This window comes from Halomonas alkaliantarctica, assembly GCF_029854215.1.
Taxonomy (GTDB): Bacteria; Pseudomonadota; Gammaproteobacteria; order Pseudomonadales; family Halomonadaceae; genus Vreelandella; species Vreelandella alkaliantarctica_A.
The window spans coordinates 343,535-401,205 of sequence record NZ_CP122961.1 but is presented as its reverse complement, the minus strand read 5'-3'; the positions used below and the strand labels follow the sequence as shown (position 1 = coordinate 401,205).

The following is a 57,671-nucleotide window of genomic DNA, read 5'->3' as shown; positions in this document are numbered from 1 at the left end:
GGGCACCATGCGCTCACTGCAGCTTGCAGACCAGCTGGATTTACCGCGCGTGGCGTCTATTCAAAACCCCTATAATCTTCTCAACCGCTCTTTCGAAGTTGGTTTGGCGGAAATTGCCCACCGTGAAGATGTCGGCCTACTTGCCTATTCACCGCTAGGGTTTGGGGTACTCTCGGGCAAGTATCTGAATGGTGCACAGCCACCTAAAGGTCGCTTGACGCTGTACGAGCGCTTCAAGCGATATACCTCTCCTGAAGCCGAAGCGGCTACTCAGGCCTATGTTGCGCTTGCTGAAAAGCACGCGCTAGATCCTGCCCAGATGGCACTGGCGTTTGTTAACTCTCGCAGTTTCTTGACCAGCAATATTATTGGTGCCACCACCATGGAGCAGTTGGAAAGCAATCTTGCCAGCGAGAGCCTCAAGCTGGACAACGAAGTGCTAGAGGCAATCGAAGATATTCACCGCCGCATGCCAAACCCCTGCCCTTAAAACAGCCATTAAAAGCACAGTCGGCTCTCACCAAGCTATCACCGCTATAGCCTCGGTCTTCGCCGAGGCTTGGTATACTGAGCTCACTTATATCAAGCTTTCATTTACCAGAGCACGACCAGGAGCATGCGATGCTGAGCGTTATCTCTCCCGCCAAAACGCTGGATTTTGAAACCCCATCGACCACAGAGCAAGTGTCACAGCCCGATTTTCTGAAACACAGCAAAGCGCTTATTACTATTTTGCGCGATTACTCGCCGCAACAAATCAGCGAGCTTATGGGGATCAGCGATAAATTAGCGGGCCTGAATACGGCGCGTTTTGAGGAGTGGCGCCCTCCTTTCACACTGAGCAATGCTAAACCCGCTGCACAAGCTTTTCAGGGCGACGTTTATACCGGCCTGCAAGCGGAAAACTTCAGCGAATCAGAGAACCGTTACGCACAGTCGCATCTGCGCATACTTTCTGGTCTTTACGGCCTGCTACGGCCCCTGGATTTGATCCAGCCCTATCGGCTGGAAATGGGCACCAAACTGCCTAACAGTGCCGGTAAGGATCTGTATGCCTATTGGAAGCCCATCCTGGCACCTGCACTTAATGAAGCCATTGCTGAAAGCGGCTCCAACGTGTTGGTTAATCTCGCCTCGAATGAGTACTTCAAAGCAGTAGATACCAAACAACTCAATGCGCGGATCATTACGCCGGTGTTTAAAGATGAGAAGAACGGCACCTTTAAAATCATCAGCTTCTATGCCAAAAAAGCACGCGGGCTGATGAGCGCCTGGATGGTCCAGCAGCAGGTTAACGATCCAGATGAACTCAAGGCATTTGATGTTGCTGGCTATCGCTTCGATGCATCGGCGTCCCAGGGTGATACTTTCGTTTTCACTCGTAAAGAAGCCGATCGCTAAAGCGAATGGGCTAATAGAAACGCACGGGGCGTAACGCGCGTGGCTTTAAGAAGCGTTGGTGCGCCTCTTTGAACAGCGCTGTATCGCAGCGATGAAGCCACTCATAAGCCACCATATCTGCCGTCACCGCCACGGCACCAACTGCGCAGGCGCGCTCACGGGCAAACGCAGCCTCTTGCGGGCGTCGACTGGCAGAGGCTTCACTCAGCCAGTACAAATCGTAGCCTGCCTCTAATAGCCCTAAACCCGTTTGCAGCACGCAGATGTGCGCTTCAGTTCCACACAGTACAATCTGTGTTTTACCCGTTGCGTTTAGTGCTTCACGAAATTCAGTTTCCGCCATGGCCCCAAAATGCTGTTTCTGCCAGAGCTGATAGTCATTTAGGCAGGCGAGCAGTGACGCCGAGGATCCCCCCAGTTTTTCTGGAGACTGCTCGGTTAGCCATACAGGTATCTCAAGCAAGCACGCCATTTCGCCTATCCAAGCAGCCTCGTTAACGGCTTCTTGACCGCCATCGATTACAGGCAGTAACCCCGCTTGGAAATCGACCATTAACAGCAAGCTTTTATCGCGTTGTAGTAGCACGTTGCCACCTCATTTTTATCGTTATTTAGGCCGACCATAATAGACGCGATACAAACAATAAAGCAGCCGCTTTTCAGCGACTGCTTCGACTAACTCAACAAACAAAGGCTCGGCCTAGTTCTCGGCCGCCTCTTCCATATCTTCGCCGAGCTCTTCCATGCTCTCCCCGGCATCTTCTGCGGCGTCATCAATGTTTTCACCCGCTTCTTCAGCTGGGCCTTGATCATCACATGCGACAAGACCACCTGCCATTAAAGCCATAAAAAGGGCGATGGCTAGCTTCTTGGCTAATTGCGTCGTCATACCGTTTCTCCTCCTGAGATTTTACTTCTGGGTACGTGCAACATAATACTAGATGCTGCTTGGCAACAATACCACATCTAATACACAACTTATTGTTATAGATATATTTAAAACAACTGCTTTAATATTACACACAAATAAGTGCGGCTTTGCCTTTGCGAATGCAGTGACGCAATCTCCGGAGGCATGCTGCTGCGGGTTAATATGGCAGCATCGCAAGCTCGTCGCCATGACATGGCTTTTTTCTTTTTTCCACACAAACAAGAAACCCAGCCGGGTGGCTGGGTTTCTTGTTAAATAAGTGCCTGACGATGACCTACTCTCGCATGGGGAGACCCCACACTACCATCGGCGCTAAGCGGTTTCACTTCTGAGTTCGGCAAGGGATCAGGTGGTTCACGCGTGCTATGGTCGTCAGGCGTAACTGGCTATGTACATCATGCTGACTGTTTTTAACTCAATTGTGTGCGTCTTATCGCCTGCCGCCCTTACGTTATGTCGTTTGGGCCACACGCTGCGTATCCGGCATTCATCAACGTCATCATCACGACCAGACCCCTTGGGTGTTATAGGGTCAAGCCTCACGGGCCATTAGTACACGTTAGCTCAACGCCTTGCAGCGCTTCCACACCGTGCCTATCAACCAGCTGGTCTCGCTGGGCCCTTCAGGAGGCTCTAGGCCTCAGGGATGTCTCATCTTGAAGGGGGCTTCCCGCTTAGATGCTTTCAGCGGTTATCCCGTCCGACCATAGCTACCCGGCAATGCCACTGGCGTGACAACCGGAACACCAGAGGGTCGTCCACTCCGGTCCTCTCGTACTAGGAGCAGCCCTTCTCAAACATCCAACGCCCACGGCAGATAGGGACCGAACTGTCTCACGACGTTCTAAACCCAGCTCGCGTACCACTTTAAATGGCGAACAGCCATACCCTTGGGACCGACTTCAGCCCCAGGATGTGATGAGCCGACATCGAGGTGCCAAACACCGCCGTCGATGTGAACTCTTGGGCGGTATCAGCCTGTTATCCCCGGAGTACCTTTTATCCGTTGAGCGATGGCCCTTCCATACAGAACCACCGGATCACTAGAACCTGCTTTCGCACCTGCTCGACGTGTCTGTCTCGCAGTCAAGCACCCTTATGCTCTTGCACTCAATGCACGATGTCCGACCGTGCTGAGGGTACCTTCGTGCTCCTCCGTTACTCTTTAGGAGGAGACCGCCCCAGTCAAACTACCCACCACACACTGTCCTCGATCCGGATAACGGACCTGAGTGAGAACGCCAATGATGCCAGGCTGGTATTTCAAGGTTGGCTCCGCCCGAACTGGCGTCCGAGTTTCAAAGCCTCCCAGCTATCCTACACAGGCAACATCAGCGTCCAGTGTGAAGCTATAGTAAAGGTTCACGGGGTCTTTCCGTCTAGCCGCGGGTACACCGCATCTTCACGGCGATTTCAATTTCACTGAGTCTCGGGTGGAGACAGCGTGGCCATCATTACGCCATTCGTGCAGGTCGGAACTTACCCGACAAGGAATTTCGCTACCTTAGGACCGTTATAGTTACGGCCGCCGTTTACCGGGGCTTCAATCAAGAGCTTCGCCTTGCGGCTAACACCATCATTTAACCTTCCGGCACCGGGCAGGCGTCACACCCTATACGTCCGCTTGCGCGTTAGCAGAGTGCTGTGTTTTTAATAAACAGTTGCAGCCACCTGGTATCTTCGACCGGTTCGGGCTTAGAGAGCAAGTCTCATCACCCTACGCCGGCGTGCCTTCTCCCGAAGTTACGGCACCATTTTGCCTAGTTCCTTCACCCGAGTTCTCTCAAGCGCCTTGGGATTCTCACCCTGACCACCTGTGTCGGTTTGGGGTACGGTCGCACATGATCTGAAGCTTAGAGGCTTTTCCTGGAAGCGTGGCATCAGTGACTTCCTGACCGTGGTCAGTTCGTTTCGTGTCTCGGCCTTAAAGGATCCCGGATTTACCTAAGATCCCAGCCTACTCACTTTCACCAGGACTACCAACGCCTGGCTCACCTAGCCTTCTTCGTCCCCCCATCGCAACCATGTCCGGTACGGGAATATTGACCCGTTTCCCATCGACTACGCCTTTCGGCCTCGCCTTAGGGGCCGACTCACTCTGCTCCGATTAGCGTCGAACAGAAACCCTTGGTCTTCCGGCGAGGGAGTTTTTCACTCCCTTTATCGTTACTCATGTCAGCATTCGCACTCGTGATACCTCCAGCAGACTTCTCAATCCACCTTCATTGGCGTACACGACGCTCCTCTACCGCTCATCCTAAAAGGATGAACCCGTAGCTTCGGTACCTGGTTTAGCCCCGTTACATCTTCCGCGCAGGCCGACTCGACTAGTGAGCTATTACGCTTTCTTTAAAGGATGGCTGCTTCTAAGCCAACCTCCTAGCTGTCTAAGCCTTCCCACATCGTTTCCCACTTAACCAGGATTTCGGGACCTTAGCTGACGGTCTGGGTTGTTTCCCTTTTCACGACGGACGTTAGCACCCGCCGTGTGTCTCCCACGCGTTACTCACCGGTATTCGGAGTTTGCCTCGGGTTGGTAAGTCGGGATGACCCCCTAGCCGAAACAGTGCTCTACCCCCGGCGGTACTACGTGAGGCGCTACCTAAATAGCTTTCGAGGAGAACCAGCTATCTCCGAGCTTGATTAGCCTTTCACTCCGATCCACAAGTCATCCAAATCTTTTTCAACAGATCCTGGTTCGGGCCTCCAGTTGATGTTACTCAACCTTCACCCTGCTCATGGATAGATCGCTCGGTTTCGGGTCTATATCCAGCGACTGTGTCGCCCAGTTAAGACTCGGTTTCCCTACGGCTCCCCTATACGGTTAACCTCGCCACTGAATATAAGTCGCTGACCCATTATACAAAAGGTACGCAGTCACAGAACAAGTCTGCTCCTACTGCTTGTACGCACACGGTTTCAGGATCTATTTCACTCCCCTCTCCGGGGTTCTTTTCGCCTTTCCCTCACGGTACTGGTTCACTATCGGTCAGTCAGGAGTATTTAGCCTTGGAGGATGGTCCCCCCGTCTTCAGTCAAGGTTTCTCGTGCCCCGACCTACTCGATTTCACATGATCAGATTTTCGACTACGGGGCTATCACCCGCTACGGCCAGACTTCCCAATCTGTTCGCCTAATCATTCACATGCTTAAGGGCTGGTCCCCGTTCGCTCGCCGCTACTAGGGGAATCTCGGTTGATTTCTTTTCCTCAGGGTACTTAGATGTTTCAGTTCCCCTGGTTCGCCTCTTACACCTATGTATTCAGTGTAAGATACTGACCTTATGGTCAGTGGGTTTCCCCATTCAGAAATGTCCGGGTCACAGGTTGTTGCCACCTCACCGAACCTTATCGCAGGCTACCACGTCTTTCATCGCCTCTGACTGCCTAGGCATCCACCGTGTGCGCTTAATTGCTTGACCCTATAACCCGAAGGAGTCTGGATATCGCAATAATCACGTTTCATTTTGCCGGATACGCTGACGCGTATCACAATTTAAGACCACTTCTTGCGAAGTGTTCTTGTCAGCATGATATACATTGTTAAAGAGCGACTGCTATAAGCAGTGATAAGCGTTTTTTTCACATTAAAAAAAGAAGACCTTTTTCTTTTTCTAAGCTAGAAAAGCGTTCGCTTATCACTGCTCATATCACAGCTATCTGATCAGGTAATTCATTGTGGACGCTTACTGACTGTGACGCATCGTTTAAGGAGGTGATCCAGCCGCAGGTTCCCCTACGGCTACCTTGTTACGACTTCACCCCAGTCATGAACCACACCGTGGTGATCGCCCTCTTGCGTTAGGCTAACCACTTCTGGTGCAGTCCACTCCCATGGTGTGACGGGCGGTGTGTACAAGGCCCGGGAACGTATTCACCGTGACATTCTGATTCACGATTACTAGCGATTCCGACTTCACGGAGTCGAGTTGCAGACTCCGATCCGGACTGAGACCGGCTTTAAGGGATTCGCTGACTCTCGCGAGCTCGCAGCCCTTTGTACCGGCCATTGTAGCACGTGTGTAGCCCTACCCGTAAGGGCCATGATGACTTGACGTCGTCCCCACCTTCCTCCGGTTTGTCACCGGCAGTCTCCTTAGAGTTCCCGACATTACTCGCTGGCAAATAAGGACAAGGGTTGCGCTCGTTACGGGACTTAACCCAACATTTCACAACACGAGCTGACGACAGCCATGCAGCACCTGTCTTACAGTTCCCGAAGGCACACCAGAATCTCTTCCGGCTTCTGTAGATGTCAAGGGTAGGTAAGGTTCTTCGCGTTGCATCGAATTAAACCACATGCTCCACCGCTTGTGCGGGCCCCCGTCAATTCATTTGAGTTTTAACCTTGCGGCCGTACTCCCCAGGCGGTCGACTTATCGCGTTAACTTCGCCACAAAGTGCTCTAGGCACCCAACGGCTGGTCGACATCGTTTACGGCGTGGACTACCAGGGTATCTAATCCTGTTTGCTACCCACGCTTTCGCACCTCAGTGTCAGTGTCAGTCCAGAAGGCCGCCTTCGCCACTGGTATTCCTCCCGATCTCTACGCATTTCACCGCTACACCGGGAATTCTACCTTCCTCTCCTGCACTCTAGCCTGACAGTTCCGGATGCCGTTCCCAGGTTGAGCCCGGGGCTTTCACAACCGGCTTATCAAGCCACCTACGCGCGCTTTACGCCCAGTAATTCCGATTAACGCTTGCACCCTCCGTATTACCGCGGCTGCTGGCACGGAGTTAGCCGGTGCTTCTTCTGCGAGTGATGTCTTTCCTGGCGGGTATTAACCACCAGGCGTTCTTCCTCGCTGAAAGTGCTTTACAACCCGAGGGCCTTCTTCACACACGCGGCATGGCTGGATCAGGGTTGCCCCCATTGTCCAATATTCCCCACTGCTGCCTCCCGTAGGAGTTCGGGCCGTGTCTCAGTCCCGATGTGGCTGATCATCCTCTCAGACCAGCTACGGATCGTTGCCTTGGTGAGCCTTTACCTCACCAACTAGCTAATCCGACATAGGCTCATCCAATAGCGGGAGCCGAAGCCCCCTTTCTCCCGTAGGACGTATGCGGTATTAGCCTGGGTTTCCCCAGGTTATCCCCCACTACCGGGCAGATTCCTATGCATTACTCACCCGTCCGCCGCTCGTCAGCATCTAGCAAGCTAGATCTGTTACCGCTCGACTTGCATGTGTTAGGCCTGCCGCCAGCGTTCAATCTGAGCCATGATCAAACTCTTCAGTTTAAGATCTATGCGGTTCTTACCTGCCACCCGAAAGTGACAGAAGCGAACCAAACTTGGCTCAAGGTTCAAACGAATTCATTCAAAACAGATTCCAAAGGACGAATCCTTTACAACCTTATTGCTTGAGTCGCTTGCCTTGATATTGGGTGATTTGTCACCAACATCAGCAAGCGCCCACATGAATTACCTGATCAAATTGTTAAAGAGCTGTTTCGCTGGATAGTTACTGTAAAAGTAACCGGCTTACCGTTGACTTGGCTTGCCGCAGCGAGGAAGGCGTATTCTACGCAGTTCCTAGTGCTTGTCAAGGGCGTTGTTTTCGATGTGATGCTGACAACATCCAAAACCGCGAGCTATCGCAGAAGCGGTAACTGTTTGACAAACCAAGGCTTTTACACCTCATTCACCGCTGGTAACGCTAGGCGTCCCCGGCAGCGGATGCGTACTTTACGGTTTCGCTGACGGGTTGGCAAGGGGTTTTTAAAAATTAAAAGGTCAGCATTCCTATCCAAGGTGGTGGATCGAATCTGGCACCAACGAACTCGAACCGAGATCGGCAATGCTACGCGCCCCGGTGAGCGTCATGGCAACCCGCATCTCCTTATCAAATAGCTCAAGCAGATGAGAAACACCCGCTTCTCCAGCGGTAGCAAGTGCATAGATAAAAGCACGCCCAATCAATACGGTATCGGCCCCCATCGAGATCATGCGCACAACATCAAGCCCACTACGCACCCCGGAATCGGCAAGAATGGCCAAATCACCCTTAACCGCATCAGCGATAGCAGGCAGCGCACGTGCCGTGGAGGGAACACCGTCCAACTGACGACCGCCATGATTGGAAACAACGATACCATCCGCACCGAAGCGGACCGCATCCCGAGCATCTTCAGGATCGAGTATCCCCTTAATGATCATCGGGCCATCCCATTGCTCACGGATCCATTCCAGGTCTTTCCAAGAGATGGAGGGATCAAAGTTATCACCAAGCCAAGCAATATAGTCTTCAAGCTCAGTTGGCTTGCCGCGATAATCTGACACGTTGCCCAGGTCATGAGGACGACCATTAACACCCACGTCCCATGCCCAAAAGGGATGCGTTGCTGCTTGAAGCATTCGCCGCATTGGGCCGCGCTTACCGCTCATGCCTGAATGCGCATCACGATAGCGCGCCCCCGGCACGGGCATATCGACGGTAAAGATCAGCGTCTTGACGCCTGCAGCTTTAGCTCGCTCCAAGACATGCTTCATAAACCCTCTGTCTTTCAACACATAAAGCTGAAACCAGATAGGCCGATCGACAGCAGAGGCCACTTCGTCGATTGGACACACCGAAACTGTCGATAGCGTAAATGGTATCCCCTTATTAGTAGCTGCCCGGGCAGCTTGCACTTCACCGCGCCTAGCGTACATTCCTGCCAATCCTACCGGCGCCAAGGCAACCGGCATGGCAAGCGTTTCGCCGAACAGCGTAGTCTCCAATGATAGCGAAGACATATCTTTCAACACGCGCTGACGCAGTGCGACACCAGCAAGATCCTCGACATTGCGCCGCAACGTATGCTCCGCGTAGGAACCACCGTCGGCGTAGTGGAAAAGAAACGGAGGGATACGACGTTTGGCCGCTTGGCGATAATCAGTGGAAGCTGAAATGATCATGGATAGCCCTGTGCAATAGCCCTATGCAATGGATGCGCTATACACCGGCGCCCCAAAGTGGAAAATTGGTTTTACCAATTGACAAAAAAACTAGCACCAACAGTAGTGAGCCGCCCTAAGCGTGTCAAACGGAGATATCGCTCTTTAGCACCTTAAGCCGCTATACTTTAGTTTAAAGACGCTATAGATGCGTTTTATTAGCGTTAAACCCCACTTCGCAGGCGCTTGAGATCAAACGCTAATGCTCTTAATATTGGTCTTACCAATTGCGGACGCTAAACGACATGAGCTATTCACTATGAGCTACCCTCCGCTCCGCCAGCAGCGCTTGGCCGATGTAATTACTGAGCGCCTTGAAGCTATGATGCTGGAAGGCAGCCTAAAGCCAGGCCAGCGCTTACCTCCCGAACGTGAGTTAGCCGAGCGATTTGGCGTTTCGCGCCCCTCTTTACGGGAAGCCATCCAGAAACTAGCCGCTCGCGGCTTGCTGACCAGCCGCCAAGGCGGCGGTACTTTTGTTAACGACGACCTTAGCAATGGTTATACCGATCCTCTGCTGGAGATGCTCTCCCGTCACGGCGAATTTAACCTGGACTTACTTGAATTCCGCGACGCCATGGAAGGTATATCCGCTTACTACGCTGCGCTGCGCTCAACCCCCGCCGACAAAGCCGTCTTAATTCAGCGCTTCGAAGAACTCGACGGTGGCTTTGCCGGCGCAGATCCCATTCAAGAAGCGAAACTAGATGCGGCATTTCACCTAGCAATTGCCGAGGCCGCCCACAATGTTCTGCTGTTGCATACCATTCGCGGCATTTTTCATCTGCTAGAGAAGAGCATCGTGAACAACTTGGCTCATTTATTTGCCAAGGAAGGTTCGCGCAGCCAGTTAATGCAACAGCACCGCGCCCTGCTCAATGCCATTTTGGAAGGTCGCGCTGAGGATGCCCGAGCTCGCGCCCATGAGCACTTGGTGTTTGTTGAAGAAGGCCTACTTGAAATGGCCAAGGCTGAGACCCGTGCTCAGCGCGCCCTTCGCCGCGCCCAAGGCAATAGTAAGACGTCAGCATGAACAGCGCTGGCATGAACAACCCAGCGCCCACCCCTTTGCCGTTGCGTTGGCGACGTCTGTGGCTGCTGGTTATTTCACTCGGCTTAGCGTTGTGCATGTGGCAGGCCGCCCAGTTGGCGCGTGAACAAGCGCTTTCTAACTTACAGGATGATGCCGAAAACGAACTGCGGCTGTCTGCCGCCAACTTAAACGGCTATCTACTACGCTACGACTACCTGCCACAAATGCTTGCCACTCGGGAAGGCGTGCAGCGCTTTTTGACCTCTCCAGATAGCCAAGACCCGATGCCGCTCAATATGCTGCTGGATCGTTTCCGCTTTACAGCGGGAGTTTCAGACGTCTATTTACTCAATCGCGATGGCGACACGATCGCCGCCAGTAATTGGCACCGCCCTAACACCTTTATTGGCCAGAATTATGCTTTTCGCTCTTACTACACCGATGCCATTGCTGGGGGGCAGGGGCGCTTTTTTGGTCTAGGCATCAAGTCTCTTGAGCGAGGCTACTACTTCTCATCGCCCGTATGGATAGATGACACCTCGCCCGATGCGCGGCCAGACGGCGTGCTAGTGGTGAAAGTACTGTTAGATGACGTTGAAGATAGCTGGGCAGAGCAGGATGCCGAGCTGTTTGTCACTGATAGTGACGACATCATCTTCATGGCAAGCCATCCTGAGCTGCGCATGAACGCCCTTTACCCACTTACCGAAGAACAGCGTCAAGCCCTAAGGGAAACGCGCCGCTACGCCATGGAGCCGTTGTCCCCCTCGGGTATTGAAGTCAATGCACCTTACCGACAGGGAAGCCATTTGGTCAGTTTCTCCCAAGGCCCATTAAGCAGCAGCGACTACCTTAGTCTGACCCGACATATCCCTGAGTTTGGCTGGCAAATGCATATTTTAAAGCCGCTAACACCGGTGATTAGCGCTCAGTGGATAGCTGCTCTGATGGCAGGCGGCCTCTACGGCGTGGTCACTCTTGGTGCGGGCATTGGCTGGCAGCGTTTGAGACTACGCCGTGAGCGTGAAGCGTTTGCCGAGCGAGAGCGCAACACTTTGGCACGCGTGCGTGACGAACTAGAGGTTAGCGTGGAACGCCGCACCCGAGATCTAGTCGCCAGCAACCAACGCCTTTCGGATGAAATTGAAGAGCGCCGACGCGCTGAAGCCAACTTACGACAAACCCAAGACGAGCTGATTCAAGCCGCCAAACTCGCTGTATTGGGACAGCTCGCCGCGGGCATCAACCATGAGCTTAATCAACCGCTGGCGGCTATTCGCGCTTACGCGGAAAACGCCCGCCGCTTTATGGCATTAGCACGCCACGAAAAAGCCGATGCCAACCTGGAACAAATTGTTGAACTAACCGAGCGGATGGCGGATATCAGCGCGCAGCTGCGCCAGTTTTCACGTAAGAGCAGCGAACGCCAGGAGGCGATTTCGGTACAAGCCTGCATCGACTACGCTCTACGCCTGTTTCAAAGCCGCTTACGCGAAGGCAATATCACCATTGTTCAGGATTGGCCTGCTGAAACTCTATGGGTTAAAGGCGATCTGGTGCGCCTGGAACAAGTGTTGGTAAATTTAATCGGCAATGCGCTGCAGGCCATGAAAGGCGTGTCTGCGCCACAACTTACCCTGGGCGCCCGCATACACCAGCAGCAGGTCATTATTAGCGTTAGCGATAATGGCCCAGGCATCCCCGAGGAGCACTTGGGGCATATTTTTGAACCCTTTTTTACCACTAAAGCGCCGGGCAGTGGTTTAGGGCTGGGTCTCTCGATCTCATCGCGTATCATGGACGATTTAGGTGGCAAGCTACAGGCAGATAACCAGCCAGAAGGCGGCGCTTGCTTCACCATTACCCTGCCCCACTCACCGCTAACCTACACCCAGGAGAACTCCTCTTATGCATGAGCCGTCGACGCTGCCGGTCATGGTGATCGACGACGAACCGCATCTGCGGATCACCGCCAGCCAAACCCTAGAACTTGCGGGCTATACGCCCTACTGCTTTGAATCGGCGGAACAAGCCCTGGCAGCATTAACGCCGGACTTCCCGGGTGTCATTGTCAGTGATATCCGCATGCCGGGTATGGATGGCATGGCACTGCTCCATGAGTTACACAGCCGAGACGCCACTCTGCCGATTATTTTAATTACAGGGCACGGCGATATTTCCACAGCTGTAGAAGCCATGCGCGCCGGGGCCTGGGATTTTCTCGAGAAGCCTTTTGCCGGTGATCAACTGCTAGATGTGGTGCGCCGGGGCATAGAGAAGCGCCAGCTCAGCTTGGAAAACCACCGCCTTAAAGCCGAATTGGAAGTGCAACAAGCCGCACTGGGGCCACGCTTAGTTGGCCGAACAGTGGTCATATCGCGACTAGCTGCAATGATTCAGCGCATTAGCCAAGTAGAGGCCGATGTGCTGCTATTTGGGGAGACCGGCACCGGTAAAGACCTAGTGGCGCGAGCGATCCACGAGCGCAGCGACCGGCGCAACAGCCCCTTTATGGCGATCAACTGCGGCGCGGTGCCCGAAAATACCATTGAGTCCGAACTGTTTGGTCATGAGAAAGGCGCCTTTACCGGTGCCGTCGAGCGGCGCATTGGCAAGTTTGAACACGCAAATGGCGGCACGGTGTTTTTAGATGAAATCGAATCGATGCCCATGGCGCTGCAGGTCAAGCTGCTGAGAGTACTGCAGGAACGCAGTGTCGAGCGGTTAGGTGCCAATGAAACCGTCCCGCTCGATATTCGCGTGATTGCGGCCACCAAGGTGGACCTCAAAGCCGCCTCCGAAGAGGGAAGTTTTCGCGAAGACCTTTACTACCGGCTAAACGTGGTCACTCTGCCGCTGCCTGCCCTGCGCGAGCGGCGTGAGGATATTCCCTTATTATTCCAGCACTTTGCCGTGGTCGCCGCCAACCGCAGCGGGCTGGAAGCACCGACCCTCGACAGCTCCGCCATTGCCGCCCTGCTGGCCCATGACTGGCCCGGCAATGTGCGCGAGCTGCGTAACCTTGCCGAGCGCTACGTGCTGCTGGGCGCCGCCTTTGACTATCGCCTGGATGCACTACTGGAAGGGGTCAACGCCGACACAGAAGAGCCTACTTTGCCGCGCCAGGTCGAGCTGTTTGAAAAGAGCCTGATCAGCCAATCCCTGTCGCGCTACCATGGCCGGGTAACCGACGTTTGTCGCCACTTGGGTATTCCGCGCAAAACCTTTTACGACAAGCTTAAGAAGCACGGCCTCAATGCCGACGACTATCGCCACAGCAGCGAGCCCTGATGCAGCAACTCCCCCAACACAGACCAAGGCGGCACCCAAGGTATCAGCGTCAATGTGGCGATCAGCATCAGCAGGTTGGACATCGGCCGACGACTGTCGCCTAGCTTAAGCGCCGTACCAAAAGAGCGCTTTAGCCGCGCCCCCTCAAGGTCAACGCTGTAGATCTCATCCAAACTCAAGTGGATCAGAAAACCGACCAAGGTAGCCGCACCGTGCGACCACGCCAGCCATGCAGGCTGGTTGAGCAGATTAAAGCTTAACGCGGAGGTGAGCAGACTACATAGCCCACCCGCTAATAAGGAGTGCCAAATACCGCGGTGCACGGTGAAACGCGAAAATAGCAGGCCTGCGAGATAGCGCACACTGAAGTAAATCCCACCGCAGGCAATCAACAACGCCCCCGGCGTCAGCCATGGCTGTAGCAGCAGCGCCCCCAGGACCAGCGCAGGCACCGAAAGCAGATTAAATATCAGACGTATAGAGTGGGAACGGTCAGCGTCAATATCGGGCAAAATGCCGCCAAAGGTGACTAATGCAATCATCACCAGTGCTTGGGAGGGCGGCCACCACTGACCTTTCCAGCCTGCGTAAGCTATTAGCATGCCGCCCGCCGCTGCTACCGTAATATGCGTGCGAAAATTAGCCATGACGCGGCATCCCAGAGTCTGCAAAACAGAAAACTGTATAAATTAACAGACTTTCAGCGTTGGCGACATGGCTAATTAAGAAAAAAAGGTTGGCTTAGCAATCGCTTAGGGTAGATCTAGGCCAAGACACTAGCGTGTGGCTTCGGCCAAAAAGCGATCTTTCAATTTAACGTAGTTACCAGCGGTGTACGGAAAGAACGCACGCTCTTTCTCTTTGAGTGGCCGCAGCGCTTTAGCCGGATTACCGGCATACACATAGCCACTTTCCAAATGCTTACTCGGCGTTACCACCGCACCCGCGGCGATAATGACTTCGTCCTCAACGACCGCGCCATCCATCACAATCGCGCCCATACCCACGAGTATGCGGCTTCCCAAGGTGCAACCATGCAAAATCGCTTTATGGCCAATGGTCACATCATCGCCAATGGTGAGCGGAAACCCCTCCGGGCTGAAGTCACTGGCGTGGGTAATATGCAGCACGCTGCCGTCCTGCACACTGGTACGCGCGCCAATACGAATACGGTGCATATCACCACGTATAACCGTCATAGGCCAGACAGAGCAGTCGTCGCCCATCACCACATCACCAATGACCACACTGGCCGGATCAATATAAACGCGCTCGCCCAGTTGGGGTTCCATACCTTGATAGGATCTTAACGCACTGCTCATAACTCGCTCCTAGGCTTCTAATCGACAGTTAGAGAATTATTTAACTCACTATAGCAATCCGGCCAGCAGAACAATAAACGTCAGCGGAATCGACACCCAGCGGATGATATTGCGCCACACCCGATAGCCGCTTTCACCAATGCCTAACGCGCTCACCACTCTATCGCGGGGCATTACCCAAGCGGCAAAAACGGCTATCAATAGGCCGCCCAAAGGCAGGAAAACATCCGGCGGTATACTGCTGACAAGCTCGAAGACATTGCGTCCAAATAGCGGCCGAAACTCCGCCAGGGTTGAAAAAGAGAAGGCCGATAACAGCCCAATCAGCCAGACGCTAATAGCAACAATCGCTGTCGATATACTACGGCGCAGCCCCAGGCCCTGAAGCGTGGCGACCATCGGCTCTGCGAGGTTGATGGCCGATGTCCAGGTAGCCAGTAACAGCAGCAAAAAGAATACGCTTAGCCATACAGAGCCCCAAGGCAACTCAGAAAACGCAATAGGCAGGGTAACAAACATTAACCCTGGGCCATCAGTGGGATCCATGCCTTGCGCAAACACCACCGAGAAAATAGCGATCCCCGCCAGTAACGCCACGCTAATATCGAGTACGGCGACAGCCACAGCGGCTTTAGGCAGGCTTTGCTCTTCCGGCATATAGGCGCCATACGCCATCAAAGCACAGGCGCCCACCGCCAGAGTAAAGAACGCGTGCCCCATGGCATGGACGACCACCGCCGGGGTTAGCGCCTCGAAAGAGGGTAAAAACAGCCACGCCAAGGCAGGGGCAAAGCCGTCAGTGGTCGCAGCATAGCCCGCTAATAGCAGCAATAGCAGGTATAACAGCGGCATCAGCAGGTTATTCAGCCGCTCTAACCCCTTGGCAACGCCCGCCGCTACAACCGTCATGGTCATAAACAGAAACAGTGAGTGATTGAAGATCAGCAGTCCCGGGTTGGCCAAGAAGGCATCAAAACCAGCGCCAATCTCAGCGGCACTCGCGCCATTGAAATTGCCGTTAACAGAGGCCACCAAAAACTCAATCGACCAGCCGGACACCACCGAGTAAAACGATAAAATGCAGAATACGGTGAACGCCCCGAATAGCCCCAGCCAGCGCCAGCGAGGCGAAGCCCCCGCCTCAGCCGCCAAGGCACTCAACGCCTGCATCGGCCCACGCCGCCCGGCACGACCAATCAAAATCTCCGCCATCATCACCGGAATACCCAGCAGCAGCACAAACGCCACATAAATCAGTAGAAACGCCGCACCGCCGTTCTCTCCGGCCACGTAAGGGAAGCGCCAGATATTGCCTAACCCCACCGCAGCACCTGTTACCGCCAAGATAAAGGCCCGCTTCGACCCCCAGCGCTCCAGCGTTTCGCTCATCACTTGCTCCTGCCATTGGCGGCATTAAAAGGCGGCAAGACTAGCAGGCACTTGCGTGCAGGCCAAACCCTGTTATTGAACCTAGCATTGAAACACGGCCCCACCGCCCGCACTGTGTCATTATTATTGCGCTCTTTTGCGCGTTCCTGACGTCCTAAACTGTGCTTTGTGAAAGCATGCCACCCGAGGTGTCTATGTCCTCCACCCCTTTGTCCACCAATCCGCTGCTTGAGACCCACGAGCTCCCGCCTTTTGGAGAGATTCGTCCCGAGCACGTGGAGCCTGCCGTGGAGACGCTGCTAAGCGAAAGCCGTGAAGCCATTGATCGCTTGGCGGAACAGGCAGCCGCTACCCCGCCCACATGGGACAATTTTGCGGCGCCACTTGAAACGGTTAATGACCGGCTCACCAAGGCATGGTCACCGGTATCGCACCTCAACGGCACCATGAACTCCCCGGAGATGCGTGAAGCGTACCAGGCATGCCTTGAGAAGCTCTCTGACTTCGGCACTTGGGTAGGCCAACACGAAGGGTTATTTAATGGCTGGCAAGCGTTAAAAGATGGCCCCGCCTGGGAACACCTGAATGCTCCCCAACGGCGTACCGTGGAGAACGCTCTACGCGATTTCCGCCTAGCCGGTGTTGCCCTGCCTGCTGACCAGAAAGCCCGCTACGGCGAGATCCAGTCGCGCCTATCAATGCTGTCAAACCAGTTCTCGAATAACGTGCTGGATGCCACCCAGGCGTGGCACAAGGACATCGATAGCCAAGAGACATTAGCGGGGGTGCCGGAGAGTGCCCTCGACACCTTAAAAGCTACTGCCGAGGCGAAAGGCGTTGCGGGCTACCGTATTACCCTGGATTTTCCCAGTTTCTTCCCGGTGGTTAGCTATGCCGATAACCGCGAACTGCGCCGTGAGGTGTATACCGCGTTTGTTACCCGTGCGTCTGATGAAGGCCCAGATGCGGGCAAATTTGATAACGCGGCGATCATGGAAGAGATACTGGCACTGCGCAGTGAAATGGCCCTGCTGCTCGGTTTTGCTACCTACGCTGATTACTCACTCACCACTAAAATGGCGGAATCTCCCGAGCAGGTGCTCGATTTTCTCAACGATTTAGCCCGCCGTGCGTTGCCTCAAGCGAAGGAGGAGTTTGCAGAACTCAGTGCCTATGCTCGTGATGAACTAGGCCTAGAGACGCTGGAGCCGTGGGATGTTGCCTATGCCAGTGAAAAGCTGCGCGAAGCTCGCCATTCGATTTCTCAGGAGCAGTTACGCCCCTACTTTCCCGCACCCCAGGTGGTGGATGGCTTGTTTCAGGTGGTTGAACGCCTTTACGGTGTACGCTTTGAAGAAGATACTCAGGCGCCCCGCTATCACGATGACGTGCGCTATTTCCGCATCACCGAAAATGGTCAGCCAGTTGCCGGTTTCTATCTGGATCTGTACGCCAGAGAAGGCAAGCGAGGCGGCGCATGGATGGCCGACTGCCGGGTGCGTCGTCAAACCGAGCAGGGCCTGCAACTGCCCGTCGCCTTTCTTACCTGCAACTTTACCGCTCCGGTAAACGGTCGCCCGGCACTGCTAACCCACGACGAAGTCACCACGCTATTTCATGAATTTGGCCACGGCCTGCATCATATGCTGACCCAGCAGCAGATCGCCGATATTTCCGGCATTAACGGCGTCGCTTGGGATGCCGTCGAGCTGCCCAGCCAATTTATGGAAAACTACTGCTGGGAGCGTGAAGGCTTAGATCTACTCGCCAAACACGTGGATAGCGGCGAACCACTGCCAGCAGAGCTGCTTGAGCGCCTTCAGGCGGCCAAGAATTTCCAGTCGGCAATGGGCATGATGCGCCAAATCGAGTTCTCGCTATTCGATCTGCGTCTGCATCATGAGTTAAGTACTCCCAGCGCCAGCGACGTGCAAGCCTTGTTAGATGAGGTGCGCGAAGCGGTGTCTGTGCTGCCAAAAGTGCCGTTCAACCGCTTCCAAAATAGCTTTGGTCACGTGTTTGCTGGAGGCTACGCGGCCGGTTACTACAGCTACAAGTGGGCGGAAGTGCTCTCGGCGGATGCCTGGAGCGCCTTTGAAGAGGCAGGTATCTTTGATCCGGAAACGGGACAGCGCTTTCGTCGCGAAATTCTTGAGCAGGGCGGCGCACGCGATGCCGCTGACCTGTTTGTCGCCTTCCGGGGCCGAGAGCCGAGTGTCGAACCGCTACTGCGCCATAGCGGCATTCGCGCTGCTTAATGCAGTTTTAAATACACTTTTCCCATGCGCAGCGCCTTGGGCGCTGCGCGCCAGGAGTATGCAATGTCAACGGTTAAACGCTTTATTGCCGGTGTGACCTGCCCACGCTGCGCAGCGATGGATCGTATCCGCGCCTGGGAGCAAAACGGTATTCGCTACCGGGAATGCGTCAGCTGCGATTTCTTCGAGCAACTGCCTATTGAGGAGGACGCTCTGACCGAAATGACCACCCGGGTCAACCAAGTACGCGACGACCAGAAGCAGCAGGATGTACAGCCCGTGCGTATATTGGATCCCGGTAAACCGTCTCGTTAAATTCCCGCCCGCCAAGGGCGGTGTGTCCATTCTTTCCTTGCCACCCCACAACCGCTAGCGCTTGCACCTCACAACAGGTGTGCGGTTATCCGCACACCAACAAGCCACTTACGTGCGAACAATCGGACACTATGATAAAAAGCGCTTTCCACCAAAGTTGAATAAATATTTCATAAGTATATGTTTTTAAAACCATAACCTTTTAATGGCACAACTATCGCTGTTATATACTCTGGATACCCTGCTTAACGTAGTATCGACTGGCGGCATTGATCGTCGCTGTCAGTATATAACCCCAATAACAGCTAGGAATTTTCGCCATGCGCAAACATATGCCTAAAACGTTCACTCTTCTCGCCAGCAGCGCTCTGCTTGTAGCCGCTGCCAGCAGTGCCCAGGCGCAAGCAGATCGCTCTGGTTGGCCCGACAATTTTACCGTGGGTACCGCTAGCCAAGGCGGCACTTACTTCGTCTACGGTTCAGGCTGGGCCAACTTTATCGCAGATGAATTAGGTGTATCTGGCGGCGGTGAAGTCACTGGCGGTCCTACTCAAAACCTGGCGCTCGTGCACACAGGCGACATGGCATTTGGCTTAACCACCATGGGCCCCGCTTCAGACGCCGTCAAAGGTGAAAGCCCGCTGGCACCAGGCATGAAGATGGATAATGTATGTGCCATGTTCCCCATGTACGAAACGCCGTTCTCCATTACTGCGCTTTCCGACAGCGGCATTGAGTCAATTTCCGACATTCCCGATGGTGCACGCATCGGTTTTGGCCCGGCTGCCTCCACCTCTGACACCTATTTCCCAGCAATCCTGGAAACCCTGGGCGTTGACTTTGAACGTCGTAACGGTGGCTGGTCAGACCTAGGCGGTCAGTTGCAGGATGGCCTGCTTGACGTTGTCGCCTTCGCTGCAGGCATTCCCATCCCGGCTGTTAGCCAGCTGGAAGTACAAACTGATGTCAACATCATCGAATTTAACGAAGAAGAGCTGGCCACTGTGCTGGAAAACTTCCCCGTTGCTGAATTCATGATTCCTGCGAACACTTATACAACGCTTGAAGAAGACGCTCGCGCTGTCTCCATGTGGAACTTCGCTATCGCTGGCTGCGATCTGCCGGAAGACTTCGTTTATGAAGTCACTAAGGCGACCATGGAAAACAACGACCGTATGCGCTCTGTACACCGCAGTGCTGAAACCACCATTCCAGAAAACATCAAGCACAACACCGTGCTACCGTTTCATCCCGGCGCTGCACGCTGGTACGAAGAGAACGGCTATGAAATTGCTGATGACATGATCAACTAAGCAACGCTTAACGTTCTGACTGCCCCGTTTCCGGCCCTGCCGGGCGGGGCAGCTTTCGCTGCTGCTACCCCTTTGTCTGCTTTTTGCTGTGAGGGTGAACTCTAATGAGTCACAAAACCGACCAAGAATCTGATGGCCTCAAGGATGATGCCCACGCAGCGTCTGTGATACCAGAGTCCATTGCCGATGGTGTCGATGAAGACGTTGTTGAACCCAATCGCCGCCTGTTTACTGGCTGGCAGTTCCTGCTATTTGCGGCATTAGCGATCGCTTACTCAAGTTTCCATCTGATTTCACTCAACGTGTATCCGATGGAAACCTGGTCGTTTCGTATTGTGCATATTGCCGGTGCCCTTATTCTCGGTTACGGGCTCTTTTCCGGTGCCCGTTTTGCCGACGACGATCATCAGGCGTCAGGTGCCTGGATCAAATGGATTAGCTACGCGTTACTGATTCCCGCCGCCTATACCCTGGCGCAAGTGCTGTTGATGTATCAAACGCTCAGCGGCAGCGCCATGCGCATCGACCCGAACATTGAAAACTGGCACTACGGCTATCCGCTAATGGCGACAACGGCAAGTGCCATCGTGCTGTCATGGTTTTATCGTCAGGCGCGGCATCGCTTCAACCCAGCCGATTTGGTACTGATGGTCTGTGCACTGGCCAGCGCTGGCTATTTGCTGGTGGCTTATAACACCAATATTCGTATGTCGACGGGTACCTCTTTTGCGCCATCAGGCATTTCCTGGGCGGCGATTGCAGGCTCTCTGTTGATTCTAGAGCTGACTCGCCGAGTAGCGGGCCTCGCCCTGGTGGTCATTTCCGCAGTTTTCCTGACCTACGTGTTCGCCGGGCCCTATCTACCAGGCTTTTTAGGCTACCCGGGGCTGTCACTACAGCGCTTCTTTAGCCAGGTGTATACCGACGCAGGCATCCTCGGCCCCACCACTGCGGTGTCGTCGACCTATATTATTCTGTTCATTATTTTTGCCGCTTTTTTGCAGGCCTCTAAAGTAGGCGACTACTTCGTTAACTTTGCCTTTGCTGCCGCTGGCCGTGCCCGTGGTGGCCCCGCCAAGGTGGCTATTTTTGCCTCTGGCTTAATGGGCATGATCAACGGCACATCGGCGGGCAACGTGGTTTCCACCGGCTCCTTGACCATTCCCTTGATGAAGAAAGTCGGTTACCCAGCACGTAGCGCGGGTGCCATCGAAGCCGCCGCCTCAACCGGTGGTCAGATCATGCCGCCGATCATGGGTGCCGGCGCGTTCATCATGGCTGAAGTGACCGGTATTCCGTATACCGAAATTGCTCTTGCCGCGGTCATTCCGGCGATTCTCTATTTTGCCTCTATCTATTTTATGGTCGACTTTGAAGCCGCCCGTAAAGGCATGCGGGGCATGCGCAAAGATGAGATTCCGCTGTTCTCGAAGCTGGTCAAGCAGGTCTATCTGTTCGCGCCGATTATTATTCTGATTGTCGCCCTGTTTATGGGCTACTCGGTGATTCGCGCGGGCACCTTGGCAACGGCGTCAGCCGCGGTGGTTAGCTGGATCTCACCCAACAAAATGGGCTTCCGTGCGATTCTTAAAGCGCTGCAAATAGCGGGCACCATGTCGATTCAGATTATCGCCGTGTGTGCCTGTGCGGGCTTAATCGTCGGGGTTATCTCGCTGACGGGTGTAGGCGCGCGTTTCTCGTCGCTACTACTGGGCTTGGCGGGCGTGAGCCAACTGCTGGCGCTAGTGTTCGCCATGCTGATCAGTATTCTACTCGGCATGGGTATGCCTACTACCGCCGCCTATGCGGTGGCCGCTTCCGTGGTCGCTCCGGGCTTAATCAATATCGGTATTGAGCCACTGATCGCCCACTTCTTTGTGTTCTACTTTGCGGTCGTCTCCGCGATTACGCCACCTGTGGCTTTGGCTTCCTATGCCGCCGCCGGTATTTCCGGCGACAATCCCATGGGTACGTCAGTGGCATCATTCAAGATTGGTTTGGCCGCGTTCATCGTGCCGTTTATGTTCTTCTACAGCCCGGCCATGCTGATGGAAGGCTCTGCGATGCAGATCCTGCGCGTTGGTTTAACCGCGACGCTGGGCATTGTACTGCTATCGGGCATGGTGCAGGCGTGGTTCTTTGGACCGGTTAACGCCTGGCAGCGCGTGCTGATGCTGGTGGGCGCAATATTCTTAATCTACGGCGGTATCTATACCGACATTGCAGGCCTTGCGATTGGTATCGTGCTATTCATGATGCAACGTAAGGTGCACGGTGGTGGTAGTAAAACGGCGCAAGCTGGCTGATTGATTTAAGCCGCTAAACGCTAAGCGTAAAAAACCCCGCTCAACAATGTTGAGCGGGGTTTTTAGTAAGTGCTGAGCAGGTAAATAATCTGACTTGATTAATCGACCAGATTGTCGACGACCTTTAGTACCGGTGCAGCTTGATTAAGCGTGTAGAAGTGCAGGCCTGGCGCACCACCATCCAGTAATCGTTGGCAAAGACGGCTCACCACATCGGTACCAAAGGCGGCTATCGCTTCGCTATCATCGCCATAGGACTCCAACTGCTTGCGAATCCAGCGTGGGATCTCAGCACCACAGGCGTCAGAGAAACGCGCCAGCTTGGTGTAGTTGGTAATTGGCATAATGCCGGGAATAATCGGTTGCTCAACGCCCAGCGCGCGGGCTTTATCGACGAAGTTGAAGTAGGCATCGGCGGTGAAGAAGTACTGGGTGATGGCCATATTGGCGCCAGCTTTCATTTTACGCGCGAAGTTTTCCACATCCTTATCAAGATTAGGCGCCTGAGGATGAGACTCCGGGTAAGCGGCTACCGCGATGTTGAAATGATCGTCCGTTTCCGCGCGAATAAACTCAACCAGTTCGTTGGCATACCGTAGCTCGCCAATGCTTCCCATACCGGAAGGCATGTCACCACGCAGCGCGACTAAACTGTCTACCCCCTCTTCGCGGTACTGCGACAGCAGATCACGCAGCTGAGCTTTCTCACTGCCTATGCAGGAGAGATGCGGGGCGGTGGTGATGCCACTCTCACTCACTTCACGCACCACCTCACGGGTACGTGCCTGGGTAGATCCGCCGGCACCGTAAGTCACCGAGAAAAACCGTGGGTTCCGGGCGGCCAGCTCATCGCGAACCTGGATCAGCTTATCGCGCCCAGCATCGGTATTGGGCGGAAAGAATTCAAAGCTGATACCTAGAGGATGCTCATGGCTGCTCATAGGATTTCCTTAATTAGTGATCAAAAGTAATGATATTTTGAGGTATTCTCGCTGTTCTAGCGCGCTGGGGCTAATGAAAGATTCCACGCTTGGCCTTTAATTCGGCTCATGTTAGCGAGTCACCACATATCCAATGGGAGAATAAATGGATCTTGCACCTGGGGCGCTCGTTGGGCCATTACTTATGCTACTCAGCTACGTGGGGCTAGGCTGGCTGGCCGCCCAACGACTCAAGCTAGACCCTCGTCCGATTGCGACGCTGCTGGTCTACCTGATAGCGCCTTTTACGATTTTTCGCGCGCTGATGAACGGCGGCCCAACACCTGACTATCTTTTACTCACATTAGCGTTGTTCATTCTGGCAAGCCTAATGGCCCTGGTCGTACAGCGCATTACTCGCCACCGTTTTGGTGAGCAGGAAGCGGCGCTGCTGGCGTTCTCCTCTGGAACGGGTAATACCGGCTATTTTGGCCTACCGATTGCGCTGATTTTGCTACCCCCTGAAGGCGTTACCCTTTACCTATTCTGTATGCTGGGAATTAATATTTACGAATTTACCGTGGGCTTTTACCTTAGTGCGCGCGGACGCTTTTCAGTACGCGAGAGTCTGATCAAAATTTCTCGCTTACCGCTGATCTATGCATTCCTATTCGCGTTACTGCTTAGCACCCTTGAAATCACCATACCTGCTGCGGTGATGAATTCGTTGGCAGTATTCCCTGCCACTTACACGCTGCTAGGCATGATGATTATTGGCATGACGCTTAGCCAGGTGACACTTTCCGCCTGGGATACCCGTTTCGTGGCCGCCTGCCTGGGGCTGCGCTATTTGCTATGGCCGTTAGCCATGCTATTGGCCGTTTTGGTGTTGCAGTGGGTCACCCCACTCTCCACCGAGCTTGCCATGGCACTGCTACTGCTGGGCGTGGTGCCTATGGCGGCTAATGTGGTGGTGGTCGCTATGGAGCTGGGCATTCAGCCGCAGAAAGGTGCGCTAGCCGTGCTGGTAACGACATTGCTCGCGCCGCTACTGATTCCGCTTTATCTTGGGTTGATGCTGCGACTCACAGGACTAAGCTAAAAACCGGCAACACCCGCTTCGTTAAGCTTTGCTGCCATGTCCTGCACATCGGGGTGGCTGAAAAACGCCACAAGCGCCTCAGCGCGCACTGGGCCAACGCCGGGAACGGCTTGCCACTCTTCGCGCTGGTAGCCCGCTAACTCATCCCAATTCCCGCTAACCGACTCGCTACCCGGCGGCGCCCCCAGCGCACTTAACCAGGCCGCAAAAGGCTCGCCCTGGGCGGCTTGAAACTGATCCAGTAACGCATCAGCAGTGGTCTCGCCAATGCCATAGGTCTGTTGCAGTTGGCCTGGCTCAACGTTCAGCCAGCCCAGTAAATGAGTGACAACGCCCGCGTCCATCAGCGCTTGCCAGGTGCCTTCACCGATCCCCTGCATACCAAGCTGCTCGCCAAGGTAGGTGAGCCGCGCCAGCAACTGTCCATCGCAGCCGGACGTTAATGCAAAACAGCTCAGCAGGTTAAAGCGCTGGGGAGACGGCGGCGTCAGCGGCGAGCGCTCCTGGGTATGCCACACCACCTCGCTTAACTGGGGGATCGTTAAGCCCGCCAAGGAGATCGCTACCTGATCACCGGGGCGAACATCCAGTGATTCCCAGCGCTCCAGCGAGCCCAACGAAACGCGGCTAATGCGTCGCCCCTCCAGCTTTACCGGATTAAGCCACACCAGTGGCGTCACGCGCCCGGTGCGCCCAACACGAAACTCAATGCCGCGCACTTCCGCTAGCGCCTGCTGGGCGGGGTATTTCCAGGCAATAGCCCACTCCGGGGGCGAAGATGACCAGCGACGCACGCCGGGGCGCTCTGCCTGTTTGATGACTACGCCGTCGGTGGCAAACGGCAGAGGACCATTGAACCAGCTATCACGCCAATAAGTGGAATCACGGCGGTCATCCAGCGGATGAGTGTAGTCAGCGCTATCAAAGCCCAGCTCACTTAACCGAGCTAAACGTTCCTGCATTGCGGTAGGCCCATCGGGCCAGCCCCAGACAAACAGGCCAATACGCTCAAAGGTGGCCGCTGTAGGAGAGGATTGCGCCATTGCTCCCGCCACGGCACCCCGGGCACCCGATGCGGGTGAACGTGACTGCACGTGTTGGGTTAACCGCCAATACAGCTCGCCTTGGAGTACTGCAGAAACAGGCTCGGGTAGCGTATTGGGAACAGCGGGGAGCTGTCGGGCACGGGCTGTCCAGTCCTGGCCCCGCTCGCCGTCGCCACGGCTAACGGCTTCGACCAGTTCGCCATCGGCATAGCGCAGCGTAATTGCCACACCGTCAACTTTGGGCTGGATCCAAAGGTCTTCGCGGCGACTGGTAAAACGCCTGACGCCATCGTCATCGGCTTTATCAAGCCCACGCTGCGCCGCTGGGTGCTCAAGGGTGCCGCTGCTGCTTGTAACGCGTGTAAGCGGGCGATGGTCAGGTACATTGCCCAGGCAGCGCTGCCAAGTGGTTAGGCGCTCAACCGCTTGGTCGTAAAGGGCGTCATCGATCAGCGCGACACCTTCGTCGTGGTAGGCAGTGTCCCAGCGCTGAACCTGCTCGGCCAACGCTTTGCTTTCGCGGCTTAAGCGTTCCTCCGGCCAATCCGGGCATTGGGCAGCCTGTGCGGAAAAAGTGACAAGCCAGATTAGGCCGCCCAACACCCAAGTTCGTACACCCAATAACATTACTTACTCCCGCGTGAACAAATCAACCTTTAGGCTTAGCCTAGCGCAGGGTTTTGAAATAGCGCATAAAAAAGCCCCCGGCCGAAGCCAAAGGGGCGATTTAATACATTTCTTACAAACAGTGTAGCGAATCTCTTACAAACCGGCGGCCTTACGCAGTGCATCGGCCTTATCAACCTTTTCCCACGGGAAGGCGATAAAGGTTTCAGTATGCGCTTGGCCTTTATCGTCGCTCCAGGTGTAGCTGTGCTCGAACGGTGCCCGGCCAAAGTGGCCGTAAGCGGCGGTGAGCTGATACATCGGGTGCAGCAGATCAAGCATTTTGGTGATCGCGTAGGGGCGCAGGTCAAAGTGCTCGCGAACCAGTGCAACGATCTTGGCATCGTCAATTTTACCGGTGCCAAAGGTGTCGACAGAGACCGACGTCGGCTCGGCAACGCCAATCGCGTAGGAGACCTGAATCTCACACTTGTCAGCCAGCCCCGAGGCAACTACGTTCTTAGCGACATAGCGGCCCGCATAGGCGGCGCTGCGATCCACTTTAGAGGGGTCTTTGCCCGAGAACGCGCCACCACCGTGACGTGCCATGCCGCCGTAAGTGTCGACGATGATTTTACGTCCGGTTAGCCCGCAGTCGCCTACCGGGCCGCCAATCACAAATTTGCCGGTCGGGTTGATATGGTACTGGGTGCTGTCATCCAACCACTCGGCGGGGATGACTTGCTCAATGACCTCACGCTTGATCATTTTGCGCAGATCTTCCTGATCAATATCTGGGTCGTGTTGGGTAGAGAGCACGATAGCATCGACACCGCAGGGCTGACCTTCGGCGTTATAGCGGAAGGTTACCTGACTCTTGGCATCCGGGCGCAGCCAAGGCAGCAGGCCATTTTTACGCAGTTCGGCCTGACGCTCGACCAATCGGTGGGAGTAGTGGATCGGTGCCGGCATAAACGAATCGGTTTCGTTAGTTGCGTAGCCAAACATCAGGCCCTGGTCGCCAGCGCCCTGATCTTCCGGTTTGCTGCGATCAACGCCCTGGGCAATGTCGACGCTCTGCTTACCGATGAGATTAACTACGCCGCAGGTCGCGCCGTCAAAGCCGACATCAGACGAGTTATAGCCAATGCTGATAATCACATCTCGCACGAGGGTTTCTAAATCGACCCAGGCGGAGGTGGTAATTTCACCGGCAATGATCGCCACCCCGGTTTTCACCATGGTTTCACAGGCAACGCGGGCCTGTTTATCGCGGGCGATAATGGCATCTAGCACTGCGTCAGAGATCTGATCGGCAATCTTATCGGGATGACCTTCGGAGACGGACTCGGAGGTAAACAGGGAATATTCGCTCATCGCGCACTCTACCCTCTGTATGACGGCTGTATGTAATCCACAGCATCAGCAGGAAATCATGGCAGGTGGCCCCTGCCCGTATTAGTGAAGCGATAGCATTACTTTTCTACCGCGTCGGGAGGCAGAGTCTACACGCTGTCGGCGACGCTTCCCAGAACGTGATCCCGAGAATTTTCCGCTATATTTGCCGCAACATGGGAAGTCAGCGACAATAGCGCCTTTATAATTTCTGTTTTCAAGCGAGGAGCACCCCCATGCCGTCCCGTTTTGAGTTAGCCAATGCCATTCGCGCCCTGTCCATGGATGCCGTTCAGAAGGCCAAGTCAGGCCACCCGGGCGCCCCCATGGGTATGGCTGATATCGCCGAAGTGCTATGGAATGACTACCTCAAGCACAACCCCGAAGACCCCAAGTGGGCCGATCGTGATCGCTTTGTGCTCTCCAATGGCCACGGCTCCATGCTGCTTTACTCGCTGCTGCACCTCAGTGGCTACGAGCTGAGCCTGGAACAGCTGCAGAATTTCCGTCAGTTGCACTCGCCCACCGCGGGCCACCCGGAATTCGGTTATGCGCCTGGCATTGAAACCACCACTGGCCCGCTGGGTCAGGGTTTTGCCAACGCTGTGGGCTTTGCGATTGCTGAAAAAACCATGGCGGCGCAGTTCAACCGCCCCGGTCACACAATTGTGGACCATCACACATGGTGCTTTGTTGGTGACGGCTGCTTAATGGAAGGGATCTCCCATGAAGCGGCCTCACTGGCCGGCACCCAGCAGTTGGGTAAGCTGATCACTGTATACGACGATAACGGCATCTCCATTGATGGTGAAGTGGAAGGCTGGTTTACCGACGATACCGCCAAGCGGTTTGAAGCTTACGGCTGGCACGTGGTGCCCAATGTAGATGGTCACAAGCCTGAAGAGATCAAAGCCGCTATTGAGCTGGCCAAGAGCCATGACGATAAGCCGAGCCTGATTATCTGCAAGACCATTATCGGTTTTGGTGCTCCCAACAAGCAGGGCAAGGAAGACGCTCACGGCGCTCCCCTAGGCGATGATGAAGTGGCCCTGGCCCGCACCCAGCTCGACTGGCCGCACGCTCCGTTCCATATTCCCGAACCAATCTACTCGGGCTGGGATGCCCGTGAAGCTGGAAAAGCGGCCCAGCAGGCGTGGGATGCGCGGTTTGCCCGCTATGCTGAAGCCTTCCCCACGGAAGCGCGAGAGTTCACCCGCCGGATGAAGCGCCAGTTGCCCGCGGAACTGCCTACCGAAGCCTTGATTGAGCAGGCCCAAGAGCGTGGCGAGACCATTGCGTCACGCAAAGCCTCCTTTGAAGTGTTAAATGCCATTGGCCCGAAAATGCCGGAGCTGCTGGGCGGCAGTGCCGACTTGGCGCCATCTAACCTGACCTTCTGGAAAGGCGCCAAAGCGATCACCCCTGAAGACGCCAGCGGTAACTACCTGCACTACGGTGTGCGTGAGTTCGGCATGGGCGCGGTCATGAACGGCATCGCCCTGCACGGCGGCTTGGTACCTTACGGCGCGACCTTCCTGATCTTTATGGAGTACATGCGTAACTCGATCCGCATGGCGTCGCTGATGGGCCAGCAGGTGATTTACGTGTTTACCCACGACTCCATCGGTCTGGGTGAAGATGGCCCGACCCACCAGCCGATCGAGCAGCTCACCAGCCTGCGTACTACGCCGAACCTAAACACCTGGCGCCCCTGCGATGCGGTGGAAACCGCCGCCTCTTGGGATGCCGCCATCAAGCGTCACTCTGGCCCCACCGCGCTAGTACTGTCACGCCAGAACCTGCCCCACCAGCAGCGCACCAAAGCGCAGCTGGCAGCCATTCAAAACGGTGCGTACGTTCTTAAGGACAGCGAAGGAACACCGGAGTTGATTCTGATTGCCACTGGCTCTGAAGTGGCCCTGGCGATGGACGCCGCCGCCGAGCTTGAGCAGCAGGGCAAAGCGGTACGCGTGGTCTCCATGCCCTCGGCCTATCGCTTTAACGGCCAGGATGCCGAGTACCGTGAGAGCGTACTGCCCAAAGCGGTGACCAAGCGTATTGCTATCGAAGCCGCTCACGCTGACTACTGGTACAAGTATGTGGGTCTGGAAGGCCGCGTGATCGGCATGACCACCTACGGCGAATCTGCGCCGGCGGGCGATCTGTTTAAACACTTCGGCTTTACTGTCGAGAATGTGGTCAAGCAAGCCAACGAACTACTCGGCTAAGCCATGCCAGCACTTAGTGGCTTTCTATGGCTGATTAGCTACTGGCTTATTGGTGAAGTGGTGATCCACTTCACCGCTTTGCCAATCTCGTCTGGCGTGATCGGCATGCTGCTGCTCTGCGCGACGCTCGCCGTTCGGGGCCGTGTACCTAACAACATTGCCGCTGCCGCCCAGCCACTGATTGCACTACTTGCCATGCTGATTATGCCCGGCGTTGTTGGGGTGTTTTTTATCATCGGTGAGCTGGCCGGGCAGTGGACGGCTATCCTTATCGCGCTATTGCTGGGCACGCTACTCAGTGTGGTGACCACGCTGTGGCTGCTCAAGCGACTAATCGGGCAACCCAATGTCCGCTGATACACCGCTTCTCTCTCTATTAACCACCACCCCGCTGTTTGCGGTGGGATTAACGCTCGCCGCTTATTTGCTGGGTAGCGCTCTGTTCCAACGTTTAAGGCGCCCTTCTTGGTTGCCCGCTATTTTGATCGCGGCGCTGCTATTGGCAGGGGCGTTAGCGCTGATAGGCTTGCCGTACACTGACTATCAGCAGGGGGCGAAATGGCTAACGGTGCTATTGGGGCCAGCCACGGTGGCGCTGGGGATGCCGCTTTATCAACAGTTGCCGCGCATCGTTGAGCTGTGGCGACCGCTGGCGATTTGTTTGCCCATCGCTGCGACACTGGCGGCTTGCTACTCGCTGGCCATTGCTTGGTTGCTGGGCAGCTCGGACACCATACTCGCATCCATTGCCGCTAAATCGGTGACTGCACCCATCGCTATCGGCATTACGGAACAGCTTGGCGGCACCACGGCACTGCTGTTGGGTGCACTGCTGGTTACCGGGGTGATCACGATTCCCTGTGTCAGCCTCGCTGCGCGTTGGCTGCATATTGACGACGAGCGCTTGATCGGTTTCGCCTTGGGACTTAACGGCCATGCCATTGGTACGGTAAGAGCGTTTGAGATCAGCCCCACCGCAGGTGCTTTTGCCTCACTGGGCATGAGCCTTACCGGTATTTTCACCGCGGTACTGCTGCCACTCGCCTGGCGATTAGTAGGTATGGGCGGCTAATGGGCACGGGGCGTTGATAAGAATCGTCCTCTGAAATAAGTTATCATTGCAACGAGTTTTAACTTAGACAGCGTTACACGTTTCGATCACTGTTTCACTTTTAAGAGCCACCCTTCTGCATGGCTAATTCTGCTCCCAGGTATCGCATCGCCATTAACGGTTACGGACGCATTGGCCAATGCGTGTTGCGGGCGCTCGTCGAGCGGCGACACCCCGAACTTGAAGTGGTCGCTATTAATGAACTCTCTGATCTCGCGACTATCACCTATCTCACCCGTTACGACACCACCCATGGCCGCTTTCCCGGTGACGTCGACCACGACGGGCAGTACCTTATCGTCAACGGCCAGCGCATCCAGGTACTATGCGAACAAGACCCACGCGAGCTGCCCTGGAAGGCGCTTGACGTAGATCTGGTGTTAGAGTGCTCTGGGAGCTTTAAAGATCGTGCCACCGCTGAACTGCACTTAGCGGCAGGTGCTAAGCGGCTGCTGTTCTCCCAGCCAGCGGAAAATGATGTCGATGCCACCATTGTGTGGGGCATTAATGAAGGTGAGCTGGCGCTTTCTCAGCGCGTTCTATCTGCCGCCTCGTGCACCACCAACTGCCTGGTGCCGCTGTTGACCGTTCTGGATGAAGCTCTCGGTCTTGAGCACGGTGTCACCACGACGATTCACTCGGCGATGAACGACCAGCCGGTGATCGATGCCTACCACCAGACTGACCTGCGCCTTACCCGATCGGCAATGCACTCTATTGTGCCGGTGGATACCGGCTTGGCTCTCGGCATTAGCCGCTTGATGCCCAATCTTGCGGGCCGCTTTGAATGCCTCCACGTACGCGTCCCCACGATCAATGTCTCTGCTATGGACGTGGCGCTCACCGTCAGACGCGACACCCACCGGGACGATGTGAATACGCTACTGCTGGCCGCCAGCCAGCAGCGCTTAAAAGGCGTGCTTGGCTATACTGAAGCGCCCATGGCGTCGGTTGATTTTAATCACGACCCTCGCTCAGGCATCCTGGACGCTACCCAGACACGGGTAGCGGGCAAGCGCCTTATCAAGCTGCTGTGCTGGTTCGACAACGAGTGGGGGTTCGCTAACCGTATGCTTGATATTAGCCAGCGACTGGCCAGACTTTCGACAGATACGTAACCTATTTGCATTAGCTGTTTATATTGAGTTCCACGGCCTAAACACGAGGAAACCGCTTCCATGAACGTAAAAAAGATGACTGACCTTCCCTTGGAAGGACAACGCGTGCTGATTCGTGAAGATTTGAATGTGCCCATCAAACATGGCCGCGTCTCCAGCGACGCCCGGCTGCGTGCTGCACTGCCAACCATCCAAGCCGCCGCAAAGGCTGGGGCGAAGGTGATGTTGATGAGCCATTTAGGACGCCCCACCGAAGGCGAACCCGCCGAGGAGTTTTCCCTGGCGCCGGTGGCTGAACACTTGGGTGAACTATTAGGCCGCCCAGTGCCGCTGATTAAAGCCTATCTGGGTGAAACGCTGGATCTCGCCAACGGCGACATCGTACTGCTAGAGAACGTGCGCTTTAACAGCGGCGAGAACAAAGACGATGAACAGCTGGCGAAACAGTACGCCGCGCTGTGCGATATCTTTGTAATGGACGCGTTTGGCACCGCCCACCGAGCTCAAGCCTCTACCCACGGCGTGGCGCGTTTTGCCCCCAGCGCCTGCGCTGGCCCATTGCTTGCCCAGGAACTCGATGCGCTTGAAAAAGCGCTGGCGCATCCAGCCCGGCCCATGGCAGCCATCGTCGGCGGTTCGAAGGTCTCTACCAAGCTGGATGTTCTCACCGCGCTGGCTGATAAATGCGATCAACTGATTGTCGGCGGCGGTATCGCCAACACCTTTATTGCCGCTGCGGGGTACAATGTTGGCAAATCACTCCATGAAGCCGATTTGGTAGGCCAAGCTAAAGCGCTGATGGAGAAGGTCTCGATTCCGCTTCCTACCGATGTTGTCGTTGCCACCGAGTTTTCCGAATCGGCCAAGGCCACTGTCAAGCCGGTCGATCAGGTGGCTGACAATGAGATGATTCTGGATATTGGCCCAGACACTGCTGCACATTTGGCCAGCATGCTCAAAGACGCTGGCACTATTTTGTGGAACGGCCCCGTCGGTGTATTTGAAATCGACCAGTTTGGTAAAGGCACTCAGGTGATCGCGCAGGCCATCGCCGATAGCGCAGGCTTCTCTATTGCGGGTGGCGGCGATACGTTAGCGGCCATTGATAAATATGCCATTTCGGATCGCGTTTCGTATATTTCTACCGGCGGCGGCGCGTTTCTTGAATATGTCGAAGGCAAGCAATTGCCTGCCGTCGCTGCCCTCGAAGCTGCCGCCAAACGCGGTTAACATTGCACGACTTGAACCTGAACGCTCAGTCTTTACAGCTCATTTTTGATAACTCTGTTTTGACAACCCAGTCTCTACAACATAGATAAGGTAACTTCATGGCTTTGATCAGCATGCGCCAAATGCTCGACCACGCCGCCGAATACGGTTACGGCATTCCGGCGTTCAACGTCAACAACCTTGAGCAGATGCGCGCCATTATGGAAGCCGCTGATGCCACCGATTCACCTGTCATCGTGCAAGCATCTGCCGGTGCACGTAAGTACGCGGGTGCACCTTTCCTGCGCCATCTGATTTTGGCGGCTGTCGAAGAGTTTCCGCATATCCCTGTGGTCATGCACCAGGATCACGGCACCAGCCCTGCAATCTGCCAACGCTCTATTCAGCTCGGCTTCTCCTCGGTGATGATGGATGGCTCTTTGGGCGAAGATGGCAAAACGCCCACCGACTACGACTATAACGTCAATGTTACTCGGCGCGCGGTGGAAATGGCGCACGCTTGTGGCGTTTCCGTCGAAGGTGAGTTGGGCTGCCTGGGCAGCCTGGAAACCGGCATGGCCGGAGAGGAAGACGGTATCGGCGCGGAAGGCAAGCTGGATATGGAACAGCTGCTTACCGACCCAGAAGAAGCCGCAGAGTTTGTTAAAGCCACCCACGTGGACGCACTGGCGATTGCCATTGGCACCAGCCACGGCGCTTACAAGTTCACTAAGCCGCCTACCGGTGACACGCTCTCTATCCAGCGTATTAAAGAAATCCACGCGCGGATTCCGGATACTCACCTAGTCATGCATGGCTCCTCTTCAGTTCCCCAGGAGTGGCTGGAAGTGATTAACCAATACGGCGGCGAAATCCCCGAAACGTATGGCGTGCCCGTTGAAGAGATCGTTGAGGGGATTAAGCACGGCGTGCGCAAGGTCAACATCGACACCGACCTGCGCTTGGCTTCTACCGGTGCAGTGCGTCGCTTCCTGGCTGAGAACCCGTCAGAATTCGACCCGCGTAAGTTCTTGAAAGAGACCGTTACCGCGATGCGTGATCTATGTATCGCTCGCTACGAAGCCTTTGGCACGGCTGGCAACGCCAGCAAGATTAAGCCGATTAGTCTGGAAGAGATGTTCCTGCGCTATGAGCGCGGCGAGCTTGCTCCCAAGGTAAAGTAAACTGTCACTGCCGCACTTTCGAAAAAGACGACCCGGTGGTCGTCTTTTTTTGTGGCTAATTAAATAGATGTTGCAACGCAGCATTGATAGGCTAACACTGGGTATGAAGCCACGACGTCTCGTGTTCCAGCAAGGAGGCCATAACGCTGATGAAATCCACTACTCCGTTTCCCCTAATGCCCACTACTCCGGTAGCGATGTTCGATATATGGAAGGTCGGCCTCATGGCCTTTGAGCTATGGTCGACGTCTTTATCGACGATTGCTATGCGAAATCATTTATGGCAAACACAGCCATTTTTCAGCCCTAAAATGATGCAAGAAAATCAACGCATGGTGACCGAAAAACTCGAGGCCAGCATGGAAGCTGGCCTCGTCATGCAAAAAGCGCTGCTCAATTCAATGAGCGGCACGCAGGCTCCCTGGTGGATTACCAGCCAGCGCACAATGAAACCTTACCATCAGCGTAGTAGCGCTAACTCGCGTCGACTCGCCAAGTAGCGCTTAGGCACTGACGTTACTCATTATCGTCGGTGCCTTCTTCATCATCTTCGCTATTCTCTTCTTCGCTGCTGTGAATAGCATCGTCGGGACTGCCCGTGCCGCCCGTGCCAGCCTCCGGGCTTCGCTCTTCACTCGCACCAGGCTCTAACTCTACGTTAGCCTCGCCCTCGCTGGTGGCTACGTCTTCGTTTTTCTCCTCCTCTTCTTCACGGACGCGCGCCTGCTCATCAGCGCCTTCGGAATCGCTAGAAGAAGTGCCTTCATCTTCATCACGCTTTACTGATCCCGCTTTAATTCCGTACTCCTCTTCAAGTGCTGCATCATCCATAGGCTCGTGCTGCCCACCCTCTGACTCATGGCTATCAGCAAACACATAGCCCGTCGTCGTTAGCAAAGCAGCGCTGAGTGCAAAGGGTAGCATCCAAGGGGTTAGTCGCATTGGGTGTTCTCCATATTGTGGTATGACAGGATAGTGTATCCCTACTATCTCTTCAGCGCAGTTGGGCCATTTCCAACGCTAGCGCTACAGCGTGTTCAGACGCTAGCTGGCCTGCAACAGTCGCTAATAAAATGATCGTAGCCATCTAAGCTGGCTCAAGAGTCGCATTCAGGCAAGCAAAAAATAACAAAACAGTGTTCACAAATGGCGTAAAATCCCGTTCAATAGCAGTATGAATAGCTTCAACTAACACTGGCAGCGCTTAAACCGCTGCAAGGAAACGCAATGCCGCTCCCACTTTTGCTGTTTGACTGTGATGGCACTCTCGTCGATAGTGAGCCGCTACTGGCCGAAGAGATGGCCGTTGGGCTTAATTCAGTAGGCCTGCCTTTCGCGTCTACTGATTATCTCGGTGAGTTTCGTGGAGCGCGTTTCCGGCGCATCGTTGCTGAACTGCAGCAACGCTACGGTGACGTTGACCCTGACCGGCTTGACCGTATGGAAGCCTCCATGCGGGCCAATTTAGCCACCCGGCTTGCCCAGGAGTTGACGACCATACCAGGTGCCAAAGAGGCACTGGACGTTTTGGCAGGTTATCCCAGTGCCGTGGTCTCTAACGGGCCTGAAAGCAAAATTCGCACGGCGCTAGAGGCTACCGGACTCAGCCACTACTTTGGCAAACGTTTTTTCAGTGGCTATACCGCCAATTGCTGGAAGCCCGAACCCTGTTTACATCTACACGCAGCGAGTATCATGGGCTATTCAGCGCGTGACTGCATTGCCATAGACGATGCCTTGGTAGGTGTACGCGCGGCGCTTCAAGCGGGAATGACGGTAATCCACTTAAATCGTTTCCCTGATGCTGAAACAACGCCTGAAAACGCTATCATGATCAGCAATATGTATCAGTTACCCGCCGTAGTGGAGCGGCTCACGCGTGAGTATTGGAAAACACCTGTGCCTCAACACTCAATGGGAGGAGAATAATGGCCTCTTTACGTGACCAGCTCGGCGGGCTGGTTTACTCCACCGAACATGGCAAAACCTGTCCCACCTGCCGGGAACCACTCGATGACTGCCACTGCGATGATTTGAGTGAACAGCAGCGTCTGGCAGCGCTTGATGGCGTGGTACGCATTCGCCGCGAAACGAGTGGCCGGAAAGGCAAAGGCGTTACGACCATTAGTGGCATCCCACTGCCTAGCGAAGAGCTTAAAACCTTGGCAAAAACGCTTAAAAAGCGTTGTGGAACGGGCGGAGCAGTTAAAGAAGGTGTTATTGAAATTCAAGGCGACCACCGCGATACCCTGCGTCAAGAGTTAAGCAACCTTGGCTACCAGGTTAAACTCGCTGGAGGCTAGGCCTCTACACCACTATGACTTACCATCGTGGTTTACCATTGGTTAAGTCTCTATAGAGCAAGGCACTGCAATGGCTTGGCTGGAATACGTGCTACCCCTGATCTTTTTATTCCCCATGGCAGCAATGGCGAGTATTGTCCTTGCCCTGCGCAGCCTTCACGATGCTCGCGTTCACTCCCCATTTAACGCCCCCCTTCATGAACCGGGCCAAGCGCTTCGCTACCGTCTGGACAAAGCTTTTTCCAGTCTATTTTTAAACGGCGCGTTGGGGCCGATTATCAGTCTCGCCCCGCTTGTTTATGGGATGGGGCGCATGCTGTTTGTCGAGCAACAAGACTGGGTCGAATGGGCATTGTATGGCCTGCTCAGCACCTTACTGGTACTAACGTTTTCATTGCTGTTAGTACGCGACTATCAGCGTATACGGCGCTTAAAATTAGGTTTAGCCTGTGAACTCGCTGTTGGTCAAGAGCTGGAGCGCTTAGTCCGCCCGGATGCGCATCCTTACTACGTGTTCCATGATGTTCCCACCGATAGCTTCACAATTGATCACGTCGTAGTCACGCCCAATGGGGTGTTTGTGGTAGAGACACGTGCAAGGACACTCCCTATCGGCACCGATGGCAATGAGCTCAATACCGTTGCGGTGGAGCGCGAGCGGTTGCGTTTTCCACATTGGCAAGAGCGACGGCCGCTATATAAAACACGCCAAGGGGTTAGTTGGCTGGCCCACTGGCTCGAGCGTCGCTGTGGCGTGGCTGTTCCCGTACGAGGCGTACTGGTGCTGCCGGGTTGGAAAATAGATAACAGCGAAGCCGCCCCTGATATTATGGTGGTGAGCGGCGATACCCTTGCAAAGCAGATAACCGAGCTAACGCCAGGCCCACTCAATGACGCCATCCATGACAAGGTCATTAATATTCTGCTTGAGCGCGCTAAGCTGATGGAGTTGAAGCACCTAAGCCAACCTTCAGTTTAAGTGCCCTCCTTTCAATCGCCGCGTAGTCGGCCGCCCATCTCCTGGGCCAAGTCCACCGCATAGTGGTCTGTCATCCCACCAATAAAGTCCAGCATTCGCCGATAGCTATCGTAGAGTGACCAAGATGGCAGAGGGGTGTTTTCACCGATCAGGGCCAGTACACGCTGGTGTTTAAACGATGAGCGCCCTGTGTGATGAAGCTCATGTGCAGCGCCAATAAAGGCTTCCAGCAGAATACCCAGCGTCGTATAGGCACCAATTTCCAGCTTTGCCTTACGTTCATTCTGGAAAATGCGCTCTCGAGCCAACTGCTTCGCCGCCTGAACGCCCCACCCCAAGTCAGGGTGACATAGTTCTAACAGATCATCACTGAGCGTGCCATTCAGCAGAGCCTGTTCATGCTGCACAAATACCGCACCGACATCATTAACCGCACGCTCCATGGCAGCGCCTCGCAGCAGTGCAATACGGCGACGCTGGGACACGTTACGAGCTTGCATATCGGCATACTCGGGCGGAAACTCTCCGGCAATTTGGCGTAGTATTTCGACGACTTCTTCATAGCGAAGGATGCCCATCTCCAAACCATCCTCCAGATCCAGCAGGGCATAGCAAATATCATCTGCAGCCTCGACCAGCCACGCCAGCGGATGACGACACCAGCGCTGCTCGCCTTGGGGCAACAATCCCACCGCTTCAGCCACCTCTTTGAGCAGCGCTTGCTCGGACTGGTAAGCGCCGAACTTACCCGCCCGGCCGCTGTAGCGAACCGTCCAGGGGTATTTAAGCAGCGCACCCAGGGTAGCCGCCGATAGCCGCATACCGCCATTAAACTGGTTATATTCAATCTGCGTTATCACCCGAAAGCCCTGAGCGTTACCCTCATAGGTCAACAGATCTTCTCGTTCAGCGTCTGACAGCCCTGCTAACAAGCCACTGCTCTGCGCACGCTGAAACCAGTCGCGAATAGCGTACTCACCTGCATGGCCAAAAGGGGGATTACCAATGTCATGGCCCAGGCATGCCGTCTGCACGATGACGCCAAGATCAGCCGGCGTTATCCATTCAGGTAAGCGATCATGTAATAGCTCGCCCACGATCATACCCAAAGAACGACCTACACAGCCAACTTCAAGCGAGTGAGTCAAGCGAGTATGGATATGATCGTTTTCGGTCAGCGGATGCACCTGCGTCTTGCGCCCAAGACGTCTGAACGAACCGGAAAAAACAATTCGGTCGTGATCTTTATGAAACGGGCTACGACCAATTTCACGGGTGCTTGTTGAGCGTTGATCGTGAAGACGACGTGGGGAAAGTAACTGTTCCCAGCGCATCTGAGTCATGGGCATTCCTCCTTGAGGAGTGCATTTTGCCATAAAAAAAACCCCCAAGGCGTTAGCCCTGGAGGTTTTTTGGTATAGGTGCCTGACGATGACCTACTCTCGCATGGGGAGACCCCACACTACCATCGGCGCTAAGCGGTTTCACTTCTGAGTTCGGCAAGGGATCAGGTGGTTCACGCGTGCTATGGTCGTCAGGCGTAACTGGCTATGTACATCATGCTGACTGTTTTTAACTCAATTGTGTGCGTCTTATCGCCTGCCGCCCTTACGTTATGTCGTTTGGGCCACACGCTGCGTATCCGGCATTCATCAACGTCATCATCACGACCAGACCCCTTGGGTGTTATAGGGTCAAGCCTCACGGGCCATTAGTACACGTTAGCTCAACGCCTTGCAGCGCTTCCACACCGTGCCTATCAACCAGCTGGTCTCGCTGGGCCCTTCAGGAGGCTCTAGGCCTCAGGGATGTCTCATCTTGAAGGGGGCTTCCCGCTTAGATGCTTTCAGCGGTTATCCCGTCCGACCATAGCTACCCGGCAATGCCACTGGCGTGACAACCGGAACACCAGAGGGTCGTCCACTCCGGTCCTCTCGTACTAGGAGCAGCCCTTCTCAAACATCCAACGCCCACGGCAGATAGGGACCGAACTGTCTCACGACGTTCTAAACCCAGCTCGCGTACCACTTTAAATGGCGAACAGCCATACCCTTGGGACCGACTTCAGCCCCAGGATGTGATGAGCCGACATCGAGGTGCCAAACACCGCCGTCGATGTGAACTCTTGGGCGGTATCAGCCTGTTATCCCCGGAGTACCTTTTATCCGTTGAGCGATGGCCCTTCCATACAGAACCACCGGATCACTAGAACCTGCTTTCGCACCTGCTCGACGTGTCTGTCTCGCAGTCAAGCACCCTTATGCTCTTGCACTCAATGCACGATGTCCGACCGTGCTGAGGGTACCTTCGTGCTCCTCCGTTACTCTTTAGGAGGAGACCGCCCCAGTCAAACTACCCACCACACACTGTCCTCGATCCGGATAACGGACCTGAGTGAGAACGCCAATGATGCCAGGCTGGTATTTCAAGGTTGGCTCCGCCCGAACTGGCGTCCGAGTTTCAAAGCCTCCCAGCTATCCTACACAGGCAACATCAGCGTCCAGTGTGAAGCTATAGTAAAGGTTCACGGGGTCTTTCCGTCTAGCCGCGGGTACACCGCATCTTCACGGCGATTTCAATTTCACTGAGTCTCGGGTGGAGACAGCGTGGCCATCATTACGCCATTCGTGCAGGTCGGAACTTACCCGACAAGGAATTTCGCTACCTTAGGACCGTTATAGTTACGGCCGCCGTTTACCGGGGCTTCAATCAAGAGCTTCGCCTTGCGGCTAACACCATCATTTAACCTTCCGGCACCGGGCAGGCGTCACACCCTATACGTCCGCTTGCGCGTTAGCAGAGTGCTGTGTTTTTAATAAACAGTTGCAGCCACCTGGTATCTTCGACCGGTTCGGGCTTAGAGAGCAAGTCTCATCACCCTACGCCGGCGTGCCTTCTCCCGAAGTTACGGCACCATTTTGCCTAGTTCCTTCACCCGAGTTCTCTCAAGCGCCTTGGGATTCTCACCCTGACCACCTGTGTCGGTTTGGGGTACGGTCGCACATGATCTGAAGCTTAGAGGCTTTTCCTGGAAGCGTGGCATCAGTGACTTCCTGACCGTGGTCAGTTCGTTTCGTGTCTCGGCCTTAAAGGATCCCGGATTTACCTAAGATCCCAGCCTACTCACTTTCACCAGGACAACCAACGCCTGGCTCACCTAGCCTTCTTCGTCCCCCCATCGCAACCATGTCCGGTACGGGAATATTGACCCGTTTCCCATCGACTACGCCTTTCGGCCTCGCCTTAGGGGCCGACTCACTCTGCTCCGATTAGCGTCGAACAGAAACCCTTGGTCTTCCGGCGAGGGAGTTTTTCACTCCCTTTATCGTTACTCATGTCAGCATTCGCACTCGTGATACCTCCAGCAGACTTCTCAATCCACCTTCATTGGCGTACACGACGCTCCTCTACCGCTCATCCAAAGGATGAACCCGTAGCTTCGGTACCTGGTTTAGCCCCGTTACATCTTCCGCGCAGGCCGACTCGACTAGTGAGCTATTACGCTTTCTTTAAAGGATGGCTGCTTCTAAGCCAACCTCCTAGCTGTCTAAGCCTTCCCACATCGTTTCCCACTTAACCAGGATTTCGGGACCTTAGCTGACGGTCTGGGTTGTTTCCCTTTTCACGACGGACGTTAGCACCCGCCGTGTGTCTCCCACGCGTTACTCACCGGTATTCGGAGTTTGCCTCGGGTTGGTAAGTCGGGATGACCCCCTAGCCGAAACAGTGCTCTACCCCCGGCGGTACTACGTGAGGCGCTACCTAAATAGCTTTCGAGGAGAACCAGCTATCTCCGAGCTTGATTAGCCTTTCACTCCGATCCACAAGTCATCCAAATCTTTTTCAACAGATCCTGGTTCGGGCCTCCAGTTGATGTTACTCAACCTTCACCCTGCTCATGGATAGATCGCTCGGTTTCGGGTCTATATCCAGCGACTGTGTCGCCCAGTTAAGACTCGGTTTCCCTACGGCTCCCCTATACGGTTAACCTCGCCACTGAATATAAGTCGCTGACCCATTATACAAAAGGTACGCAGTCACAGAACAAGTCTGCTCCTACTGCTTGTACGCACACGGTTTCAGGATCTATTTCACTCCCCTCTCCGGGGTTCTTTTCGCCTTTCCCTCACGGTACTGGTTCACTATCGGTCAGTCAGGAGTATTTAGCCTTGGAGGATGGTCCCCCCGTCTTCAGTCAAGGTTTCTCGTGCCCCGACCTACTCGATTTCACATGATCAGATTTTCGACTACGGGGCTATCACCCGCTACGGCCAGACTTCCCAATCTGTTCGCCTAATCATTCACATGCTTAAGGGCTGGTCCCCGTTCGCTCGCCGCTACTAGGGGAATCTCGGTTGATTTCTTTTCCTCAGGGTACTTAGATGTTTCAGTTCCCCTGGTTCGCCTCTTACACCTATGTATTCAGTGTAAGATACTGACCTTATGGTCAGTGGGTTTCCCCATTCAGAAATGTCCGGGTCACAGGTTGTTGCCACCTCACCGAACCTTATCGCAGGCTACCACGTCTTTCATCGCCTCTGACTGCCTAGGCATCCACCGTGTGCGCTTAATTGCTTGACCCTATAACCCGAAGGAGTCTGGATGTCGCAATAATCACGTTTCAATTTGCCGGATACGCTGACGCGTATCACAATTTAAGACCACTTCTTGCGAAGTGTTCTTGTCAGCATGATATACATTGTTAAAGAGCGGCTGTTCAATGAACAGTGATAAAGCGGTGCTATAACGACAGCAACAGCGACTTATCAATGGTCACGAAACATTCACAAACGGTATTGAGGGTTAAACAGAGTAGTAACGTAATGGTGGAGCCAAGCGGGATCGAACCGCTGACCTCCTGCGTGCAAGGCAGGCGCTCTCCCAGCTGAGCTATGGCCCCATCGAGTCACTCTTTTTAGTCACATTCACCTCTGGCCAATTTTATTTAGCGCAAGGCATTTTATGACGACACATAGCCTGCTATGCGAGGTATAAAATAACGCAGCGATAGATAAAATTTGGTGGGTCTGGGCAGACTTGAACTGCCGACCTCACCCTTATCAGGGGTGCGCTCTAACCAACTGAGCTACAGACCCAAGAGGGGATCGTGCCTTTACCGTTTGCTCTATATCTGATCAGGTAATTCATTGTGGACGCTTACTAACGCGTGACGCATCGTTTAAGGAGGTGATCCAGCCGCAGGTTCCCCTACGGCTACCTTGTTACGACTTCACCCCAGTCATGAACCACACCGTGGTGATCGCCCTCTTGCGTTAGGCTAACCACTTCTGGTGCAGTCCACTCCCATGGTGTGACGGGCGGTGTGTACAAGGCCCGGGAACGTATTCACCGTGACATTCTGATTCACGATTACTAGCGATTCCGACTTCACGGAGTCGAGTTGCAGACTCCGATCCGGACTGAGACCGGCTTTAAGGGATTCGCTGACTCTCGCGAGCTCGCAGCCCTTTGTACCGGCCATTGTAGCACGTGTGTAGCCCTACCCGTAAGGGCCATGATGACTTGACGTCGTCCCCACCTTCCTCCGGTTTGTCACCGGCAGTCTCCTTAGAGTTCCCGACATTACTCGCTGGCAAATAAGGACAAGGGTTGCGCTCGTTACGGGACTTAACCCAACATTTCACAACACGAGCTGACGACAGCCATGCAGCACCTGTCTTACAGTTCCCGAAGGCACACCAGAATCTCTTCCGGCTTCTGTAGATGTCAAGGGTAGGTAAGGTTCTTCGCGTTGCATCGAATTAAACCACATGCTCCACCGCTTGTGCGGGCCCCCGTCAATTCATTTGAGTTTTAACCTTGCGGCCGTACTCCCCAGGCGGTCGACTTATCGCGTTAACTTCGCCACAAAGTGCTCTAGGCACCCAACGGCTGGTCGACATCGTTTACGGCGTGGACTACCAGGGTATCTAATCCTGTTTGCTACCCACGCTTTCGCACCTCAGTGTCAGTGTCAGTCCAGAAGGCCGCCTTCGCCACTGGTATTCCTCCCGATCTCTACGCATTTCACCGCTACACCGGGAATTCTACCTTCCTCTCCTGCACTCTAGCCTGACAGTTCCGGATGCCGTTCCCAGGTTGAGCCCGGGGCTTTCACAACCGGCTTATCAAGCCACCTACGCGCGCTTTACGCCCAGTAATTCCGATTAACGCTTGCACCCTCCGTATTACCGCGGCTGCTGGCACGGAGTTAGCCGGTGCTTCTTCTGCGAGTGATGTCTTTCCTGGCGGGTATTAACCACCAGGCGTTCTTCCTCGCTGAAAGTGCTTTACAACCCGAGGGCCTTCTTCACACACGCGGCATGGCTGGATCAGGGTTGCCCCCATTGTCCAATATTCCCCACTGCTGCCTCCCGTAGGAGTTCGGGCCGTGTCTCAGTCCCGATGTGGCTGATCATCCTCTCAGACCAGCTACGGATCGTTGCCTTGGTGAGCCTTTACCTCACCAACTAGCTAATCCGACATAGGCTCATCCAATAGCGGGAGCCAAAGCCCCCTTTCTCCCGTAGGACGTATGCGGTATTAGCCTGGGTTTCCCCAGGTTATCCCCCACTACCGGGCAGATTCCTATGCATTACTCACCCGTCCGCCGCTCGTCAGCATCTAGCAAGCTAGATCTGTTACCGCTCGACTTGCATGTGTTAGGCCTGCCGCCAGCGTTCAATCTGAGCCATGATCAAACTCTTCAGTTTAAGATCTATGCGGTTCTTACCTGCCACTCGAAAGCGACAGAAGCGAACCAAACTTGGCTCAAGGTTCAAACGAATTCATTCAAAACAGATTCCAAAGGACGAATCCTTTACAACCTTATTGCTTGAGTCGCTTGCCTTGATATTGGGTGATTTGTCACCAACGTCAGCAAGCGCCCACATGAATTACCTGATCAAATTGTTAAAGAGCTGTTTCGCTGGATAGTTACTGTGAAAGCAACCGGCCTGCCGTTGACTTGGCTTGCCGCAGCGAGGAAGGCGTATTCTACGCAGTTCCTAGTGTTTGTCAAGGGCGTTGTTTTCGATGTGATGCTGCTAACATCCAAAACCGCGAGCTATCGCAGAAACGGTAACTGTTTGACAAACCAAGGCTTTTACACCTCATTCACCGCTGGTAACGCTAGGCGTCCCCGGCAGCGGATGCGTACTTTACGGTTTCGCTGCCGGGTTGGCAAGGGCTGTTGTGAAAAATAAGCACAGAAAGTTCAAATAAGCGTCACACGGGCGTAACGTTTCTTACCCGCTTGGATAACATAGCTCTTACCTGTCGCCAGCATGGTGTCTTTGGCAACGACGTCGCCGTCGACTTTGACGCGGCCATTACCCAGCATATCTTTAGCCTGGGCGCTGTTGTTCGCAAGCGCTGCTCGATTGAGCACGGCCGCAATAGGAGCTTGCTCACTGCCTTCAAAATCAACCGTGACTTCTGGCAGGTCTTCCGGAAGCTCGCCATCGGCCAGTTGATTACCCGCAGACTTGTGCGCATTGGCTGCCGCTTCATCACCGTGGTAACGCGCAATTAGCTCCCGCGCCAGCTCCATCTTGATATCCCGCGGGTTCGCGCCCTGCTCAACGCTTTGCTTGAGCGCGTCAATCTCTTCGTTCGATTTCAAAGAGAGCAGCTCAAAGTAGCGCCACATTAAGCTATCCGGCATAGAGACCAGCTTATTGAACATGGAGCCAGGCGCTTCATCGACACCAATGTAGTTGCCCAGGGACTTCGACATCTTCTGTACGCCGTCCAACCCCTCCAACAGCGGCATGGTGATGACCACCTGGGGCTCCTGACCGAAGTGCTTTTGAATCTCACGCCCCATCAGCAGGTTGAACTTCTGGTCGGTACCGCCCAGCTCCACATCCGCTTCAAGCGCTACCGAGTCGTAACCTTGTACCAGGGGGTAGAGAAATTCGTGGATAGCAATGGATTGATTGGCTTTATAGCGCTTTTCAAAGTCATCCCGTTCCAGCATACGGGCGACGGTGCTTTGGGCAGCCAGCTCAATCATTTTAGCGGCGGAGAGCTCGCCAAACCATTCGGCGTTAAAGCGCACCTCGGTTTTCTCAGGGTCGAGTATTTTAAACACCTGCTCTTTATAAGTTTCGGCGTTGGCTTTCACGTCCTCTTCGGTGAGCGGTTTGCGCGTCACGTTCTTACCGGTAGGGTCACCAATACGCCCGGTAAAGTCACCGATCAAAAAGATAACCGTGTGCCCCAAATCCTGGAACTGGCGCATTTTGGTCAGCAACACGCTGTGCCCCAGGTGCAGATCAGGGGCTGTAGGATCAAAACCCGCTTTGATACGCAGTTTGCGGCCTGAAGCCAGCTTCTTTTTTAACTCATCCTCTATCAGGATTTCATGCGTACCGCGCGATAACAGCGCTAAAGCCTGATCCACCTCACTCATTGCCTCTCTCCACTATAAAGAACCGCCCCGACCGGGCTCAGGTGATAAATAGCCGACGATGTTACCATGCTCGCTCGCCTTGGTTGAGCCTTGGTTTAGCTCTCACCCTGGTTTAGTCTCAGCCTAGCTTTGTACGAGTCCGCTTATGAAAACGCCTACCGCTTCGCCGCTTTACTATATTGGCCTGATGTCCGGCACTAGTCTGGACGGTATTGATGCGGCACTTATCGCCATCGAAAAAGATTCGCCGCCGCGCCTGTTGGCTACCCGCGCCGAGCCAATGCCAGATGCGCTACATCACCAATTGTTCACCCTGTGCCATGCAGAGCAGGTCAGTTTTGCGCAACTCGCAGCAGCGGAACACGCGTTCTGCCAATGCCAGGCCCAAGCCGTGCAGCACTTATTAGCGCCACTTTCAGTGGGTGTAGAACAGATCAGTGCCATCGGCAGTCACGGCCAAACCATCGAGCACGCCCCCGCAGGCCACGACGGTGGCCCGAGCTATACTTTACAGCTGGACAACCCCAGTCTGTTGGCAGAGCTCACCGGCTGCACGGTGGTCGCCGATTTTCGCCGCCGAGACTTAGCCGCTGGCGGACAGGCTGCGCCGTTGGCACCGGCCTTTCATCAGGCGCTATTTGGACGAGCAGACGCGCATCAGTTGGTACTTAATTTAGGCGGCTTTGCCAATCTCACCTGGCTCTCTAGTCAGCCGAACGACCCGGTGATCGGTTTTGATACCGGACCCGCAAATGTTTTATTGGATGGCTGGTTTGCCTTGCACCAGGGCGGCCGCTTTGATCAGGACGGCGATTGGGCCGCTAGCGGAAAGGTAGATGAAGCGCTATTAGCCCGGTTGTTATCCGAACCGTTTTTCCAGCAGCCGCCGCCGAGAAGCACAGGGCGTGAGTTGTTCCATATGGATTGGCTAGGAAAACATCTCAGCGGGCAGGAAGCCGCCGCTGATGTGCAGGCGACGCTTGCAGAGCTCACCGCCGTTAGTGTCGCCCAGGGGATTGATCAGTTGCGGATCGATAGTGGCCCGCTCACCCTGATCACCGCTGGCGGCGGCGCTCACAACGGCTACTTAATGCAGCGCCTTGCCCATCATCTGCCTCGCGCCACGCTCACTTCGCCAGCGGCGTATGGTTGGCCTGAAGACTGGATAGAAGCCGGCGCCTTTGCCTGGCTGGCTCACCAGCGATTGAATCATCTGCCTGGCAACTTACCTTCGGTCACCGGTGCGCAGGGCCCGCGCGTGCTGGGCGGCATTTATGCTGCGTAGTTAAATATTAGTTAAGAGTAACGCTTAGTAATCGTCGCCATCGCGCAGCCCCAGATGGCTAGGCACCTGTTCATCTAGTGTGAGGTTACGCCCCTTGGCGTCACTGACGTTGAGCAGCATGCGTAGGTCGTTAGCCGAGTCGGCGTGGGCCATGGCCACTTCTCTACTGATATGCCCCGCCTGATGCAGGTCGTGCAACGCCTGATCGAAGGTCTGCATTCCGGCATCACGGGACTTGGCCATTGCTGCTTTAATCTCGGCGACGTCTCCTTTACGGATCAAGTCGGCAATGCGCGGCGACTGAAGCATGATCTCAATGGCCGCACGGCGCCCGCCCGCAAGCGTAGGTAGCAGTTGCTGGGCGACGACTGCACGCAGATTCAACGAAAGATCCATCCAGATCTGCTCATGGCGTTCATGGGGGAAGAAGTGAATGATGCGCTCCAGCGCCTGGTTAGCGTTATTGGCATGCAGTGTCGCCAGACAGAGATGGCCGGTTTCAGCAAACGTCAGCGCATGTTCCATGGTTTCCCGAGTGCGGATTTCACCAATCAGAATCACATCCGGCGCCTGGCGCAGGGTATTTTTTAGCGCCACCTCAAACGACTCGGTATCAATCCCCACTTCGCGTTGATTCACAATCGCGCGCTTATGCGGGTGCAGGTACTCGATAGGGTCTTCGATACTGATGATATGGCCGCCGACGGTCTCGTTGCGCTGCTGAATCATCGACGCCAGGGTTGTCGACTTCCCGGTTCCCGTGCCGCCTACCACCAGCACCAGCCCACGCTTGGCTTGGGCTAATTCAGTCAACTGCCCCGGTACGCCCAGCGCCTCCAGGCGAGGAATCTCAATCGCAATACTGCGCACCACCATCGCCATCTGGTTGCGCTGCTGGAAAGCACTGACCCGAAAACGCCCTTTGCCCTCGCGGCTGAGGGCAAAATTCGCCTCTCGCTCACTGGCAAAACGTTCCCGCAGCCCTTCCGGCAGCGTGTGGGTGACCAGCTCGTTGACCTGGTGGGCGGTTAAACGCTGCTGTCCCAACGGCACCAGCCCATCGGGCATTTTTAGGCTTGGCGGCGCACCCACGGAAATGAGTAAATCGGAAGCGTGCTGCTCGACCATGATATCGAGCAGTTGGTGCAGCCACTGGGTGGGCGAAAGCTCGACAGATGGCGTTTGAGTTGAGCTGTCTTTATTCATCTTTTATCGCCAGCGTTCCCTTCGCACTCAGCTGCGCCTCTTCCAAACTTACGGTACCGTCTTTCACTAACCGCGACAGCTCGGCATCCAGGGTTTGCATGCCCAGGCTGCCGCCGGTTTGAATGGCCGAGTAGATCTGCGCCACTTTGTCTTCGCGGATCAAGTTGCGCACGGCAGAAGTGGCAATGAGGATTTCGTGGGCCGCTACGCGACCACCGCCCTGACGTTTAAGCAGCGACTGCGACACCACCGCCTGGAGCGATTCCGATAACATGGAACGCACCATGGCTTTTTCTTCGCCGGGAAACACATCGATGATCCGGTCGATTGTCTTGGCGGCAGAGGTGGTATGCAGCGTTCCCAGCACCAGATGGCCGGTTTCAGCCGCGGTCAGCGCTAAACGGATGGTCTCCAGATCACGCAGCTCGCCGACCAGGATCACATCCGGGTCTTCACGTAGCGCGCTACGCAACGCATCGGCAAAGCTATGGGTGTCGCGGTGCACTTCGCGTTGGTTTATCAAACAGCGCTTGCTGGCGTGGACAAACTCGACGGGGTCTTCAATGGTAAGAATATGCTCGTAACGATGATCGTTAATGTAATCGATCATCGCGGCCAGCGTGGTGCTTTTACCCGACCCCGTTGGCCCAGTCACCAGCACTAGGCCTCGCGGCAACATTGCCAAGCGCTCGAACACCTCACCGAGCCCCAGGGCTTGCATGGAGAGCACTTGATTAGGGATGGTGCGAAACACAGCCCCCGCCCCGCGCGCTTGCGTAAAGGCGTTCACGCGGAAGCGGGCAATCCCAGGCACTTCAAAGGAAAAATCAATTTCCAGGTGCTCTTCGTAGTCGCGCCGCTGGCGATCATTCATGATGTCGTAGATCAATTTGCGCACATCGTTATTATCGATAGCGGGCACATTGAGCCGACGAATGTCGCCATCAACACGTATCATGGGCGGCAAACCGGCCGAAAGGTGCAAGTCAGAAGCATTCTGCTTTGCCGAGAATGCTAGCAGTTCGGTAATATCCATCTCTCTTCCCAGCTGCGGTAAGGTGCTTGAGTATGACAGACATCGCGCTTAACGAGTCACTCGGCCATTCATACGCCCATGCGCGTGAACGCCTGCGTAATGCATTAGAAAACGCGGGGCGCGCTCAGGGTGCAGCCAAGCTATTGGCGGTCAGTAAAACCAAGCCCGCGGCGATGATTCGTCAGGTTTGGCAGCTGGGTCAGCGTGAATTCGGTGAAAACTATTTGCAAGAAGCGCTGGAAAAGCAGACCGAGCTTACCGACCTTGAAGGCATTGTATGGCATTTCATTGGCCCCCTGCAGTCCAACAAAACCCGCTCTGTGGCCGAGCACTTTGACTGGGTGCACAGCGTCGACCGGCTAAAAATAGCCAAACGCCTTAGCGAACAGCGCCCAACGCACCTTGCGCCACTTAATATCTGCCTGCAGGTTAATATCAGCCGCGAAGAGAGCAAAGCCGGCGTAATGCCCGAGGCGTTAGAGGAATTAGCCAAAGAAGTCGCCACGCTACCTAATCTGCGCCTGCGCGGCTTAATGGCGATCCCCGCCCCGGCAGAGGGTATCGACGCCCAGCGCCAGCCTCTGGCAGCGCTGCGCGAGGCGTTCACCGCTTTACAAAACAGCTTGCCAGATGCGCCTCTTGATACGCTCTCGATGGGCATGAGCGACGATTTAGAAGCAGCGGTACTGGAAGGCGCCACGCTGGTGCGTTTGGGCACCGCCATTTTCGGTGCTCGCCCATCGGCTTAGACGAAAAGTAGCGCACTTTTTTACGTAGAACACTTTGACTAAAGGGACACCTACCATGGCGAATAAGATTACCTTCATTGGGGCCGGCAATATGGCCAGCGCTATTATCGGCGGCCTAATCGACAGCGGCGTCGAGCCTTCCACGATTACCGCCACCGCGCCGAATGACAACGAACTGGCCACGATTAAACAACGCTTAGGCATCAATACCGACACCGACAACAATGCGGCGGTGGCTGATGCCGATGTAGTGGTACTGGCGGTGAAGCCGCAAATCATGCGCAACGTATGCGAAGCGCTGCGCGACAGCGTTCAGCGCCAGCAGCCGCTGGTGATCTCGATTGCCGCAGGACTGGATGCCGACACTATCGACCAGTGGCTAGGCGGCCAAAACGCCATGGTTCGCTGTATGCCTAATACGCCCTCGCTGGTGGGTTATGGCGCCAGCGGCCTCTACGCCAATGCTAAGGTCAGCGACGCCCAGCGTGACGTGGCCACCCAGCTAATGGAGGCAGTAGGGATTGTCGAGTGGGTGGAAGAAGAAGCGCTGTTAGATGCAGTCACTGCTGTTTCTGGTAGCGCACCGGCCTACTTCTTTCTGATGTTCGAAGCCATGGAGGAAGCGGCCGTTAAACTTGGCCTACCTGCCGCCACTGCTCGCCGACTGGCTATTCAAACCGCACTGGGTGCCGCCACCATGGCGCAACGTAGTGATAAAGACCCGGCCACGTTAAAACAGAACGTCATGTCACCGGGTGGCACCACAGAACGTGCCATTCACCACATGGAAGAGGCACAATTGCGCACCACCATTGCCGACGCCATGCAGGCCTGCGCTGATCGCGCCCAGGCAATGGCCACAGAATTGAGCGGCAAATAATACAGCCATTCAGCTAGCGCAGCCGTTAAGCTACGAATCATCAAGGAGACATAATAATGGGCAATGAATTGGGCAGTGCAGGGTTAATGCTGGTAAATACCCTCATCAATATTTACCTCTTTTTACTCATGCTGCGCTTCCTGCTGCAGGCCTCGCGGGCGGATTACTACAATCCGTTAAGCCAATCGGTGGTCAAAATCACCCAGCCGGTAGTAGGGCTATTTCAAGGCTTTTTAGGCCCTGTGGCTGGCCGCTTCGATCTCGCCACCTTAGCGGCAGGTTTTGTATTGAAGGTGGTTAGCATCATTGCCATTTTTATGGTCATTGGCGTTGGCATGCCGCCCATTGCTGGGCTGCTGATTGCCGGTGTAGCCGCCTTGGCGAATGCGATTTTAAAAATTTACTTCTTCGCCATGATCGTGATGATTATTTTGAGCTGGGTGGCGCCGAATGCCAGCCACCCAGGTGCGCTGCTGATCATGCAGTTGGTGGAACCGATTATGGCCCCGGTGCGCAAAGTGATCCCGTCGCTGGGCATGATTGACCTCTCGCCAATCGTGGTGTTTATCGCAATTAACCTGATCGATGGCTTGGTTGTCGGATCATTGATTCGTGCGGCGGGCATTTCCGGCGCGCTGGTCGGGCTATGATGGCGACTGCCAACCCCGTATTCCAAGATCTAATTCAGTCGCACTCTTTCAGCAGGACTAGCGCCTTCAATGCCTGATTCAGATACGCTTGCGTTTGCAGACCGACCGGCGGGCTCCGTCGGCGTGGTCACCCCGCACGTGGCCCGCTTCGAAACGCCGCTCGCTCTCGCCTGCGGCAAAGTGCTGCCTGCCTACGAACTGATTTACGAAACCTATGGCACATTGAATGCCGATCGCAGTAACGCGGTACTGATTTGCCACGCGCTCTCGGGCCATCACCACGCCGCGGGCTATCACAGCGAAGAAGACCGCAAGCCCGGCTGGTGGGAGGCCCATATTGGCCCCGGCAAAGCGATCGACACCAACCGCTTTTTTGTTGTGTCACTCAATAACCTGGGTGGCTGCCATGGCAGCACCGGGCCGGTCAGCCACAACCCCGACACCGGCCGCCAGTGGGGGCCTGAATTCCCCATGGTCACGGTCAGTGACTGGGTGGCGAGCCAGGCGCGGCTTGCCGATCACTTGGGGATTAAGCGCTGGGCCGCCGCGGTGGGCGGCAGCCTGGGTGGCATGCAGGTGATGCAGTGGACAATGACCTACCCTGAGCGGGTTGCCAACGCGGTGGTGATTGCCGCAACGCCAAGGCTCTCGGCGCAAAATATCGCCTTTAACGAAGTGGCTCGCCAGGCGATTCGCTCTGATCCTGAATTTTTTGATGGCTGGTACGCTGAGCACGACACCGTGCCCAAACGCGGGCTTAAGCTTGCGCGTATGGTGGGCCATATCACCTACTTGTCGGAAGACGCCATGGGCAGCAAGTTTGGCCGCGACCTACGTAGCGACGATCTCAACTTCGGCTTCGACGTTGAGTTCCAGGTGGAGTCCTACTTGCGCTATCAGGGCGATACCTTCTCCACGGCCTTTGATGCCAATACCTACCTGCTGATGACCAAGGCGCTGGACTACTTTGACCCTTCCGCCACCCAAGGGGGCGACTTAGCCAAAGCCCTGGCCCCAGCACAGTGCCCGTTTTTGATAGTTAGCTTTACCACCGACTGGCGCTTTCCGCCCTCGCGTTCCCGCGAGCTGGTCGATGCGCTCACCCGTGCAGGCAAGGCAGTCAGTTACGCCAACATCGACTCGCCACATGGGCACGATGCTTTCTTGCTCTCAGAGCCGCGCTACGACGCTATCTTCAGCGCCTTTATGAACCGCGCTGCCCGCGAGCTTAATATCGCCGAAACGGGCGGAGATGAAGTAGGCAAAGATGAAGCTAGCTTGGAGGAGACGCAGTGATGCGCGCCGATCTAGAACTTATTTACGACTGGGTACCCGAAGGGGCCCACGTGCTCGACCTCGCCTGCGGCGACGGCGAACTGCTGGAGACGCTGGCTAACAATAAGGGCGTGACCGGCTATGGCTTGGAGATCGGCCATGACGGCATTAATGCCTGCGTTGCCCGTGGCGTCAGCGTCATTGAGCACAACCTGGATGATGGCTTAAGCAGCTTCTGCGACAACAGCTACGATCAGGTGATCATGACCCAGGCCCTGCAGGCGCTGCGCCGTCCGGACAAGATGCTCGATGAAATGCTGCGCGTCGCCGAAGAGGGCATCATCACTTTCCCCAACTTTGCCTACTGGCGTCACCGCGTTCATTTGGGTCTACGCGGCTATATGCCGGTATCCAAATCGCTGCCCCACGCCTGGTACGACACACCCAACATCCACCTCTCGACGTTCAACGACTTTGAGCACCTGTGCCGCGAGAAGGGTCTGATGATTGTTGATCGCGCGGTGGGCGTGGGAGATCATCAAGGCCACTGGAAATCGCGGCTTTGGCCCAACTTATTTGGTGAAATTGCCATTTTCCGCGTTCGTCGACGCTAGATAGCCATCGCGTTTAAACGTAACTCAAGGAGCCACGCCATGTTACGCAGATTAATGATCGGTGCCGCCCTTGTCGGCACACTCTTCACCGCCGCTGGGGTCCACGCTGAGCAGTTCGTCAGCGTGGGCGATTACGAGATTCACTACAGCGCGGTGAATAGTAGCTTTTTGACCCCTGAAGTAGCCCAGGCGAACAACCTCCAGCGCAGCGCAAACCGCGGCCTGGTCAATGTTAGCGTTCGCGAGCGTCAGGACGATGGCAGTACCCGCCCCGTTAATGCCAGCGTACAGGGCCACGTTAGTGGCTTGACGGGCGCTCAGGAGTCACTCAGCTTTCGCACCGTGCATGACGGCGATGCGACCTACCACCTGGCGCCTTTTACCCTACGCGACGATGAGAACATGCGCTTTGAGCTAAGCGTGCGCTACGACCGCAACGCCGCCCCCGAGCCGGTGAACTTTATTCAGCGTTTTTATATTGATCGCTAAGCCCTGTTTCTAAGCCCTATCTCTAAGCCCTATCTACAACCGTACAGGCAGGCTACGGGTTAACCGCACGCCAATGGGGCGCTGTTGCTCCCGCACCACCTCAACACCATAGGCCAGCACTTCCACCCCGCTGGCCGAGGCCTCTAAAAGGGCTGCTGCGTAAGTCGCGTCGATATGGGCTGCGGCGGCCACGTCAGCAATGCCTTCGTGGGCAACACAAAACAGCAGCACCGCCCGTTCGCCCTGCTCTGCCAGTACCTGCAGCGAATGCAGATGCTTGGTACCACGCACGCTTACCGAGTCCGGAAAGTAGCCGTGGCCGTCCTGCTCTTTGAGGGTGACCTGCTTCACCTCGATATACGCCCGCCCTCGCACCGGGTCATCTAGCCTAAAATCCAGGCGGGCGTCGGCCACTTTCACCTCCCGGCGCAGAGTGGCGTAGTCTGCCAAGGGTGCCAAAGCACCCGCCTCCAGCGCCGCTTCCACGATACGGTTAGCGCGGCCGGTATGCACCGAGGCGAGCGCCACCCGTCCATCCGCTTGGGGCAGCTCAATAAACTCCCACGTCCAGGCAAGCTTGCGCTTAGGGTTATCGCTGGGTGACAGCCACACTCGACACCCAGGCACGTTCACCGCCTTCATTGAGCCGGTATTGGGGCAGTGGGCGACGACTTCGCGACCATCATCCAAACGTACGTCGGCAAGAAAGCGCTTATAACGCTTGATCAGCGTGCCCGGAACCAGCGCCGGATAGGCCAGCATCACAACCTGCCCACAAAGCGTTTAATCCGCGCCACCGCCTCTTCAAGCCGGGCCACATCATTGGTAAACGCAATGCGCACATGGTGTTCGCCGCCGCGTACGGCAAAATCAATACCCGGGGTAATCGCCACGTTTTCCTCCTGCAATAAGCGCTCGCAGAAGGCCTGGCTATCACGGCTATAGCGGGAGATATCCAGCCACAGATAAAACGCCCCTTGGGGTGGGAGATCCGGTGCTAGCCCCAAGCCTGCAAGGCCCTCCAGCAGCACCTGGCGACGCTCTTTCAGGGTTTCACGGCGCCGTTCAAGGATCCCCCGGCACTCGGGCGTAAACGCCGCCAAGGCAGCATGCTGGGACGGCGTCGCCGCAGCCAGAAACATATTCTGCGCCAGCCGAGTTAATGGCTCCACTGCATGCTCTGGCGCCACCAGCCAGCCCAGTCGCCAGCCAGTCATGCCGAAATATTTTGAGAAGCTGTTGACCACAAAGGCGTTGGCTGAGAGCGAGGTCGCCGACAGCGGCGCATCGTCGTAGTTGAGGCCCTGATAAATTTCATCGACGATCACTTCCCCTTCACGTGCAGCAACTGCATCAAGCACGGCGGAAAGCTGCTGAGCGCACAACGTGTGGCCGGTGGGGTTAGAGGGCGATGCCAACATCGCCAGGCTGGTGTCCTCACGCCAATGCTGGGCGACCAACGCCGCATCCAGTTGCCAGCCGCTCTCACGCCCCACGGATACCGCATCAATTTCAGCGCCAGCTAACGCCATAAAGTGACGGTTGCAGGGATAGTTAGGGTCAGCCATCAGCACCCAGGAGCCGCTTTCGACTAATAGCTGGCTGGCCAGCAGTAGCGCCCCCGATGCCCCAGGGGTTACCAAAATACGCGCTGGATCAACCGTAGCATTAAAGTGCTCAGCGTAGTGCCCGGCAATCGCCTCGCGCAGCGCGGGGAGACCCGCCGCTGGAGTGTAGCGGGTGCGGCCATTGGCCAACGCCTGCTGCCCGGCAGCGATAATGGGCTCGGGGGTAGCAAAATCCGGCTCGCCCACTTCCAAGTGAATCACGTCAAAGCCTGCGGCTTCCCGCGCCTGGGCCATTTCCAGCAAATGCATGACCCGAAAAGGGGCAACGTGATCGACACGCGAATTCCAGGCCATAACGGCTCCTTCATCTAATCATTTTTGAAACTGGACAAATATTGAAAAACTAACTAAAACATGGTTCTAGTCATATTCGAAGCCAAACTATCGTAGACAGCTCACCATTACGCTTGCAACCCAGTCATTTTTCAGCTAAACAAGCATCCCTTTGGCGTGAGATCGTGACAATCGCTCATGGTCGATCAGTAGTCACATATGTAAGGGGCAGTCCCATGCCAGTAGCAGAAAAGAAAACGGAAGCGTCCAAGTCCTTCACCCCGTATGAGCCAGCGCCGGGTGAAGAGTATATGAACGAGCAGCAGCTAGCACACTTTCGTCAGCTGCTGCTGGATTGGAAACAGGATCTCATGGAAGAGGTGGATCGTACCGTACGCCACCTGCAGGAAGATGCGAATAACTACGCCGACCCCGCCGACCGTGCTACCCAGGAAGAGGGCTTTAGCCTGGAACTGCGCACCCGGGATCGCGAGCGTAAGCTGCTCAAGAAAATTAACGAGACGCTAGATAACATCGATGATGACGATTACGGCTTCTGCGAAGCCTGCGGCGTTGAAATCGGTATTCGTCGTTTAGAAGCTCGCCCCACCGCCACTCTTTGCGTGGATTGCAAAACCTTGGCGGAACTCAAAGAGAAACAGCTAGGCGGCTGAGCACTAAAAGACCGTGCTACTCGAACGCGGGCACCTTAGGGTGCCCGTTTTTGTTAACGACTTTTTATGAATAATCAGCCCCTTTCAACAACGACGTTACTATGAATGATTCTGCTCGCTACCGTGGCCGCTTTGCCCCGACGCCCTCTGGCCCGCTGCACTTTGGCTCTTTGGTCGCCGCTTTAGGCAGCTATTTAGATGCCCGCGCAGCCAATGGGCAGTGGCTGGTACGCATTGAAGATATCGACCCACCGCGCTGCCCTGAAGGTGCGGCGAGCACTATCCTTCGCCAGCTGGAAACCTTCGGCCTGGAGTGGGACGAAGCGGTAATGTGGCAGCACACTCGCGGCGACGCTTACCAACAGGCGCTTGACCAACTTATCCAACTTGGTCTTGTCTACCCCTGCAGCTGTTCGCGTAAGCAGTGGCAAGCGTTTGATATCTACCCCGGCTGGTGCCGCGATGGCGTTTGCGATGCGAATAAACCGGTGGCCTGGCGGCTGCGCAGCGACCGTGGCGAACGCCCTATGTGCTGGCAAGACCGGCTGTTCGGCGAGCAGCGGTTTGACCCGGCAGAACTGGGCGATGTGGTATTAAAGCGCAAAGATGGCCTATGGGCGTATCAGCTCGCCGTAGTAGTGGATGACGCCGAGCAGCAGATTACCGATATCGTCCGCGGGCTCGATTTACTCGATAACACCCCTTGGCAGCGCCAACTTCAGAACGCGCTTGAGCTACCGCAACCGCGTTACCTGCATCTGCCACTCATTGTTACCGCTAAAGGCCAGAAGCTCTCCA

At 55.2% G+C, this 57,671-nt stretch carries 45 protein-coding genes, 2 tRNA genes and 6 rRNA genes (2 of these 53 running past the window's edge); 29 read left to right on the top strand and 24 right to left on the bottom strand.

Translation table 11 applies throughout. From position 1 onward, the window contains the following. Together QEN58_RS01910 and yaaA are read left to right on the top strand one after the other, a co-directional pair. Nucleotides 1-490, top strand: the 3' portion of a protein-coding gene (locus tag QEN58_RS01910) for an NADP(H)-dependent aldo-keto reductase (protein ID WP_280105505.1). The gene continues 542 nt to the left of window position 1, outside the view; the window shows 490 of its 1,032 coding nt (coding positions 543-1,032); its start codon lies beyond the left edge, outside the window; the stop codon is at nt 488-490. A 131-nt stretch (nt 491-621) separates the two neighbouring features. Beyond that, nucleotides 622-1,401 carry a peroxide stress protein YaaA gene (gene yaaA / locus QEN58_RS01905; protein WP_280105504.1) on the top strand — a complete coding sequence of 260 codons (780 nt, stop codon included), beginning with the start codon at nt 622-624 and terminating at the stop codon, nt 1,399-1,401. A gap of 10 nt (nt 1,402-1,411) precedes the next feature. Here yaaA and QEN58_RS01900 read toward each other — a convergent pair whose 3' ends face one another. From QEN58_RS01900 to lldD, 6 genes are all read right to left on the bottom strand, one after another. After that, nucleotides 1,412-1,987, bottom strand: a complete 576-nt coding sequence (locus QEN58_RS01900) for an isochorismatase family protein (protein WP_280105503.1) — start codon at nt 1,985-1,987, stop codon at nt 1,412-1,414. Nucleotides 1,988-2,101: 114 nt separating this feature from the next. Then, the gene (locus QEN58_RS01895) at nt 2,102-2,290 is read right to left on the bottom strand and encodes a hypothetical protein (protein ID WP_280105502.1); all 189 of its coding nucleotides are present in this window, start codon (nt 2,288-2,290) and stop codon (nt 2,102-2,104) included. Between the two features lie 303 nt (nt 2,291-2,593). Beyond that, nucleotides 2,594-2,709, bottom strand: a 5S ribosomal RNA gene (gene rrf, locus QEN58_RS01890). Nucleotides 2,710-2,860: 151 nt separating this feature from the next. Next, nucleotides 2,861-5,753, bottom strand: a 23S ribosomal RNA gene (locus QEN58_RS01885). Between the two features lie 286 nt (nt 5,754-6,039). After that, nucleotides 6,040-7,572: ribosomal RNA gene (locus QEN58_RS01880) — 16S ribosomal RNA — on the bottom strand. Together the 16S, 23S and 5S rRNA genes form the textbook arrangement of a ribosomal RNA operon. 504 nt (nt 7,573-8,076) lie before the next feature. Next, nucleotides 8,077-9,231 carry an FMN-dependent L-lactate dehydrogenase LldD gene (lldD, locus tag QEN58_RS01875; protein WP_280105501.1) on the bottom strand — a complete coding sequence of 385 codons (1,155 nt, stop codon included), beginning with the start codon at nt 9,229-9,231 and terminating at the stop codon, nt 8,077-8,079. 298 nt (nt 9,232-9,529) lie between these two features. Between lldD and QEN58_RS01870 the strand changes: the two genes are divergently transcribed. The 3 genes from QEN58_RS01870 to QEN58_RS01860 are packed head-to-tail and all read left to right on the top strand — an operon-like array spanning nt 9,530 to nt 13,594. Further along, nucleotides 9,530-10,303 carry a GntR family transcriptional regulator gene (locus QEN58_RS01870; RefSeq protein WP_280105500.1) on the top strand — a complete coding sequence of 258 codons (774 nt, stop codon included), beginning with the start codon at nt 9,530-9,532 and terminating at the stop codon, nt 10,301-10,303. After that, nucleotides 10,300-12,219 carry a sensor histidine kinase gene (locus QEN58_RS01865; protein ID WP_280105499.1) on the top strand — a complete coding sequence of 640 codons (1,920 nt, stop codon included), beginning with the start codon at nt 10,300-10,302 and terminating at the stop codon, nt 12,217-12,219. The genes QEN58_RS01870 and QEN58_RS01865 overlap by 4 nt, the downstream gene beginning before the upstream one ends. Beyond that, nucleotides 12,212-13,594, top strand: a complete 1,383-nt coding sequence (locus tag QEN58_RS01860; RefSeq protein WP_280105498.1) for a sigma-54-dependent transcriptional regulator — start codon at nt 12,212-12,214, stop codon at nt 13,592-13,594. Before QEN58_RS01865 ends, QEN58_RS01860 begins: the two co-directional genes overlap by 8 nt. Here the strand turns inward: QEN58_RS01860 and QEN58_RS01855 are convergent. The 3 genes from QEN58_RS01855 to QEN58_RS01845 form a co-directional block, all read right to left on the bottom strand. Continuing rightward, a complete protein-coding gene (locus tag QEN58_RS01855; protein WP_280105497.1) occupies nt 13,570-14,241 on the bottom strand; it encodes a metal-dependent hydrolase in 672 nt (223 codons plus the stop codon). The genes QEN58_RS01860 and QEN58_RS01855 overlap by 25 nt on opposite strands. A 129-nt stretch (nt 14,242-14,370) precedes the next feature. Continuing rightward, a complete protein-coding gene (locus QEN58_RS01850) occupies nt 14,371-14,916 on the bottom strand; it encodes a gamma carbonic anhydrase family protein (RefSeq protein ID WP_280105496.1) in 546 nt (181 codons plus the stop codon). A 48-nt stretch (nt 14,917-14,964) separates the two neighbouring features. Continuing rightward, complete coding sequence (locus QEN58_RS01845) at nt 14,965-16,305, bottom strand: sodium-dependent transporter (protein WP_133733595.1); 1,341 nt, start codon at nt 16,303-16,305, stop codon at nt 14,965-14,967. Between the two features lie 209 nt (nt 16,306-16,514). Here QEN58_RS01845 and prlC point away from each other — a divergent pair, with 209 nt between their 5' ends. The 4 genes from prlC (at nt 16,515) to QEN58_RS01825 (ending at nt 22,497) form a co-directional block, all read left to right on the top strand. Further along, nucleotides 16,515-18,563 carry an oligopeptidase A gene (gene prlC / locus QEN58_RS01840; RefSeq protein WP_280106883.1) on the top strand — a complete coding sequence of 683 codons (2,049 nt, stop codon included), beginning with the start codon at nt 16,515-16,517 and terminating at the stop codon, nt 18,561-18,563. A gap of 63 nt (nt 18,564-18,626) precedes the next feature. Beyond that, on the top strand, nt 18,627-18,878 hold the full coding sequence (locus QEN58_RS01835) for a YheV family putative zinc ribbon protein (protein WP_071695148.1): 252 nt from the start codon (nt 18,627-18,629) through the stop codon (nt 18,876-18,878). A 320-nt stretch (nt 18,879-19,198) separates the two neighbouring features. After that, nucleotides 19,199-20,191: a TAXI family TRAP transporter solute-binding subunit gene (locus tag QEN58_RS01830; protein WP_280105495.1), complete on the top strand. Its 993-nt coding sequence runs from the start codon at nt 19,199-19,201 to the stop codon at nt 20,189-20,191. 104 nt (nt 20,192-20,295) lie between these two features. Continuing rightward, nucleotides 20,296-22,497 carry a TRAP transporter permease gene (locus QEN58_RS01825; protein WP_280105494.1) on the top strand — a complete coding sequence of 734 codons (2,202 nt, stop codon included), beginning with the start codon at nt 20,296-20,298 and terminating at the stop codon, nt 22,495-22,497. A 98-nt stretch (nt 22,498-22,595) separates the two neighbouring features. Here QEN58_RS01825 and metF read toward each other — a convergent pair whose 3' ends face one another. Next, on the bottom strand, nt 22,596-23,438 hold the full coding sequence (metF, locus tag QEN58_RS01820; protein ID WP_280105493.1) for a methylenetetrahydrofolate reductase [NAD(P)H]: 843 nt from the start codon (nt 23,436-23,438) through the stop codon (nt 22,596-22,598). Between the two features lie 145 nt (nt 23,439-23,583). On the opposite strand from metF, the gene QEN58_RS01815 reads away from it, so the two are divergent. After that, nucleotides 23,584-24,519, top strand: a complete 936-nt coding sequence (locus QEN58_RS01815) for an AEC family transporter (protein WP_280105492.1) — start codon at nt 23,584-23,586, stop codon at nt 24,517-24,519. Here the strand turns inward: QEN58_RS01815 and ligB are convergent. Then, the gene (gene ligB / locus QEN58_RS01810) at nt 24,516-26,192 is read right to left on the bottom strand and encodes an NAD-dependent DNA ligase LigB (protein WP_280105491.1); all 1,677 of its coding nucleotides are present in this window, start codon (nt 26,190-26,192) and stop codon (nt 24,516-24,518) included. The two genes, QEN58_RS01815 and ligB, sit on opposite strands and share 4 nt — an antisense overlap. Nucleotides 26,193-26,327: 135 nt before the next feature. After that, nucleotides 26,328-27,548 carry a methionine adenosyltransferase gene (metK, locus tag QEN58_RS01805; RefSeq protein WP_280105490.1) on the bottom strand — a complete coding sequence of 407 codons (1,221 nt, stop codon included), beginning with the start codon at nt 27,546-27,548 and terminating at the stop codon, nt 26,328-26,330. A gap of 254 nt (nt 27,549-27,802) precedes the next feature. Here metK and tkt point away from each other — a divergent pair, with 254 nt between their 5' ends. The 7 genes from tkt to QEN58_RS01770 all read left to right on the top strand — a co-directional run bounded on the left by tkt (nt 27,803) and on the right by QEN58_RS01770 (nt 34,916). Next, a complete protein-coding gene (gene tkt / locus QEN58_RS01800; RefSeq protein ID WP_280105489.1) occupies nt 27,803-29,794 on the top strand; it encodes a transketolase in 1,992 nt (663 codons plus the stop codon). A gap of 3 nt (nt 29,795-29,797) precedes the next feature. Then, nucleotides 29,798-30,151 carry a CidA/LrgA family protein gene (locus tag QEN58_RS01795; protein WP_071695140.1) on the top strand — a complete coding sequence of 118 codons (354 nt, stop codon included), beginning with the start codon at nt 29,798-29,800 and terminating at the stop codon, nt 30,149-30,151. Beyond that, complete coding sequence (locus QEN58_RS01790; protein WP_280105488.1) at nt 30,141-30,866, top strand: LrgB family protein; 726 nt, start codon at nt 30,141-30,143, stop codon at nt 30,864-30,866. The genes QEN58_RS01795 and QEN58_RS01790 overlap by 11 nt, the downstream gene beginning before the upstream one ends. A 119-nt stretch (nt 30,867-30,985) precedes the next feature. Beyond that, on the top strand, nt 30,986-32,023 hold the full coding sequence (locus tag QEN58_RS01785) for a type I glyceraldehyde-3-phosphate dehydrogenase (protein WP_280105487.1): 1,038 nt from the start codon (nt 30,986-30,988) through the stop codon (nt 32,021-32,023). A gap of 60 nt (nt 32,024-32,083) precedes the next feature. Then, entirely contained in the window at nt 32,084-33,253 is a 1,170-nt protein-coding gene (locus QEN58_RS01780) for a phosphoglycerate kinase (protein ID WP_280105486.1), read from the top strand. A 98-nt stretch (nt 33,254-33,351) separates the two neighbouring features. Beyond that, nucleotides 33,352-34,416, top strand: a complete 1,065-nt coding sequence (gene fba, locus QEN58_RS01775) for a class II fructose-bisphosphate aldolase (RefSeq protein ID WP_226251411.1) — start codon at nt 33,352-33,354, stop codon at nt 34,414-34,416. A gap of 149 nt (nt 34,417-34,565) precedes the next feature. Then, on the top strand, nt 34,566-34,916 hold the full coding sequence (locus tag QEN58_RS01770; RefSeq protein WP_280105485.1) for a hypothetical protein: 351 nt from the start codon (nt 34,566-34,568) through the stop codon (nt 34,914-34,916). A gap of 16 nt (nt 34,917-34,932) precedes the next feature. Here QEN58_RS01770 and QEN58_RS01765 read toward each other — a convergent pair whose 3' ends face one another. After that, nucleotides 34,933-35,358 (bottom strand): hypothetical protein, encoded by a 426-nt coding sequence (locus tag QEN58_RS01765; protein ID WP_280105484.1) that lies wholly within the window; start codon nt 35,356-35,358, stop codon nt 34,933-34,935. A 285-nt stretch (nt 35,359-35,643) separates the two neighbouring features. Between QEN58_RS01765 and QEN58_RS01760 the strand changes: the two genes are divergently transcribed. From QEN58_RS01760 to QEN58_RS01750, 3 genes are all read left to right on the top strand, one after another. Beyond that, the gene (locus QEN58_RS01760) at nt 35,644-36,345 is read left to right on the top strand and encodes an HAD family hydrolase (RefSeq protein WP_280105483.1); all 702 of its coding nucleotides are present in this window, start codon (nt 35,644-35,646) and stop codon (nt 36,343-36,345) included. Then, entirely contained in the window at nt 36,345-36,719 is a 375-nt protein-coding gene (locus QEN58_RS01755) for a translation initiation factor Sui1 (RefSeq protein ID WP_280105482.1), read from the top strand. Before QEN58_RS01760 ends, QEN58_RS01755 begins: the two co-directional genes overlap by 1 nt. A 70-nt stretch (nt 36,720-36,789) precedes the next feature. Further along, nucleotides 36,790-37,698: a nuclease-related domain-containing protein gene (locus QEN58_RS01750; RefSeq protein ID WP_280105481.1), complete on the top strand. Its 909-nt coding sequence runs from the start codon at nt 36,790-36,792 to the stop codon at nt 37,696-37,698. An 11-nt stretch (nt 37,699-37,709) separates the two neighbouring features. Here the strand turns inward: QEN58_RS01750 and QEN58_RS01745 are convergent, their stop codons facing one another. The 7 genes from QEN58_RS01745 to tyrS form a co-directional block, all read right to left on the bottom strand. After that, nucleotides 37,710-39,041 carry a deoxyguanosinetriphosphate triphosphohydrolase gene (locus QEN58_RS01745; protein ID WP_280105480.1) on the bottom strand — a complete coding sequence of 444 codons (1,332 nt, stop codon included), beginning with the start codon at nt 39,039-39,041 and terminating at the stop codon, nt 37,710-37,712. 80 nt (nt 39,042-39,121) lie between these two features. Then, a 5S ribosomal RNA gene (gene rrf, locus QEN58_RS01740) occupies nt 39,122-39,237 on the bottom strand. 151 nt (nt 39,238-39,388) lie between these two features. Further along, nucleotides 39,389-42,279 (bottom strand): 23S ribosomal RNA (locus QEN58_RS01735). 243 nt (nt 42,280-42,522) lie between these two features. Next, nucleotides 42,523-42,598: transfer RNA gene (locus QEN58_RS01730), tRNA-Ala, on the bottom strand. 119 nt (nt 42,599-42,717) lie between these two features. Beyond that, nucleotides 42,718-42,794: transfer RNA gene (locus tag QEN58_RS01725), tRNA-Ile, on the bottom strand. An 84-nt stretch (nt 42,795-42,878) separates the two neighbouring features. Next, nucleotides 42,879-44,411: ribosomal RNA gene (locus QEN58_RS01720) — 16S ribosomal RNA — on the bottom strand. Between the two features lie 503 nt (nt 44,412-44,914). After that, entirely contained in the window at nt 44,915-46,114 is a 1,200-nt protein-coding gene (tyrS, locus tag QEN58_RS01715) for a tyrosine--tRNA ligase (RefSeq protein WP_280105479.1), read from the bottom strand. Nucleotides 46,115-46,259: 145 nt separating this feature from the next. On the opposite strand from tyrS, the gene QEN58_RS01710 reads away from it, so the two are divergent. After that, nucleotides 46,260-47,399: an anhydro-N-acetylmuramic acid kinase gene (locus QEN58_RS01710; protein ID WP_280105478.1), complete on the top strand. Its 1,140-nt coding sequence runs from the start codon at nt 46,260-46,262 to the stop codon at nt 47,397-47,399. Nucleotides 47,400-47,423: 24 nt separating this feature from the next. Here the strand turns inward: QEN58_RS01710 and QEN58_RS01705 are convergent, their stop codons facing one another. Further along, nucleotides 47,424-48,605: a PilT/PilU family type 4a pilus ATPase gene (locus tag QEN58_RS01705; protein ID WP_280105477.1), complete on the bottom strand. Its 1,182-nt coding sequence runs from the start codon at nt 48,603-48,605 to the stop codon at nt 47,424-47,426. Further along, nucleotides 48,598-49,641, bottom strand: a complete 1,044-nt coding sequence (locus QEN58_RS01700) for a type IV pilus twitching motility protein PilT (protein WP_280105476.1) — start codon at nt 49,639-49,641, stop codon at nt 48,598-48,600. Before QEN58_RS01700 ends, QEN58_RS01705 begins: the two co-directional genes overlap by 8 nt. 32 nt (nt 49,642-49,673) lie before the next feature. Here QEN58_RS01700 and QEN58_RS01695 point away from each other — a divergent pair, with 32 nt between their 5' ends. The 6 genes from QEN58_RS01695 to QEN58_RS01670 all read left to right on the top strand — a co-directional run bounded on the left by QEN58_RS01695 (nt 49,674) and on the right by QEN58_RS01670 (nt 54,298). Beyond that, on the top strand, nt 49,674-50,390 hold the full coding sequence (locus QEN58_RS01695) for a YggS family pyridoxal phosphate-dependent enzyme (protein ID WP_280105475.1): 717 nt from the start codon (nt 49,674-49,676) through the stop codon (nt 50,388-50,390). A gap of 55 nt (nt 50,391-50,445) precedes the next feature. Then, nucleotides 50,446-51,270 (top strand): pyrroline-5-carboxylate reductase, encoded by an 825-nt coding sequence (gene proC, locus QEN58_RS01690; RefSeq protein ID WP_280105474.1) that lies wholly within the window; start codon nt 50,446-50,448, stop codon nt 51,268-51,270. Between the two features lie 56 nt (nt 51,271-51,326). Further along, a complete protein-coding gene (locus QEN58_RS01685) occupies nt 51,327-51,920 on the top strand; it encodes a YggT family protein (RefSeq protein WP_280105473.1) in 594 nt (197 codons plus the stop codon). A gap of 69 nt (nt 51,921-51,989) precedes the next feature. Continuing rightward, nucleotides 51,990-53,216 (top strand): homoserine O-succinyltransferase MetX, encoded by a 1,227-nt coding sequence (metX, locus tag QEN58_RS01680; RefSeq protein ID WP_280105472.1) that lies wholly within the window; start codon nt 51,990-51,992, stop codon nt 53,214-53,216. After that, on the top strand, nt 53,216-53,809 hold the full coding sequence (metW, locus tag QEN58_RS01675) for a methionine biosynthesis protein MetW (protein WP_280105471.1): 594 nt from the start codon (nt 53,216-53,218) through the stop codon (nt 53,807-53,809). The genes metX and metW overlap by 1 nt, the downstream gene beginning before the upstream one ends. Nucleotides 53,810-53,848: 39 nt before the next feature. Beyond that, the gene (locus tag QEN58_RS01670) at nt 53,849-54,298 is read left to right on the top strand and encodes a DUF4426 domain-containing protein (protein WP_280105470.1); all 450 of its coding nucleotides are present in this window, start codon (nt 53,849-53,851) and stop codon (nt 54,296-54,298) included. A 33-nt stretch (nt 54,299-54,331) separates the two neighbouring features. Here QEN58_RS01670 and sfsA read toward each other — a convergent pair whose 3' ends face one another. Continuing rightward, the gene (gene sfsA, locus QEN58_RS01665; RefSeq protein ID WP_280105469.1) at nt 54,332-55,060 is read right to left on the bottom strand and encodes a DNA/RNA nuclease SfsA; all 729 of its coding nucleotides are present in this window, start codon (nt 55,058-55,060) and stop codon (nt 54,332-54,334) included. Then, a complete protein-coding gene (locus QEN58_RS01660; RefSeq protein ID WP_280105468.1) occupies nt 55,060-56,220 on the bottom strand; it encodes an aminotransferase class I/II-fold pyridoxal phosphate-dependent enzyme in 1,161 nt (386 codons plus the stop codon). The genes sfsA and QEN58_RS01660 overlap by 1 nt, the downstream gene beginning before the upstream one ends. Before the next feature lie 215 nt (nt 56,221-56,435). Between QEN58_RS01660 and dksA the strand changes: the two genes are divergently transcribed. Together dksA and gluQRS are read left to right on the top strand one after the other, a co-directional pair. Further along, complete coding sequence (gene dksA, locus QEN58_RS01655) at nt 56,436-56,873, top strand: RNA polymerase-binding protein DksA (protein WP_008958813.1); 438 nt, start codon at nt 56,436-56,438, stop codon at nt 56,871-56,873. A gap of 101 nt (nt 56,874-56,974) precedes the next feature. Next, on the top strand, nt 56,975-57,671 hold the 5' portion of the coding sequence (gene gluQRS / locus QEN58_RS01650; protein WP_280105467.1) for a tRNA glutamyl-Q(34) synthetase GluQRS. It continues 215 nt past the right edge of the window; the window shows 697 of its 912 coding nt (coding positions 1-697); its start codon is at nt 56,975-56,977; its stop codon lies beyond the right edge, outside the window.

Bases quoted from the DNA above. Each gene is read 5' to 3' on its own strand.
- yaaA (WP_280105504.1), top strand. From the start codon at position 622: ATGCTGAGCGTTATCTCTCCCGCCAAAACGCTGGATTTTGAAACCCCA.
- QEN58_RS01895 (WP_280105502.1), bottom strand. From the start codon at position 2,290: ATGACGACGCAATTAGCCAAGAAGCTAGCCATCGCCCTTTTTATGGCT.
- lldD (WP_280105501.1), bottom strand. From the start codon at position 9,231: ATGATCATTTCAGCTTCCACTGATTATCGCCAAGCGGCCAAACGTCGT.
- QEN58_RS01870 (WP_280105500.1), top strand. From the start codon at position 9,530: ATGAGCTACCCTCCGCTCCGCCAGCAGCGCTTGGCCGATGTAATTACT.
- QEN58_RS01865 (WP_280105499.1), top strand. From the start codon at position 10,300: ATGAACAGCGCTGGCATGAACAACCCAGCGCCCACCCCTTTGCCGTTG.
- QEN58_RS01860 (WP_280105498.1), top strand. From the start codon at position 12,212: ATGCATGAGCCGTCGACGCTGCCGGTCATGGTGATCGACGACGAACCG.
- QEN58_RS01855 (WP_280105497.1), bottom strand. From the start codon at position 14,241: ATGGCTAATTTTCGCACGCATATTACGGTAGCAGCGGCGGGCGGCATG.
- QEN58_RS01850 (WP_280105496.1), bottom strand. From the start codon at position 14,916: ATGAGCAGTGCGTTAAGATCCTATCAAGGTATGGAACCCCAACTGGGC.
- QEN58_RS01845 (WP_133733595.1), bottom strand. From the start codon at position 16,305: ATGAGCGAAACGCTGGAGCGCTGGGGGTCGAAGCGGGCCTTTATCTTG.
- QEN58_RS01835 (WP_071695148.1), top strand. From the start codon at position 18,627: ATGTCAACGGTTAAACGCTTTATTGCCGGTGTGACCTGCCCACGCTGC.
- QEN58_RS01830 (WP_280105495.1), top strand. From the start codon at position 19,199: ATGCGCAAACATATGCCTAAAACGTTCACTCTTCTCGCCAGCAGCGCT.
- QEN58_RS01825 (WP_280105494.1), top strand. From the start codon at position 20,296: ATGAGTCACAAAACCGACCAAGAATCTGATGGCCTCAAGGATGATGCC.
- metF (WP_280105493.1), bottom strand. From the start codon at position 23,438: ATGAGCAGCCATGAGCATCCTCTAGGTATCAGCTTTGAATTCTTTCCG.
- QEN58_RS01815 (WP_280105492.1), top strand. From the start codon at position 23,584: ATGGATCTTGCACCTGGGGCGCTCGTTGGGCCATTACTTATGCTACTC.
- ligB (WP_280105491.1), bottom strand. From the start codon at position 26,192: ATGTTATTGGGTGTACGAACTTGGGTGTTGGGCGGCCTAATCTGGCTT.
- metK (WP_280105490.1), bottom strand. From the start codon at position 27,548: ATGAGCGAATATTCCCTGTTTACCTCCGAGTCCGTCTCCGAAGGTCAT.
- tkt (WP_280105489.1), top strand. From the start codon at position 27,803: ATGCCGTCCCGTTTTGAGTTAGCCAATGCCATTCGCGCCCTGTCCATG.
- QEN58_RS01795 (WP_071695140.1), top strand. From the start codon at position 29,798: ATGCCAGCACTTAGTGGCTTTCTATGGCTGATTAGCTACTGGCTTATT.
- QEN58_RS01790 (WP_280105488.1), top strand. From the start codon at position 30,141: ATGTCCGCTGATACACCGCTTCTCTCTCTATTAACCACCACCCCGCTG.
- QEN58_RS01785 (WP_280105487.1), top strand. From the start codon at position 30,986: ATGGCTAATTCTGCTCCCAGGTATCGCATCGCCATTAACGGTTACGGA.
- QEN58_RS01780 (WP_280105486.1), top strand. From the start codon at position 32,084: ATGAACGTAAAAAAGATGACTGACCTTCCCTTGGAAGGACAACGCGTG.
- fba (WP_226251411.1), top strand. From the start codon at position 33,352: ATGGCTTTGATCAGCATGCGCCAAATGCTCGACCACGCCGCCGAATAC.
- QEN58_RS01770 (WP_280105485.1), top strand. From the start codon at position 34,566: ATGAAATCCACTACTCCGTTTCCCCTAATGCCCACTACTCCGGTAGCG.
- QEN58_RS01765 (WP_280105484.1), bottom strand. From the start codon at position 35,358: ATGCGACTAACCCCTTGGATGCTACCCTTTGCACTCAGCGCTGCTTTG.
- QEN58_RS01760 (WP_280105483.1), top strand. From the start codon at position 35,644: ATGCCGCTCCCACTTTTGCTGTTTGACTGTGATGGCACTCTCGTCGAT.
- QEN58_RS01755 (WP_280105482.1), top strand. From the start codon at position 36,345: ATGGCCTCTTTACGTGACCAGCTCGGCGGGCTGGTTTACTCCACCGAA.
- QEN58_RS01750 (WP_280105481.1), top strand. From the start codon at position 36,790: ATGGCTTGGCTGGAATACGTGCTACCCCTGATCTTTTTATTCCCCATG.
- QEN58_RS01745 (WP_280105480.1), bottom strand. From the start codon at position 39,041: ATGACTCAGATGCGCTGGGAACAGTTACTTTCCCCACGTCGTCTTCAC.
- tyrS (WP_280105479.1), bottom strand. From the start codon at position 46,114: ATGAGTGAGGTGGATCAGGCTTTAGCGCTGTTATCGCGCGGTACGCAT.
- QEN58_RS01710 (WP_280105478.1), top strand. From the start codon at position 46,260: ATGAAAACGCCTACCGCTTCGCCGCTTTACTATATTGGCCTGATGTCC.
- QEN58_RS01705 (WP_280105477.1), bottom strand. From the start codon at position 48,605: ATGAATAAAGACAGCTCAACTCAAACGCCATCTGTCGAGCTTTCGCCC.
- QEN58_RS01700 (WP_280105476.1), bottom strand. From the start codon at position 49,641: ATGGATATTACCGAACTGCTAGCATTCTCGGCAAAGCAGAATGCTTCT.
- QEN58_RS01695 (WP_280105475.1), top strand. From the start codon at position 49,674: ATGACAGACATCGCGCTTAACGAGTCACTCGGCCATTCATACGCCCAT.
- proC (WP_280105474.1), top strand. From the start codon at position 50,446: ATGGCGAATAAGATTACCTTCATTGGGGCCGGCAATATGGCCAGCGCT.
- QEN58_RS01685 (WP_280105473.1), top strand. From the start codon at position 51,327: ATGGGCAATGAATTGGGCAGTGCAGGGTTAATGCTGGTAAATACCCTC.
- metX (WP_280105472.1), top strand. From the start codon at position 51,990: ATGCCTGATTCAGATACGCTTGCGTTTGCAGACCGACCGGCGGGCTCC.
- metW (WP_280105471.1), top strand. From the start codon at position 53,216: ATGCGCGCCGATCTAGAACTTATTTACGACTGGGTACCCGAAGGGGCC.
- QEN58_RS01670 (WP_280105470.1), top strand. From the start codon at position 53,849: ATGTTACGCAGATTAATGATCGGTGCCGCCCTTGTCGGCACACTCTTC.
- sfsA (WP_280105469.1), bottom strand. From the start codon at position 55,060: ATGCTGGCCTATCCGGCGCTGGTTCCGGGCACGCTGATCAAGCGTTAT.
- QEN58_RS01660 (WP_280105468.1), bottom strand. From the start codon at position 56,220: ATGGCCTGGAATTCGCGTGTCGATCACGTTGCCCCTTTTCGGGTCATG.
- dksA (WP_008958813.1), top strand. From the start codon at position 56,436: ATGCCAGTAGCAGAAAAGAAAACGGAAGCGTCCAAGTCCTTCACCCCG.